The organism is Halomonas sp. HL-93, assembly GCF_900086985.1.
In the GTDB taxonomy this organism is placed as follows: Bacteria; Pseudomonadota; Gammaproteobacteria; order Pseudomonadales; family Halomonadaceae; genus Vreelandella.
Map to the genome: position 1 here is coordinate 916266 of NZ_LT593974.1, position 55833 is coordinate 972098.

General features: G+C 56.4%; 58 protein-coding genes (2 of these 58 running past the window's edge). 35 read left to right on the forward strand and 23 right to left on the reverse strand.

Features of this window, described 5'->3' with window-relative positions; genetic code table 11:
* From GA0071314_RS04100 to GA0071314_RS04110, 3 genes are all read right to left on the reverse strand, one after another.
* A protein-coding gene (locus GA0071314_RS04100) for a TonB-dependent receptor domain-containing protein (RefSeq protein ID WP_197668826.1) crosses the window boundary here: on the reverse strand, window positions 1-427 show its 5' portion. Its footprint begins 1472 nt before the window's first position; the window shows 427 of its 1899 coding nt (coding positions 1-427); its start codon is at window positions 425-427; its stop codon lies beyond the left edge, outside the window.
* 155 nt (window positions 428-582) lie between these two features.
* The gene (locus GA0071314_RS04105; protein ID WP_074395441.1) at window positions 583-1926 is read right to left on the reverse strand and encodes a sensor histidine kinase; all 1344 of its coding nucleotides are present in this window, start codon (window positions 1924-1926) and stop codon (window positions 583-585) included.
* Window positions 1923-2615: a response regulator transcription factor gene (locus GA0071314_RS04110; RefSeq protein ID WP_074395442.1), complete on the reverse strand. Its 693-nt coding sequence runs from the start codon at window positions 2613-2615 to the stop codon at window positions 1923-1925. The genes GA0071314_RS04105 and GA0071314_RS04110 overlap by 4 nt, the downstream gene beginning before the upstream one ends.
* A gap of 165 nt (window positions 2616-2780) precedes the next feature.
* Here GA0071314_RS04110 and GA0071314_RS04115 point away from each other — a divergent pair, with 165 nt between their 5' ends.
* The 8 genes from GA0071314_RS04115 to phnE all read left to right on the forward strand — a co-directional run bounded on the left by GA0071314_RS04115 (window position 2781) and on the right by phnE (window position 8825).
* Entirely contained in the window at window positions 2781-3458 is a 678-nt protein-coding gene (locus GA0071314_RS04115) for a haloacid dehalogenase type II (protein ID WP_074395443.1), read from the forward strand.
* Window positions 3459-3494: 36 nt separating this feature from the next.
* Complete coding sequence (locus GA0071314_RS04120; protein ID WP_074395444.1) at window positions 3495-3953, forward strand: DUF302 domain-containing protein; 459 nt, start codon at window positions 3495-3497, stop codon at window positions 3951-3953.
* Between the two features lie 73 nt (window positions 3954-4026).
* Window positions 4027-4374, forward strand: a complete 348-nt coding sequence (locus GA0071314_RS04125) for a putative quinol monooxygenase (protein ID WP_074395445.1) — start codon at window positions 4027-4029, stop codon at window positions 4372-4374.
* 53 nt (window positions 4375-4427) lie between these two features.
* On the forward strand, window positions 4428-4895 hold the full coding sequence (locus GA0071314_RS04130; RefSeq protein WP_074395446.1) for an S-ribosylhomocysteine lyase: 468 nt from the start codon (window positions 4428-4430) through the stop codon (window positions 4893-4895).
* A gap of 261 nt (window positions 4896-5156) precedes the next feature.
* Complete coding sequence (locus GA0071314_RS04135) at window positions 5157-6164, forward strand: porin (protein ID WP_074395447.1); 1008 nt, start codon at window positions 5157-5159, stop codon at window positions 6162-6164.
* Window positions 6165-6190: 26 nt separating this feature from the next.
* Window positions 6191-7072, forward strand: a complete 882-nt coding sequence (gene phnD / locus GA0071314_RS04140) for a phosphate/phosphite/phosphonate ABC transporter substrate-binding protein (protein ID WP_074395448.1) — start codon at window positions 6191-6193, stop codon at window positions 7070-7072.
* 135 nt (window positions 7073-7207) lie between these two features.
* Window positions 7208-8011 carry a phosphonate ABC transporter ATP-binding protein gene (phnC, locus tag GA0071314_RS04145; RefSeq protein WP_074395449.1) on the forward strand — a complete coding sequence of 268 codons (804 nt, stop codon included), beginning with the start codon at window positions 7208-7210 and terminating at the stop codon, window positions 8009-8011.
* Window positions 8012-8024: 13 nt separating this feature from the next.
* A complete protein-coding gene (phnE, locus tag GA0071314_RS04150; protein ID WP_074395450.1) occupies window positions 8025-8825 on the forward strand; it encodes a phosphonate ABC transporter, permease protein PhnE in 801 nt (266 codons plus the stop codon).
* Window positions 8826-8885: 60 nt separating this feature from the next.
* Here phnE and GA0071314_RS04155 read toward each other — a convergent pair whose 3' ends face one another.
* The gene (locus GA0071314_RS04155; RefSeq protein ID WP_074395451.1) at window positions 8886-10850 is read right to left on the reverse strand and encodes a diguanylate cyclase; all 1965 of its coding nucleotides are present in this window, start codon (window positions 10848-10850) and stop codon (window positions 8886-8888) included.
* Between the two features lie 214 nt (window positions 10851-11064).
* Between GA0071314_RS04155 and GA0071314_RS04160 the strand changes: the two genes are divergently transcribed.
* Both GA0071314_RS04160 and GA0071314_RS04165 read left to right on the forward strand, forming a co-directional pair.
* Window positions 11065-12117 carry a CNNM domain-containing protein gene (locus GA0071314_RS04160; RefSeq protein ID WP_074395452.1) on the forward strand — a complete coding sequence of 351 codons (1053 nt, stop codon included), beginning with the start codon at window positions 11065-11067 and terminating at the stop codon, window positions 12115-12117.
* Window positions 12118-12287: 170 nt separating this feature from the next.
* Complete coding sequence (locus GA0071314_RS04165) at window positions 12288-12938, forward strand: peroxiredoxin (RefSeq protein ID WP_074395453.1); 651 nt, start codon at window positions 12288-12290, stop codon at window positions 12936-12938.
* Between the two features lie 62 nt (window positions 12939-13000).
* Here the strand turns inward: GA0071314_RS04165 and GA0071314_RS04170 are convergent, their stop codons facing one another.
* From GA0071314_RS04170 to GA0071314_RS04190, 5 genes are all read right to left on the reverse strand, one after another.
* Entirely contained in the window at window positions 13001-14275 is a 1275-nt protein-coding gene (locus tag GA0071314_RS04170; RefSeq protein ID WP_331710471.1) for a methyl-accepting chemotaxis protein, read from the reverse strand.
* 195 nt (window positions 14276-14470) lie between these two features.
* The gene (locus GA0071314_RS04175; RefSeq protein WP_231896509.1) at window positions 14471-15127 is read right to left on the reverse strand and encodes a DUF3047 domain-containing protein; all 657 of its coding nucleotides are present in this window, start codon (window positions 15125-15127) and stop codon (window positions 14471-14473) included.
* A gap of 10 nt (window positions 15128-15137) precedes the next feature.
* The gene (locus GA0071314_RS04180; protein WP_074395455.1) at window positions 15138-15338 is read right to left on the reverse strand and encodes a zf-HC2 domain-containing protein; all 201 of its coding nucleotides are present in this window, start codon (window positions 15336-15338) and stop codon (window positions 15138-15140) included.
* Window positions 15339-15348: 10 nt separating this feature from the next.
* Window positions 15349-15921, reverse strand: coding sequence for a sigma-70 family RNA polymerase sigma factor (locus GA0071314_RS04185; protein ID WP_074395456.1), 573 nt, complete (start codon window positions 15919-15921; stop codon window positions 15349-15351).
* Between the two features lie 55 nt (window positions 15922-15976).
* Window positions 15977-16177 carry a hypothetical protein gene (locus GA0071314_RS04190; protein WP_197668827.1) on the reverse strand — a complete coding sequence of 67 codons (201 nt, stop codon included), beginning with the start codon at window positions 16175-16177 and terminating at the stop codon, window positions 15977-15979.
* Between the two features lie 244 nt (window positions 16178-16421).
* Between GA0071314_RS04190 and GA0071314_RS04195 the strand changes: the two genes are divergently transcribed.
* A complete protein-coding gene (locus GA0071314_RS04195) occupies window positions 16422-17006 on the forward strand; it encodes a TetR/AcrR family transcriptional regulator (RefSeq protein WP_074395457.1) in 585 nt (194 codons plus the stop codon).
* 53 nt (window positions 17007-17059) lie between these two features.
* Window positions 17060-17839: a ZIP family metal transporter gene (locus GA0071314_RS04200; protein ID WP_074395458.1), complete on the forward strand. Its 780-nt coding sequence runs from the start codon at window positions 17060-17062 to the stop codon at window positions 17837-17839.
* A gap of 15 nt (window positions 17840-17854) precedes the next feature.
* On the opposite strand, the gene GA0071314_RS04205 is transcribed toward GA0071314_RS04200, so the two are convergent.
* On the reverse strand, window positions 17855-18319 hold the full coding sequence (locus GA0071314_RS04205) for a MerR family transcriptional regulator (protein ID WP_074395459.1): 465 nt from the start codon (window positions 18317-18319) through the stop codon (window positions 17855-17857).
* 68 nt (window positions 18320-18387) lie between these two features.
* On the opposite strand from GA0071314_RS04205, the gene GA0071314_RS04210 reads away from it, so the two are divergent.
* Window positions 18388-20526, forward strand: coding sequence for a heavy metal translocating P-type ATPase (locus tag GA0071314_RS04210; RefSeq protein ID WP_074395460.1), 2139 nt, complete (start codon window positions 18388-18390; stop codon window positions 20524-20526).
* A gap of 12 nt (window positions 20527-20538) precedes the next feature.
* On the opposite strand, the gene GA0071314_RS04215 is transcribed toward GA0071314_RS04210, so the two are convergent.
* Window positions 20539-21552, reverse strand: a complete 1014-nt coding sequence (locus GA0071314_RS04215; RefSeq protein ID WP_074395461.1) for an isocitrate dehydrogenase — start codon at window positions 21550-21552, stop codon at window positions 20539-20541.
* 539 nt (window positions 21553-22091) lie between these two features.
* Between GA0071314_RS04215 and GA0071314_RS04220 the strand changes: the two genes are divergently transcribed.
* From GA0071314_RS04220 to GA0071314_RS04235, 4 genes are all read left to right on the forward strand, one after another.
* The gene (locus GA0071314_RS04220; RefSeq protein WP_074395462.1) at window positions 22092-23582 is read left to right on the forward strand and encodes a SulP family inorganic anion transporter; all 1491 of its coding nucleotides are present in this window, start codon (window positions 22092-22094) and stop codon (window positions 23580-23582) included.
* 35 nt (window positions 23583-23617) lie between these two features.
* The gene (locus GA0071314_RS04225; protein ID WP_074398421.1) at window positions 23618-24478 is read left to right on the forward strand and encodes a universal stress protein; all 861 of its coding nucleotides are present in this window, start codon (window positions 23618-23620) and stop codon (window positions 24476-24478) included.
* 159 nt (window positions 24479-24637) lie between these two features.
* A complete protein-coding gene (gene cfa, locus GA0071314_RS04230) occupies window positions 24638-25798 on the forward strand; it encodes a cyclopropane fatty acyl phospholipid synthase (protein ID WP_074395463.1) in 1161 nt (386 codons plus the stop codon).
* 78 nt (window positions 25799-25876) lie between these two features.
* Window positions 25877-26833, forward strand: coding sequence for an arsenic resistance protein (locus GA0071314_RS04235; protein ID WP_074398422.1), 957 nt, complete (start codon window positions 25877-25879; stop codon window positions 26831-26833).
* A gap of 37 nt (window positions 26834-26870) precedes the next feature.
* Here the strand turns inward: GA0071314_RS04235 and GA0071314_RS04240 are convergent, their stop codons facing one another.
* A complete protein-coding gene (locus GA0071314_RS04240) occupies window positions 26871-27254 on the reverse strand; it encodes a fluoride efflux transporter FluC (RefSeq protein ID WP_074395464.1) in 384 nt (127 codons plus the stop codon).
* Window positions 27251-27643, reverse strand: a complete 393-nt coding sequence (crcB, locus tag GA0071314_RS04245; protein ID WP_074395465.1) for a fluoride efflux transporter CrcB — start codon at window positions 27641-27643, stop codon at window positions 27251-27253. The genes GA0071314_RS04240 and crcB overlap by 4 nt, the downstream gene beginning before the upstream one ends.
* Window positions 27644-27825: 182 nt before the next feature.
* On the opposite strand from crcB, the gene GA0071314_RS04250 reads away from it, so the two are divergent.
* Window positions 27826-28680 carry a universal stress protein gene (locus tag GA0071314_RS04250; RefSeq protein ID WP_074395466.1) on the forward strand — a complete coding sequence of 285 codons (855 nt, stop codon included), beginning with the start codon at window positions 27826-27828 and terminating at the stop codon, window positions 28678-28680.
* Here the strand turns inward: GA0071314_RS04250 and GA0071314_RS04255 are convergent.
* Complete coding sequence (locus tag GA0071314_RS04255) at window positions 28677-29870, reverse strand: MFS transporter (RefSeq protein WP_074395467.1); 1194 nt, start codon at window positions 29868-29870, stop codon at window positions 28677-28679. The two genes, GA0071314_RS04250 and GA0071314_RS04255, sit on opposite strands and share 4 nt — an antisense overlap.
* 92 nt (window positions 29871-29962) lie before the next feature.
* On the opposite strand from GA0071314_RS04255, the gene GA0071314_RS04260 reads away from it, so the two are divergent.
* Together GA0071314_RS04260 and GA0071314_RS04265 are read left to right on the forward strand one after the other, a co-directional pair.
* Window positions 29963-30304: a TraR/DksA family transcriptional regulator gene (locus tag GA0071314_RS04260; protein ID WP_074395468.1), complete on the forward strand. Its 342-nt coding sequence runs from the start codon at window positions 29963-29965 to the stop codon at window positions 30302-30304.
* A gap of 69 nt (window positions 30305-30373) precedes the next feature.
* Window positions 30374-30733 (forward strand): RidA family protein, encoded by a 360-nt coding sequence (locus GA0071314_RS04265; protein WP_074395469.1) that lies wholly within the window; start codon window positions 30374-30376, stop codon window positions 30731-30733.
* A gap of 20 nt (window positions 30734-30753) precedes the next feature.
* Here GA0071314_RS04265 and GA0071314_RS04270 read toward each other — a convergent pair whose 3' ends face one another.
* Genes GA0071314_RS04270 through GA0071314_RS04285 form a run of 4 tightly spaced genes read right to left on the reverse strand, consistent with a single transcriptional unit; the run spans window position 30754 to window position 37385 of the window.
* Entirely contained in the window at window positions 30754-31614 is an 861-nt protein-coding gene (locus GA0071314_RS04270; RefSeq protein WP_074395470.1) for a MurR/RpiR family transcriptional regulator, read from the reverse strand.
* The gene (locus GA0071314_RS04275) at window positions 31614-33371 is read right to left on the reverse strand and encodes a putative bifunctional diguanylate cyclase/phosphodiesterase (protein ID WP_074395471.1); all 1758 of its coding nucleotides are present in this window, start codon (window positions 33369-33371) and stop codon (window positions 31614-31616) included. The genes GA0071314_RS04270 and GA0071314_RS04275 overlap by 1 nt, the downstream gene beginning before the upstream one ends.
* Window positions 33368-35974 (reverse strand): ATP-binding protein, encoded by a 2607-nt coding sequence (locus tag GA0071314_RS04280; protein WP_074398423.1) that lies wholly within the window; start codon window positions 35972-35974, stop codon window positions 33368-33370. Before GA0071314_RS04280 ends, GA0071314_RS04275 begins: the two co-directional genes overlap by 4 nt.
* Window positions 35975-36029: 55 nt before the next feature.
* Window positions 36030-37385, reverse strand: coding sequence for an aldehyde dehydrogenase family protein (locus tag GA0071314_RS04285; RefSeq protein ID WP_074395472.1), 1356 nt, complete (start codon window positions 37383-37385; stop codon window positions 36030-36032).
* Between the two features lie 138 nt (window positions 37386-37523).
* On the opposite strand from GA0071314_RS04285, the gene GA0071314_RS04290 reads away from it, so the two are divergent.
* From GA0071314_RS04290 to lpxL, 12 genes are all read left to right on the forward strand, one after another.
* Window positions 37524-38669, forward strand: coding sequence for a GNAT family N-acetyltransferase (locus GA0071314_RS04290; RefSeq protein WP_074395473.1), 1146 nt, complete (start codon window positions 37524-37526; stop codon window positions 38667-38669).
* A 117-nt stretch (window positions 38670-38786) separates the two neighbouring features.
* Complete coding sequence (gene ftsB / locus GA0071314_RS04295; protein WP_074395474.1) at window positions 38787-39128, forward strand: cell division protein FtsB; 342 nt, start codon at window positions 38787-38789, stop codon at window positions 39126-39128.
* A complete protein-coding gene (gene ispD, locus GA0071314_RS04300; RefSeq protein ID WP_074395475.1) occupies window positions 39121-39828 on the forward strand; it encodes a 2-C-methyl-D-erythritol 4-phosphate cytidylyltransferase in 708 nt (235 codons plus the stop codon). The genes ftsB and ispD overlap by 8 nt, the downstream gene beginning before the upstream one ends.
* The gene (ispF, locus tag GA0071314_RS04305; RefSeq protein ID WP_074395476.1) at window positions 39828-40316 is read left to right on the forward strand and encodes a 2-C-methyl-D-erythritol 2,4-cyclodiphosphate synthase; all 489 of its coding nucleotides are present in this window, start codon (window positions 39828-39830) and stop codon (window positions 40314-40316) included. Before ispD ends, ispF begins: the two co-directional genes overlap by 1 nt.
* Window positions 40309-41343, forward strand: coding sequence for a tRNA pseudouridine(13) synthase TruD (gene truD / locus GA0071314_RS04310; protein WP_074395477.1), 1035 nt, complete (start codon window positions 40309-40311; stop codon window positions 41341-41343). Before ispF ends, truD begins: the two co-directional genes overlap by 8 nt.
* Before the next feature lie 41 nt (window positions 41344-41384).
* Complete coding sequence (gene surE, locus GA0071314_RS04315) at window positions 41385-42131, forward strand: 5'/3'-nucleotidase SurE (RefSeq protein ID WP_074395478.1); 747 nt, start codon at window positions 41385-41387, stop codon at window positions 42129-42131.
* A complete protein-coding gene (locus GA0071314_RS04320) occupies window positions 42118-42795 on the forward strand; it encodes a protein-L-isoaspartate(D-aspartate) O-methyltransferase (RefSeq protein ID WP_074395479.1) in 678 nt (225 codons plus the stop codon). The genes surE and GA0071314_RS04320 overlap by 14 nt, the downstream gene beginning before the upstream one ends.
* Window positions 42792-43763 (forward strand): DUF368 domain-containing protein, encoded by a 972-nt coding sequence (locus tag GA0071314_RS04325; RefSeq protein WP_074395480.1) that lies wholly within the window; start codon window positions 42792-42794, stop codon window positions 43761-43763. The genes GA0071314_RS04320 and GA0071314_RS04325 overlap by 4 nt, the downstream gene beginning before the upstream one ends.
* A gap of 7 nt (window positions 43764-43770) precedes the next feature.
* Window positions 43771-44847, forward strand: a complete 1077-nt coding sequence (locus GA0071314_RS04330) for a peptidoglycan DD-metalloendopeptidase family protein (RefSeq protein WP_074395481.1) — start codon at window positions 43771-43773, stop codon at window positions 44845-44847.
* A 150-nt stretch (window positions 44848-44997) separates the two neighbouring features.
* The gene (gene rpoS, locus GA0071314_RS04335) at window positions 44998-45969 is read left to right on the forward strand and encodes an RNA polymerase sigma factor RpoS (RefSeq protein WP_074395482.1); all 972 of its coding nucleotides are present in this window, start codon (window positions 44998-45000) and stop codon (window positions 45967-45969) included.
* Window positions 45970-46079: 110 nt separating this feature from the next.
* Window positions 46080-47180, forward strand: a complete 1101-nt coding sequence (gene alr / locus GA0071314_RS04340) for an alanine racemase (protein ID WP_074395483.1) — start codon at window positions 46080-46082, stop codon at window positions 47178-47180.
* A gap of 12 nt (window positions 47181-47192) precedes the next feature.
* Window positions 47193-48119, forward strand: a complete 927-nt coding sequence (lpxL, locus tag GA0071314_RS04345) for an LpxL/LpxP family Kdo(2)-lipid IV(A) lauroyl/palmitoleoyl acyltransferase (RefSeq protein WP_074398424.1) — start codon at window positions 47193-47195, stop codon at window positions 48117-48119.
* A gap of 73 nt (window positions 48120-48192) precedes the next feature.
* Here the strand turns inward: lpxL and speD are convergent, their stop codons facing one another.
* From speD to GA0071314_RS04370, 5 genes are all read right to left on the reverse strand, one after another.
* Window positions 48193-48987, reverse strand: coding sequence for an adenosylmethionine decarboxylase (speD, locus tag GA0071314_RS04350; protein ID WP_074395484.1), 795 nt, complete (start codon window positions 48985-48987; stop codon window positions 48193-48195).
* 222 nt (window positions 48988-49209) lie between these two features.
* Complete coding sequence (locus GA0071314_RS04355) at window positions 49210-49629, reverse strand: OsmC family protein (RefSeq protein WP_074395485.1); 420 nt, start codon at window positions 49627-49629, stop codon at window positions 49210-49212.
* A gap of 87 nt (window positions 49630-49716) precedes the next feature.
* Complete coding sequence (locus tag GA0071314_RS04360; protein WP_331710472.1) at window positions 49717-50112, reverse strand: gamma-glutamylcyclotransferase family protein; 396 nt, start codon at window positions 50110-50112, stop codon at window positions 49717-49719.
* Complete coding sequence (gene murU, locus GA0071314_RS04365; RefSeq protein WP_074395486.1) at window positions 50109-50780, reverse strand: N-acetylmuramate alpha-1-phosphate uridylyltransferase MurU; 672 nt, start codon at window positions 50778-50780, stop codon at window positions 50109-50111. The genes GA0071314_RS04360 and murU overlap by 4 nt, the downstream gene beginning before the upstream one ends.
* A complete protein-coding gene (locus tag GA0071314_RS04370) occupies window positions 50777-51787 on the reverse strand; it encodes an aminoglycoside phosphotransferase family protein (RefSeq protein ID WP_074395487.1) in 1011 nt (336 codons plus the stop codon). The genes murU and GA0071314_RS04370 overlap by 4 nt, the downstream gene beginning before the upstream one ends.
* Before the next feature lie 70 nt (window positions 51788-51857).
* On the opposite strand from GA0071314_RS04370, the gene GA0071314_RS04375 reads away from it, so the two are divergent.
* The 3 genes in view from GA0071314_RS04375 to pdxA are tightly spaced (at most 13 nt apart) and all read left to right on the forward strand, a layout consistent with a single transcriptional unit that may run on beyond the window.
* Complete coding sequence (locus GA0071314_RS04375; RefSeq protein WP_074395488.1) at window positions 51858-54290, forward strand: LPS-assembly protein LptD; 2433 nt, start codon at window positions 51858-51860, stop codon at window positions 54288-54290.
* A 13-nt stretch (window positions 54291-54303) separates the two neighbouring features.
* Window positions 54304-55026 (forward strand): SurA N-terminal domain-containing protein, encoded by a 723-nt coding sequence (locus GA0071314_RS04380; protein WP_441316754.1) that lies wholly within the window; start codon window positions 54304-54306, stop codon window positions 55024-55026.
* Window positions 55026-55833: the 5' portion of a 4-hydroxythreonine-4-phosphate dehydrogenase PdxA gene (gene pdxA, locus GA0071314_RS04385; protein WP_074395489.1), read on the forward strand. Its footprint extends 248 nt past the window's final position; only the first 808 of its 1056 coding nucleotides appear in the window; its start codon is at window positions 55026-55028; its stop codon lies off the right edge, out of view. The genes GA0071314_RS04380 and pdxA overlap by 1 nt, the downstream gene beginning before the upstream one ends.

Sequence of the window (55833 nt, forward strand, 5' to 3'; positions counted from 1 at the left end):
CAAAACGCTCGCCGTCGCGCAGCAGGTCATCCGGGTCTTTGGTGACAAAGCGCACGCTGCCGCCCAATGCACCCGGCCCATCGGTGGCGCGGCCAGCCCCCGCGCTGACCTCAACGCGCTTTAGCAAAGCGGGGTCGACACCGATCCGCCCAGTGTGATGGAACAGGCTGCCACTTTGCGAGGCACCGTCGATGGTCACGTTAAGCAAGGGGTCTTCAATACCGCGCAGATACAGCTTCTGGGCAATGCCTAGCGCACCGCCGACATTAACCTGCGGATCCTGATCAAAAATGTCGCCCAAGTCGTCGGCTTGATAACGCTCCAGGGTGCCCTCTTCAACGACGCTATCACTGCTGTTGAGGGACTCAGCGACTACCTGGAGAGGATCAAGCGATGTATCCGGTTGAGCCAGTGCGGTGCCACTCATAAGGGCCGCAATACTCAAGCTAAGCGGGTGGCGCAAAAATCGGGCGGAGTGGTGCATAGTGACAAAGTGCTCCCAAAGACATTTTTATAGATGATTATTATTCTCGTTTGAGTCGCAATCGCTGGCTAGCATTTTTACAACTGTTACAAATGACGCTATTCAGCGCCGTTGATGGGTAGCGAGATGGTGTGCTGAAGCCCGCCGTGGGGATGATTCTGGGTGGTGATATGGCCACCTACCGCATTGATTTGCCGACGGGCCAGTGCCAACCCCAGCCCCGTGCCTTCGGGGCGGGCCTGGCGGGCTTCTGCGGTACGGAAAAAGGGCGTAAACAAATGCGCGAGTTGCTCTTCCGCGACCCCGGGTCCGCTATCGCGCAGGGTGAGCGCGTAGCGAGGGCCGCATTGGCAAAGCGAAAGCGTTAGCGTGCCGTGTTCGCCGCAATAGTGACAGGCATTGCGTAGCAGGTTTTCAAGCGCCTGGCCCAGCGCCCGCTGGCTTGAGTGGTGAAGGGGTGCGCTGTCGGGCAGGTCGACATGCCATTGATGATGGGGATACTCAAAGCGCACATCGTCGATCAGCGCATCGAGTAAATCGACCAGGTCAAAATGATCATGTTGCAGCCTGGGCGCTTCATGGCTTAGCCACGCCAGTGTCAGTGCATCATTGACCAGTTCGCGCATCTGCCGACTGTCTTGTTCCAGGCGTTTGATGTGCGCAACTGGGATGGGCAGCGCTTGCATTTGATCAATGGTCAGGCTTAGCCGCGTGAGCGGGGCGCGGATCTCATGGGAAAGATCGGCCAACAGCTGGCGTTGCTGGGTAATGGTCCCCTGGGTTTTCTGCGCCATGCCGTCAAAGCGCTTCACCAGCTCGCCTAGCTCATCGTCCCGTTGGGTAGCGTGGGTGGTGGGGTGGGGGTTGCCATCGGTTAGCGCCTGGGTGGCGTCTCGCAGGTAGTGCAAAGGACCCATGATATGCCGGTATAGCAGCCAGCCAATCGCCACCAGCGTCAATAGTGGAATGAGCCCGTTGACGCACCAGATGACGAGGCCAAGGTGGCTCCCCGGGCGCATGCGCTGGGGTAGGGTGATTAAAAAGTGGCGATGGCCCCCCTCAAAAGTGATATCCATGATCGGATTGTCGGGAAAATACAGGTGAATAGGCCATTCAATCAGCCGCCCCAGGCGGTAGCCTTCCTTAAACTGTGCGGACAGCGTTCCCCCTGCGACCGGTGTGACATCGGAGGTGACCACCGCGGCCCAGGTGTCCTCCTGCGCTTGTAGGGCATCTAGCCACTCGCCCAGTGCCTGCATATCGCCTGCGGTGTACAACGCCTCTGCCTTTGTTCCCCAGTCGGCAAGGGTGCGTTGATGATGGGGGGCTATGACGCTCATTTGACGCTCGGCCCACTTTTCCAGCAGCGATGTACTAAGCACCAGCGCGATACCGCCCAGTGCTACGACACCGCACAGCTTCCACAGCAGGCGCTGTTTCATTGCAGGCAATAGCCTTTGCCGTGCTGGGTTTGCAGGCGCCGAGCGTCAAAACCGGCGCTATTCAGCTTGCGACGGATACGGCTAATGTGCATATCCAGGCTGCGATCATAGGGGCTGTGCTCGCGTTGGAATAGACGCTGGTATAGATAGGATTTACTCAGTGTTTGTCCTTTATGGTCGGCCAGTAACCAAAGCAGGCGAAATTGGAGTGGCGTTAGTTCAACGCTATGCCCTGCAACGTGAAGGGACGCTGCGTTGCCATCTAGCCAAAGCGAGTCGATGGCCAGGTGCCTGGCGTTAGACGCAGGTGGCATATGGGTGATGCGTCGCAGCAGGGCCTCAATGCGTAGCGTCAACTCCAGCGGGTGGAAGGGCTTCGCCAGATAATCGTCGGCACCATTCTGTAATCCTTGAATACGTTCTTCTTCGGCACCGCAGGCACTTAGCATGAGGACCGGCATGGAAGCGTGCTGGCGAAGCTCGGCCAACAGTTCGTGGCCGCTCATACCGGGTAAACGTACGTCCAGTAGCAGCAGGTGTATATCACCCACTTGAACACGCATTAAGCCTTCCTCTGCGTTCAGGCACTGCGTGACCCGATAACCTCTTTGGCTAAGCAGGCTCCTCAGTTGTTCGCCTAATACGGGATCGTCATCAATGAGTAATAAATGTGTGCTGGGCGTCGTCATGTATCAAGAGAGTATTTTATTCGTTAATGATAATCATGATTGTTTGTTTTGTGGTTGGCAAGTTTAACCCACCGAAAGCCGTTGATAAGGGGGTGTGGAGGTTTCTCGCGAGCCCGCTACGCTTAGTCTCAGACAATGCAATCGCAGCAAGTGGAGGCGCTAACGATGACACCGGTATTGGCTTTTGATGTATACGGCACGCTAATTGATACCCAAGGGGTCAAGATGGAACTGGAAAAGCGCCTGGCAACGCCGGATAAAGCGGCCGAATTTGCGCGTCGCTGGCGCGACAAGCAACTGGAATACAGCTTCCGGCACGGCTTGATGGGTGCCTATGTTGCGTTTTCAGAGTGTACCCGCGAAGCCCTGGTATTCACCGACCGCGCACTACAAACCGGGCTTTCAGAGAATGACTATGATCATCTGATGGCGGTGTATGCAGAATTGCCCGCGTTTCCAGATGTGGCACCCGCTCTCGACCAGCTTCGCGATGCCGGTATGCGCTGCGTGGCGTTTTCCAATGGCACGGCCGACGCCGTATCGGCGCTATTGAAACGCGCAGGCGTGGACCAGCACATGGATGACGTCATTAGCGTCGATGAGGTGAAGCGCTTTAAACCCGACCCGGCGGTTTACGCGTTTTTACGTACGCGCTTGGAAACACGCCCGGAACAAACGTGGCTGATTTCCAGCAATCCCTTCGATGTCATCGGGGCAACCCATGCAGGCCTGCGCAGCGCCTGGGTGCGGCGCAGCTCTGATGCCCCCTTCGATCCCTGGGGGATCGAACCCGATATGACGGTTACCGACCTGGAAACATTGGCGGAACGCTTGAACAAATAAATCACCCGCCCAATTAAACAAGGATAAGGAGAGGTTATGCGTATTTCAGCTTTGATCGGCATGGCAGCAGTAGGTGGTGTGTTGAGCCAGCCGCTATTCGCGGCAGGTGATAAGGGAATCGAGCATTTAATGAGCGATACTGACTTCGACACAGTGATTGAGCAGCTCAATGACGCCTTGGATGATAAAGGACTTAACGTCATGGCCACGGTGGACCATGCTGAAAACGCTGCCAATAATGACCTCGAACTGCCTCCAACCACGACCTTTATTTTTGGTAATCCCCAAGCCGGTACGCCGATGATGCAATGCCAGGGCAGTGTTGCGTTGGATCTTCCGCAAAAAATGGTAGTGCGTGAAACCGACGATGGTGTGCGTCTGGAGTGGAACGATCCTCATTACTTGGCTGAACGTCACGGCTTGACGGAGTGCGACCTGCCTCTTGACAACGTGGCGGGCGTGCTACGCGAGGTGGCGGAAAGCGCCGCTCAGTAAAATGGCTAAACATTGTCCAGGAAGCGTGACCAAGCGCATAATAGCCAAGCGTTCAATGACCTAGGATAAAAGCATGTCAGAAAAAATCTACTGTGTTGCTGGTTTTAAACCCAAACCGGGCAAAGAAGAAGCGGTATTCAAAGCGCTTCAGTCGTTAGAGCCGAATGCTCATCGGGAAGATGCCTGCATCCACTACACTGTGACGCGGCAGATTGATAACCCCTTCGCCCAAGGCACCAGTTACCCAATTGTTTTTCATGAGATCTGGGCCAGTCGTGAAGAGTTCGAAGCCCACTGTCAGCGCAAGGAAATCCAAGACTTCTTTGCTCTGCACGTTGAATCGCCCGATGGCGATATCGAAGATGCCAACGTATGTGTTTACACGGACGAGCCTTGGAATTTCGACGCACCCAAGGTGTAGCGTAAAGGTGTACAATAAGCCTTAGTGAACATGCAAAACGGAGAGGTGCCAACATGGCCGAGCAAAAAATGAACGTCGAAAGCTTTAACCTGGACCATACCAAGGTAAAAGCGCCCTACATCCGTTTAGCTGATGTCAAAGAAGGCCAGAACGGTGATCGTATTCATAAGTACGACCTGCGTATTTGCCAGCCTAATAAAGGCCATATGGACATGCCAGCGCTGCATTCGTTGGAGCACCTGTTGGCCGAGAAGTCGCGCAACCACTCCGACAAAGTGGTGGACATCAGCCCGATGGGCTGCCAGACAGGCTTCTACATCGCGATGATCAACCACGATGACTACGATGATGTGGTTTCCATTGTTGAGAAAACGCTCAACGATGTGTTGGAAGCCACCGAAGTACCCGCCTGCAACGAAATGCAGTGCGGCTGGGCGGCAAGCCACAGCCTAGAAGGCGCGCAGGAACTTGCGAAAGGCCTGCTGGCCAAACGCAGTGAGTGGACTCAAGTGTTTGCATAATACTTTTCAAGTAAAGCATTAAAGAACGCCGAGCCTTTTTAATAGGCTCGGCGTTTTTATTTAAGTGTAATTTTTCATTAATTAATATGTAGGATAGTTGTGTTAATGGCTTTTTTTGGTGTTTTTTAATTTTTATATAAATGTAATTTTAGGGAAATGCTTCGTTCATTTTTAACCTTCAATATGTTCCTCGAACTCGCTGGGTTCAATACCTTTAAATGAAGAAGTTTTGACTTCTGCGGTCGATATTCTGGGGAACTTATGAAATATCTTTTTTCCAAGCTCGCACTTGTAGCGGCTGTTGCGGCTGCCACCACCACTGCCCAAGCAGAAACCTTTGAAGTGAGTGATAAGACAACACTCTCACTCTTTGGTGCCATCGAATTAAAGTACAACACCGCCGATGAAATATCCGATACCGATGGTTCTACAGAAAGCACATCGGGCTATGAAGATAATGGTTCTAGCATCGGGTTTGGTGCCGTGCATCGTTTCGACAATGGAATGTCAGGTTACGCTGAAATTGAATTTGAACATGATGCCAATGAATCTGGTGGCGATGTATTAACTGATAAAGCCTTTGCTGGGTTAATTGGTGACTTCGGTGAAGTACGCGCCGGGCGCTTCGATAGTATTTACACCAACGCCTTCTACGATTTGGTCGATCCCTTTGAAACGGCCAGCTTGAGTGAAGAGTCGGTGATGGAGGAGGACAACCTGATTGCCTACTTCAGTCCCGATTTTAACGGCTTCACGTTCGAGTTACAGGCACGTGTACGCGGCGACCGTGAAAGTGACTCAGGCGAAGATGAAACGGGGTTGGCAGGCGTCGTCAAATACAGTGCTGATAACTGGGCGGTTCATGCCGGTGTTGATGATCGTGGTGCCGAGGAGCAGGAAGTTAACGGTGAGTGGGTCACTGAAGAGCCGGTATATGGCCTTGGGGCTTCCGTTGCGCTAACCGAAACCCTGGATGCCGCCGCGCGCATGAGCGTTCAAGAGAACCTGGAAGGCTCTTCTGAGGGTGACGACACCACCTTCTACGGCGCTTCGCTTAACTATAACTACGGTCAGGGTAGTGTCTACGGTGCCATGCAGCAGGTCGATCCGGACGAAGGTGATGATCGTACCGAGTTTGCCGCCGGTGTTAATTACGACGTGGTTGAGAACCTGGTCGTCTACAGCGAATACGGTAGCTACGATCCGGCTGACGATGCCGTTGGCGATATCGACACGCAGTTTGAAGTCGGCGCGATCTACGAATTTTAATTGCCTATCAACCAGGAGATAGTTCCATGCGACAAACGTTAATTGCCCTGGCAACCACTGCTGCGGCCTCGATGCTGGCAACGACTTCGGTTCAAGCCAATGACGATCTCAGCAACGTATGCCCCAATCCTATTCGCATGGCGGATACCGGGATTGAAGGCATGGGACCTTTGGAAGAGGCATTCGGCCCCTTTGCAGAAACATTTGAAGAAACCACTGGGCTTGAGTTGGAAATGTTTAGTCTCAGTAACCGCACGGCAGCAGGCAACGCGCTGCAGTATGACGACGTAGATCTCGTTTTTGGCGGCCCGTCCGAGTTCGTGCTGTTCGAGCGTGAAGGCGACATCGAAATTCTTTTTGCCATTGAGCGCCCTCACTACGGCAGCAGCTTTTTTGTACCCGCTGATAGCGACATCAAGTCGCTTGAAGATCTGGAAGGCAAGCGGGTTGCGCTTAAAGATACCGGCTCAACCAGCGGCCACATCTTCCCCAGCAAAATGTTGGTGGATGCTGGACTAGACCTTGAGCGTGATATGGAAATCATCATGGCAGGCGATGCCCGCATTGCCGCTTTGGTAAATGGTGATGTTGATGCCATGGGTGGCGGCAACCGTGATATTGAAGAAATCGAGGCCATGGACCCGGAAGGTGAATACCGCGTTATTGCCGAAAGTGATGTGTTGCCCGGTGACCCGGTCATCATGCGCGGCTCCCTTGCAGAGGAATGCAAAACAGCGCTTCGCGACACGCTCGAAGCTAACGCCGACGAGCTCTGGGACGCACTGATTTCTACCGAGCGTAATGAAGATAAGTTCCTTAATCGTGATTCTTCAATGGGTTTTGGACGCACTTCTGAAGACTACGAAGTGATTCGCGAAGCTTATGAAGCGGCGGGTATTGACCTCTAATCGGTATTGATCCGTATCTGTAAAAGTAGTTTCTCGCTTACTGTTTCTTTATGGCACATGGAAGTGCCATTTTTAATTTTAGGCGGTAGAGAAGCGATCGCTTAATAGTATTGTAGTATGCAAAGAGGTACCGCAATGAGCGTCATCAATGTGAGTGGATTGCAAAAGCACTATGGCACTACCCATGTATTAAGGGGTATTGATTTTTCAATAGAGGAAGGCGAATGCGTTATTTTATTAGGTGCTAACGGCTGCGGTAAGTCAACATTGATACGCTGTTTGAATGGCTTGACTAAACCCGATGCAGGTGAAATTAAAGTTAATGAAACGTCACTTGATAGTTTGTCTAAAAAAGAGTTGCGAAATGTACGCCGTCGTGTGGGTGTTGTGTTTCAACAGTTTAATTTGGTTCAAAACGTGAGTGTTTTTCAAAATGTATTAAACGGCGCGATGGGCGAAAAGCGGTTTGGATTACTGCAAACGTTATCACCCCTGGCCAGTGATGATATGCGCACTCGAGCAATGAGCTGTTTAGCCCGTGTTGGGCTTGAAGATAAAGCGGGCTCAAACTGTCGGCAGCTTTCCGGTGGGCAGCAACAGCGAGTCGCCATTGCCCGTACCCTCATGCAAAACGCCGACATTGTTATTGCCGACGAACCGGTTGCCAGCTTGGATCCAAAAGCCGGCGGCGAAATCATGGATCTTTTAATAGAAGTCGTTCAAGAGCACAAGCTCACCGTTCTGTGCTCTCTTCACCAGCTAGAGCTTGCCAGTGCTTATGGTGACAGAATCTTAGGGATGAAGGCTGGCCGCATTGAGCTTGACGAGCCGCGCACCTCCATCAATATCGAAACCATGCGGCAACTTTACCAAGGCGACGTAAGAGTCGACAGCCAGACACGACAATCGTCCGTTGAGCAAGCTGTCACAGCGGCCTGAGGGGAATTTTTCCATGCAATCTAAGCGTTTTATGGCAAATATGCCGCCACGTTTTCGAGCGCCTTCCCCTTTTGCGTGGGGATTGGCGATTATTTTCATCGCGTTATTCGTTCAGGGAGTAATGGCGACAGAGATCACCCTGGAAAGGCTATTGAAGGGGGCAGTGAACCTCGCTCACTTTATTGGCCGTGCGTTCCCGCCTAACCCTAAAGACTTGGATACCATTGCTTGGGCGATGTTTGAAACGCTCAATATTGCGATCGTGGGAGTGGTTGTAGGCGTCATTCTGAGCTTACCGTTTGCCCTGTTGGCGGCGCGCAATACCACGCCATCGCCATGGGTACGTAATGTGGTCAAGCTAATGATTGCCACCATGAGGACTATTCCAGACCTTATCTGGGCGCTGATTTTTGTTGTTGCCGTAGGTCTGGGGCCAATGGCTGGGGTATTGGCGATTATGATCGATACCATTGGTTTTGCCGCTCGTTTTTTCTCTGAGCGGATCGAGGAAGTTCACCCAGGCCCCTCAGATGCGCTAACCGCCACGGGGGCAGGGCGTCTTTCTGTTATTGGTGGCGCGATTTTGCCCGAAACCTTTGCTTCGATGACGGCGACAAGTCTTTATAGCGTTGAAAAAGCGCTGCGTTCTGCCGTGACGCTGGGGTTGGTAGGGGCGGGTGGCATCGGCGTGGAACTTGCTGCTGCCATGCGGTTGTTCAATTATGATGAGGCGCTCACCATTATCCTGGTGATTTTGGTGATGGTAATAGCCTTTGAACAGCTTTCAGCGATGATACGTAAGCGGGTGATCTAATGAGCAGCGACGCTAAACGCTTCCAGCACCGGTAAAGCCCAAAGCAGAGCGTTGGAGCGGTTAATTTTCCTTGATCACAATGCGATTGCGCCCGGTCTCTTTGGCTTCGTAAAGGCCGGTATCGGCACGTTTAAGTGCCGCCTTAAGCGTGGTTTCCTGAGGCGAGATATGGGTCACCCCGAAAGAAGCAGTAATGTGCAGCGTCTGCTTACCGCCTTCATGCTCGATCGGCACGTGCGTGTTCTCAATAGTGGCTCGTATGCGTTCCGCGATTTGCGATGCTTGGGCAATCGCGGTGTTGGGCAACAGAATGGCGAATTCTTCGCCGCCTACTCGGCATAGCAAATCTTCCTGGCGTAATAGCCCCATCATCACGTGGGTAAAGTGCTTTAGTACTTCATCGCCGGCATCGTGTCCGTATTCGTCATTGATAAGTTTGAAGTGGTCGATATCAATGGCGATAAGGGAGAGTGGTGTGTTGTGTCTAAGCCCGCGAGACATTTCAATCGCAGCTTGGGCCTGCAAGTAGCGGCGGTTGAAAACCCCGGTCAACGGGTCAGTCATCGCTTGGGCACGCAACTTTTCTTCCAGTTGCTTGCGCTCGGTAAGATCGAACACGGTAGCCCTTGAGTGGATAAAGCGCCCCTTGTGCCGATAACCCGACGCATGGATCACCACGTGGCGGCAGCCTCCGTCGCGGGTGGTGAGGGTGCATTCTGCTTCGTCTTGTTTGCCGTTTTTGACGTTAGCAAAGGCCGTATCAAAAGCGTCACGCGTATCAGGGGAGATTACCTCCCGATAGTGACGCCGGTCGATGACGTCATTAGCTGAGTAACCGAGCCAGTTCAGCTCGGTCTGGTTCATTTTGATGACGATGCCGTCTTCATTAAGCGAATGGTAGCCACAGGGTGCGTTTTCGTATAAATCGCGCACTTCAGCGGCCTGTCGTTGGGTATTATTACGAAGCTTGCGTTGTTGATGGCTGCTAAACGCCCAATAAACACCGAAAGCCACAGCCGTGGCGTAAATAAGCCCCAAAAACCACAGCACGGTGGTTTCTTGCTTGAATAATGATTTCCAACTGGGCGTTGGTAGGCTCACGCCAAGCACCCAAGGCAAGTTATCGCTGTCGCTAAATATACGCCCGGCCAAGCCCGAGTAGCGTTGTGTGCGTATATCTTCTGTTTGAAAGCCCAGCAAGTGGTTATCGAAGGTCACATAGCCTTCATCTTGGCGTCTGATTAACGGCCATGACTCGCCGGCAGCGCTTGCGAAATTATCACCAAACGAAATATGTGGGAATTGCTGGGTGTCCTGGGTCAGTAACCATCGTCCCTGGGCGTCTACCAGTAGCACGCTAGCCTTGGGATCAATCTGCATGGACTGATAGAGCGAGCGGGTAAGGTGCTGCCAATTAAGACTGAGCAGCACGACCCCTTGACGTTCACCCGCTGCATCGAAAATGGGGGTGGTGACATTAACCACGGGAATCATTTCCCCGCTTAACAGCTCATACTGCAAGTTGCGCCCTGGTGGCGATATATATATGTCTCGTTGAAATAGTTCATTGGCTCCTTTGAAGTAATCGGTGTGGGCGTGGTTGTGGTAGCCAAAGCGCGGGTCGGTTTTAGCTCCTTGGGGGGCGCGCAATACTTCGTTGCCCTGGTTATCGATCAGTACAAGCTTGCTGTAGCGGGGGGAATGGCTGATTAATGTGCTTAAAAACGTGGCCAACTGAGATGGGTCTCTATGCGACAACAAGTGATCAATACTTGGTGGTTGAGAGGATAACTGTTGCTGGAGGGTCGGCATTTCTGAGATGGCCAGCGCGTAGTTAAGTGTTTCATTGATGTCGCGGACTAAGGCATCTTCTCCAACCCTTAAAACAGCCTTTGCCTCCGCCTGAATACCGTTCAGGCGCGTCTCCATGTGCATATGCAGCACAGGTAATAAAGTGGACGTTACCAGGATAAGTGGAAGGGTCACGGCCAATAACAAGCGAAGGTAGAGGCGAGGCAAAGTCAATCGCAAGTTGTCCTGTGTCTGGGGAGGCCCTACGTACGATGGCAAGGCTGCTAGTATAGGCGTCAAAGGTCAGGGGAAATATAGATGTGGCATCGTCTTTGAGGGGTTGAACCAACGCAGCGTCAACTGTCCTTACGCCGATGCGCTAGATCGCCATTGACATTGATATACCGTGCCCCTATAAACTCCTGACCACCCATTATCTTAGGCTCTCATGGCTCTTCTCATTACAATTGCCGTACTTTCTATCGGGATTTCTTTTCTGTGTTCTATTTTGGAGGCGGCGTTACTGTCTGTTACGCCTAGCTTCATTGCCAAGCAGAAAGAAGAACAGCCCAAGCTGCACGCATCGTTAACCAAACTGAAAGACAACATCGACCGTCCGTTGGCGGCCATTCTGACGCTTAATACCATTGCGCATACCGTGGGCGCGACCGCTGTGGGTGCCCAGGCAGCCGTTGTATTTGGCGAGTCTTCCATCGGCGTTGTGTCAGCGGTTATGACCATGCTGATTTTGGTACTCTCCGAGATTATTCCCAAAACGCTGGGCGCCACCTACTGGCGAGGCATCTCTCCGATGTTGCCGCGCTTGTTGAATATTATGATCATTATATTGCTGCCGTTTATCTGGATGTCAGAAATGATCACGCGCCGGTTGGGTAAGTCGGAACACGACGTGGATCTGCGCGACGAAATTAAGGTGCTTGCGCGGGTGGGGCTGGAAGAAAAGGTGCTGGACGCCGATGAGGCGCGCACCATCACCAATATGCTTAACCTGCACGATATTCCCGTTAATGATGCAATGACACCACGTACCGTCTGCCAAACGGTATTGCCGCACCTCACCGTGGCAGAATTTGATGAAACCTACGGCGATGCGCCCTTTACCCGCTTCCCGGTGATGGATAACGGCGAACAAGCCTTTGGCTATGTGCATAAGGCGGATATGTACCATGCAGACGAAACCAAAACGATGAAGGAGCTGATGCATCCCATCGCCAGCGTGGATGTTTCACACAATGTTGAGCAAGTGTTTGCCTCAATGCTGCACGACCGGCTGCACATGCGTGTAATTTACGATGAACATGGCACCTTTGTTGGGTTGATCACCCTGGAAGATATTATCGAAACGATACTCGGTCAGGATATTGTTGATGAAACCGATAATGTCGATAACCTGCGAAGCTACGCCAAGCAGGTGTGGTTGAAACGGGTCAAACGAGAAAGAAAGGAAGAGGCCAAGCCGAATACGCCCGATAACGCTTAAGCATAACGGTACTTACCACCATCGACGGCCCTTGGTTTGATAGCCGGGCGTTTTGGTATGATGTTAGTGAGAGCGATTTCCCTGTTGGCTTGCTTAGTACTTTATGTTCTATAGTGAAGGGTCTGAAAGACACATAAAGCATTAGGGCTTTGGCCCAACAGGAGGAAAGCATGTCACTACGTATCAATGCAGTGGTTCCCGATTTCGAAGCCGAGACCAGCCAGGGACCGATTCGCTTCCATGAGTGGATTGGCGATAGCTGGGCGATCCTGTTTTCTCATCCCAAAGACTTTACTCCCGTTTGCACCACCGAGTTTGGTGCCGTTGCCACGCTAAGCGATGAGTGGAAGAAGCGCGATACCAAGGTGCTCGGGGTGTCAGTGGATGGCGTGGAAGACCACAAACGCTGGGGCGACGACATTAAAACCGTCAGCGGCAGCGATGTGGATTTCCCGATCATTGCCGACGACGGGCTGGCCGTCTCTAAGCTTTACGACATGTTGCCGGAAGACGCCTACCTGCCGGATGGCCGAACCCCCGCCGACAGCGCCACAGTGCGTTCAGTATTTATCATCGGGCCGGATAAGCAACTCAAACTGTCGATGACCTATCCGATGACCGTCGGGCGTAACTTTGCTGAAATTCTGCGTGCCTTGGACGCATTACAAGCCACGGCCAAGCACGGCGTCGCAACACCGGCTGACTGGACCGTCGGTCAGGACGTGATTATTCCGCCCAGCGTGTCTGATGAAGACGCCAAGCAAAAATTTGGCGAATACGAGACGATTCTGCCGTATTTGCGTAAAACCACTTTGCGCTAAATGCTGCCAAGAGGTAAATCAAGCCCGCTTTTACGCGGGCTTTTTGCGCTTAGGCTGAGCGGCTAACTTGAGGTCTCAAGGGCAAGCTGCTCAATGGACTGGGAGACATTGCGCGAGCCGCTGAGTATCTCGTTAACAATCTTTTCTATTTCGGTAACGCTGGTTTGGCTGGACTTGCCCTGTTCGATCACCCGCTGCATGGTTTGCGTGGTACGGGCTACCAGATCGGTATTGTCTTTCAGCACGCGGGTAATTTCCTCCACAGCATTGCTGGAACCCTTGGCCAAAAGGCGGACTTCATTGGCCACTACCGCAAACCCCTTGCCCTGTTCACCCGCTCTGGCGGCTTCCACGGCGGCGTTGAGTGAAAGCAAGTTGGTTTGGTTGGCGATATTGGCAATGGCCTCGGTAATGGTGTTGATACTCTTTGCCTGTTCGGTAAGCGCAGATACCAACTGCTGAGCCTCCGCAAGCGCCTGAGCGGACTGTTGGGCGTCGTCTATCACTTTTTGCAAATGATTGAGTCCGCTTTGGGCAATCTGTTCGGTTTGAGTGGACGTGCTTTGCGCCGAGACCACGGCGCGTTTGGCACCTTCTGCCTCTGCCACTGAGCGGGTAATGTCGGTGGCAAACTTCACCACTGTTACTACGCGGCCATTGGCGTCTTGAATCGGATTATAGGTGGCCTCTAACCAAACGCGTTGGCCCTGGGCGTTGCGACGTTCAAATTTGCCTTGCTTATAATCGCCTGCTGCCAGCTCGTCCCAGAAATGTGGGTGAGCCTGATAAAACGTGGGCGGACAAAACATTTCATGATGCGCGCCCACAATCTCCGCTTCACGGTACCCCATGGCCGCCTCAAAGTTAGCGTTCGCCCGGCGTATAACGCCTTCAGGGGAAAATTCGATAACCGCCATAGAGCTGTTAAGTGCCTGAAGTACAGCGTCTTTATGCGCGGCTTGTTGGTGTTTGGCGGTGATGTCATTGGCTACTTTGAACACGCCGATCACACGACCTCGGCGGTTATGAATGGGAAAGTAAGTGGCTTCCAACCAGATTTCCTCGCCCTGGGAATTGATTCGCTTGAACGTCCCTTGACGGCTTTCTCCCTCGCCCAGCGCCTGCCAAAAAGCGCTGTACGCCCTGGTATTGGCGTCTTCTTCAGCGCAAAACATGCGATGGTGCTGGCCTTTGATGTCATCAAATGTGTAGCCCACCGCCGCCAAGAAACGCTCGCTAGCGTCGGTAATCGTGCCGTTAGGGGTAAAAGCAATGCAGGCAGTGTGGTGCATCAAGGCACGTCGATGAGCGTTATTACTGTTATTGAATATCATCATTGTCAATCCCGGTATGTGCTGATTCGCCTGGAGGAAGTGGGCGTTATAAGTTTATTTCTTGTATAAATCCTATACAAGAAATAATCAACAGATATTTTTTGTATGCTTATTTTCTGTTGATGCGACCAATAGCGCATACCTGCCAATATGCAGACGTTACGAAAGCGAGATTGGGGGAGACTCAATAGACAGTTTCTAGGGGCAGTGGGGTGTTTTGTTATCTGCTGAGAACCCCATCTGGCTGAACCAGGCTGTGGCGTTGCTGCCTGAGTTGTCGCCGTCGCTCATCAAGGCGACGCCGTCGATGGTTGTCACCGACGCATCAAACAGGGCGGCAAAATCGGCACGGACATCGCGTACCTCGGCGACCCATTCGCCCACCTTCGAGGTCCCGCCTTGCAGGGCCATCAGTTCGGCGCGGTCGGTAAATGCATTGGTCCAGGTGCTGCCTGCGTCCTGCGTCGATGACCAGACATAGTTGACGGATTGAACTTGCCAAGGCAACAGGCCTGTCTTGCGCGCCACATAGACGCGAGCAGGGTAGTCGTCGCCCGCCTTGGTGGTCTCGTTGAGCCCTTGATAGGTGGTGTCAACCTGCCAGCACCAATGCAGGTAGGGTGTTTCATCGAGGTTGATTTCGCGCTCCAGATAGCGGGCAGATGCCTGGCCCTGCGACTGGGCTTCAAGCACCTCGGTGCCGTCTTTCTCGACAATCCTGTAGCGCGTCTCACCGTCAAAGCTGCGGGTGGGCCAGGACATGATTTGATTGGGTGTTAACGAGATATCCGCCATTGCCAAACTGCTGAAGATCAGTGAGCCAACGATAACCACAGCGCCTTTAAGTGGACGCATAGCGTGACTCCTAGTCATCGGTTGTCGGTGGCGTTTTCAACGCAGCAGGATGGTGTTCACCAATGGTGTGCAGCAGATCGAACTGACGCGCGCAAGCCCGGCAGGGACCACACATGGAAAGATGAAAACGTAGCGCTGTTCTTTCCCGAAAGGTGAGCGCTCTGTCTTGCTTTAGTGACATCAAGCGTGTGGCTTCACGGCACATCATCATGGCAGACTCCTCAACGGCTTAACCAGTCACGTCCCAGACACTCCCGCAAGCGTAACCGTGCACGGTGTAAGATAACCCAACAATTTGTTTCCGTAATGCCGATTTCCTTACAGATGTCATCAGTCGAAAGCCCCATTAATTCACGCAATGCAAATACCCGCGCGATGGTATCCGGTAAGGCGAGTAAACAGGCATCAAATACCTGCCAGAAGCGTTCATTTTCTAATACATGTTCTGGCTCACCCCAGGCGCTAGGCCGAGCGGCGGGCTGCCAATGGCCATTGTGCTGAAATAATCGATCAAGCGTGTCGTCGTCCATATCCTGATCGATAGGATGCCAAGTTCCCTGGCGACGCTGCTGACGAAGTTGATCAAGAAGCTTGAATTTTAAAATGCCAAACACCCAGGTTTCGAATTCAGAGCGACCCTCAAAAGAGGCGCGCTTTTCAAACGCTGTCAGCATGGCGTCTTGAACGATGTCTTCCGCAAGAGAAGCGTCGCGCAGTTGCAAACGCGCAAAGGCAACGAGTCGGGGGCGTAGTGCCGTGAAGTGCGTGGCCGCTTGATCAGCAGTGAAAGACACATTCTTCCCTTACGTTTTGCGATCTCCCCAAGTGGGGCCTGGGGAGACCGGTTGGTTAAACGGACGCTTCCCACGGGCTTAGGCGGGTTTTGGCATAAATGCTATCCAGTGTCAGATAGGCTTCGAGTAGGATGGGTGGCTCCGCCATTATGGCAAATATATTGGGTAGAAAACCCATCTTCTTTTCTGCTGCTTGAAGTTTTTCCTGTGCGGCTTTCGGCGCGCTATTGACGGTATGTAACTGAAAATCGGTCATTCCAACTTCCTTCGGGTTGAGCAAAGTGTGATACGCCTTTGGCTGCATTGCGACTCAATAATTATGGAACAAACAGTTCAAAAGTAACACTATCGATTTTCCAACGCCGGTACCAACAAGCTGGAGTGGCTTTTAGTCGACTGATGGCATCTGCTCCACAATGCCCCTCGCAGCATGTTAAATTATCCACATATAGTGATTCCCCCCATCCGCGGGTGGGATATATGGCCCAAGAGTGGTGTAAATGACCATCGGCAGACCCTTACAGCATCAGCCAGAGGTAGCGCTAAAGGCCGCCATTCAAACGTTTTGGCGCTCTGGCTACTATCACACCTCAATGCGGGATTTGCTTGACGCCATGGCGTTGTCCCGCAGCAGTTTGTATCAAGCGTTCGGTAATAAAGAGGCGCTATTTTTGCTGGCGCTTAAAAATTATCGTGAAGAACTGCTGGCGAACCTGACCGAACAGTTGAATGCCTCGCCAGATGCGTGGTCATTTGTTGAACAGCTGTTGACGTCAGCCGCCGATACTCAGAGCGAACAGGCATCGCTTGGCTGTTTGTTATTCAATTCCGCCACCGAGCTTGGCGGTGAGGATTCACTGCCCGCGCAAACCGCTCGCGATAGCGTGGCGAGCATTACGGCTTTCTTTCATGACGTGATCAAGCGTGCTCAGCGTGAGGGTAGTATTGCTGAGGCGCGCGATCCGCAAAGCGCTGCACAGTTTTTGACATTGTCCATGTCGGGGTTGCGACTCTTAATGAAGAGCGGGGCCTCAACACAACAAGCGCAAGACACCGTCGACTATATCCTGCGGGGGTTACGCTAGCGTTGACCCTGCAAGCGTATGACGTCTTTTCTGATACAAGGCCATCTTGACGCATGGAAAATACATTTTTATTAGGCTTCTTGGGTAGCCTGATTGCGGGGTCATTGACCGCTGTTGGCGCGCTGCCGGTACTGCTGGGTAAAACCCCAGACCGTGGATTTCGTGACCTTTCGCTGGGCTTCGCCGCCGGTGTGATGTTGGCGGCGTCGTTTTTCTCGCTGATTATTCCAGCGCTTGATGCGGCTGAAATTTATTACGCGGGTGGCCCCGTCCCCGCGGCGATTGTCTGTGTGGCCATTTTGCTGGGCATGGGGGCGATTGCGTTGCTGAATGAATGCTTGCCCCATGAGCATTTTCAGCAGGGAAGAGAAGGGCCCGAAGCCGCAGCATTGCGGCGCGTATGGCTGTTCGTGTTTGCCATCGCCATTCATAACCTGCCGGAGGGCATGGCGGTGGGCGTCGGTTTTGGCGCGAACGGCCTGGAAGGTGGCATGCCCCTGGCGATAGGCATTGGCCTGCAAAATATGCCGGAAGGGTTGGCCGTTGCTATTGCGCTAATGGGAGAGGGCTATTCCCGGGCGCGTTCGTGGTCGATTGCGGCACTTACCGGATTAATCGAGCCGATTGGGGGACTTTTCGGCGCTAGTATTATTTCCGTCTCGCAGGTGCTGTTGCCGTGGGGGATGGCCTTTGCCGCAGGTGCCATGCTGTACGTCATTAGCCATGAAATCATCCCTGAAACCCACCGCAGTGGGCATCAGAAGAAGGCAACGTTTGGCCTGGCGATTGGCCTGGTGATCATGCTGTTTCTCGATGTATGGCTGGGGGCCTAACAGCGTTATCTGCCGCTAACGCAGTGCTTCGGCGCCGCCGTGGGCGGTCTCATGGGCGCATAGCCGGTGGTCGCTCAATACTTCAATAATCCGACACTGTGCGACGCTATCGCCGTCGCACTGCGCAACCGTGCGTTGCAGCTCGTCGCGCAGTGCCGTCAGCCGCTGAATGCGCGACTCCACTTCCGCAAGATGCCGCCGTGCCAGGCTATCCACCTGGTGGCATGGCCGTGTGGGGTGATCGGCCATATCGAGTAGTTCGCGCACGGCGTCCACCGAAAAGCCGAAATCCCGTGCATGGCGAATAAACATCAGACGCTGCACCGTTGTCTCGCTATAACGCCGTTGGTTGCCTTCATTGCGCAAGGCGTCGGGTAGCAATCCAATTTGCTCGTAATAGCGCACGGTTTCAGGTTTGCAGTGAGTCCGGCTGGCGAGTTCACCGATGCCAATCGTGTCGGTCTTGGGCGTGCGGGTCATGGCTTGAACCTCTAGTGACTACAGGTATTACGCTAGACACACGATAGCCGACCGGGAAGGATGATGCCATGACCACTCGCCAGCAAGACACCCGCGACACCGCCCGTCTCAACGTTCAGGGAATGGACTGTGGCGGCTGCGAGCGCAAGGTGGAATCTGCACTTGAAGGGCTGTCCCAGGTCGAGCAGGTCAGCGCCTCGAGCATGAGCGGCACGGTAAGTGTGACCGGTTATGTCGGTCAAGCGCTGGACCACGACGCCCTGTCGCGAACGCTTGCAAAAATCGGCTACCCCGTGGTGGACGCCTCGCCCACGGCGTCCTCGACGCCGCCCTGGTGGGGCTCGGCAAAAGGGCGGCTGGTATTGGTCAGCGGCGCTTTGCTGGTGATTGCGTGGCTGTTGGCCTGGCGCTTGCCAGAAGTAGGGGCCTGGCCATTCATATTGGCCACGCTGGTCGGGTGGGTGCCGATCGGGCAGGCCGCCTGGCGCGCGCTGCGCATGGGCAATCCGCTGACCATTGAAATGCTGATGACCATTGCGGCGCTGGGAGCATTAGCCATTGGGGCCGCAGCAGAGGCCGCGGTGGTGGTGTTTTTGTTTGCCGTCGGTGAGCTGCTTGAAGGCGTAGCCGCCGGGCAGGCGCGTCGGCGCATTGCGGCCCTTGCCAACCTCGCCCCCTCAACGGCTCGCTTACTTGAGGGCGACGCCATCCGCGACGTACCGGCGGATGCGTTAACGCCTGGTCAGCGGGTACTGGTGCGACCGGGGGATCGCGTGCCCTGCGACGGGCGAATTGTAACGGGGGCGTCGCACCTCGACGAATCGCCCATCAACGGCGAGTCTGTTCCCCGGCAACGGGCAGTCGGCGAGGATATCTGGGCGGGCACGGTCAACCTCGACGCGGCGTTAGAGGTAGAGGTAACCCGTGGCGCCGCCGACAATACCATTGCCCGGATTATTCATCTGGTAGAAGAGGCGCAGGCCGCAAAAGCGCCCGTGGCCCGCTTTATCGACCGGTTTGCCCGTTGGTACATGCCGTTGGTGGTGGGGGTGGCGTTGCTTGTGGCAGTGGTGCCGCCCTGGCTGACCGGGCTTGCCTGGTCCGAGTCGGTCTATCGGGCATTGGCGCTTTTGTTAATCGCCTGCCCGTGCGCGCTGGTGATCTCGACGCCGGCGGCCATTGCTGCGGGGCTTTCAACCGCAGCACGACGTGGGTTGTTGATCAAAGGCGGCGCCGTACTTGAACAGCTGGGTAAGCTCCAGCGCGTGGCCGTGGATAAAACCGGCACCCTGACGGCAGGCGCGCCCAGCGTGACCGACGTGGAAGGCTGGGACGAGCCGAGTGAGCAAGAAATTGTACGATTGGCCGCCGCGCTGGAGCAGGACTCCAATCACCCGGTGGCGAAGGCCATTGTGCAGCATGCCCAAAAGCTGGGCCTGTCGCTGGGCAGGGCGTCTGAAAGCCAAGCCCAGGCCGGGCAGGGTGTCAGCGGTCAGTTTGAAGGTCGCGAGTTAACCCTGGTGAGCCCGCGCCACTGGCGAGGCACTCAATCCCAGCAGGCATGCATTGCTGCGCTTGAGGCACAGGGCAAAACGGTGGTTCTGCTGCTGGATGGCGAGTGTGCTTTGGGCGTTGTGGCGTTGCGCGACGAGCCTCGTGAGGATACGCCCGCGGCGATTGCAGCACTTAACCGCTTGGGGGTTAGCGTGGTGATGCTCAGTGGTGATAACGCGCGTACGGTGGCAGCGATGGGTGAGCAGCTTGGTATTGACGCCGAGGGCGAACTGATGCCCGAGGACAAAGCCCAGCGCGTACGCGACTGGCAGGCGCAAGGGCTTGGCCCAGTGGGTAAAGTCGGTGACGGCATCAATGATGCTCCCGCCTTGGCCGCAGCGGATGTGGGGATTGCCATGGGCGGCGGTACTGACGTGGCCCTGGAAACCGCGGATGCAGCATTGCTGAAAAATCGCGTGATGGGGGTTGCCGAACTAATAGCGCTGTCGCGGGCGACGTTGCGTAACGTCAAGACTAACGTAGCGCTAGCGCTGGGCTTCAAGGCGTTGTTTCTGGTGTCGACCGTGCTGGGCATCACCGGCATGTGGGTCGCGGTGATGGCCGATACCGGTGCTACCGTGCTGGTGACGCTTAACGCGATGCGTCTGTTGGGCTATCGATTCCGCTCACCGGTCCTCGGTAACGGCCGGTGAGCGGAAGCTGACTTACCGGCCGACGTAATCTACCAGTGCTTCAGCAAATGTATCGGTGGTGCCGGTGCCGCCCATATCGGGGGTGACCATATCGCGACGATTTTCCAGCACGTCACGAATCCCCTTGCGGATAGCCGTCGCTTTCTCGTCCATGTTCAGGTGGTCGAGCATTTGCGCAGCGGCTAATAGCAGCGCGCAGGGGTTGGCAATCTTTTTGCCTTCGATATCCGGTGCGGAGCCGTGCACGGCTTCGAAAATGGCCGCTTTTTCGCCAATGTTGGCGCCCGGTGCCAGACCTAACCCGCCGACCAGACCCGCACACAGGTCAGACATGATGTCGCCAAACAGGTTGGTGGTCACTACCACATCGAACTGGTGTGGGTTCATGACCAGCTGCATGCAAGCGTTATCGACGATCATCTCCTGAAATTCGATATCGGGATATTCCTCGGCGATTTCCCGGGCAACCTCCAGAAAGAGCCCTGAACTGGTCTTGATAATGTTGGCCTTGTGCACCGCCGTGACTTTCTTGCGGCCATTGTTTTTGGCCAATTCGAAGGCGTAACGCACAATGCGCTCGGAGCCTTTGCGGGTCACCTTGATGACCGACAGCGCGGTGTCGCCATCATCGGTATATTCCTGACCATCGGCGAGGTAAGCACCTTCGGTGTTTTCCCGAACGGTGATCATATCGATATCGTCGTAGCGCGAACGCGTGCCGGGAAAACTGATGGCGGGGCGCACATTGGCGTAGAGATCAAAATGACGGCGAAGCTGCACGTTGATGGAAGAGAAGCCTTTACCAATCGGCGTGGTCAGCGGACCTTTGAGCGCAATGCCATGTTTCTCAATGGCAGCCAGTGATTCCTGGGGAATCAGCGTGCCATGTTTCTCCAATGCGCCCAGCCCAGCGTCGATAAATTCGTACTCCAAGCCACAATCCAGGGCGTCTAGCACGCGTAGCGTGGCGTCCATGATTTCGGGGCCGATACCGTCGCCTTTGATCACTGCTATGGAATGGCTCATTTACTGCTCCTCTGCTCGGCGGATTGCCGCTTCAACGTGGAAAGTTGGGACTCGATCAGTCGATATTCTCGCTGTAATGGTACGCCAAAGCGGTCAGGTTGGGCACCCTGCGGTGGTCGAACATGCTGCTTTACTGATGGTTGTCAAAGCTCGCTTTGAGTGAACGACGGATGCAGCGTCGTAAAATTACTGTTAAAATCCTGCGCCTTCTGCCATGGCCTTTGACGTGCCGCTGGCGACCCTATTGATTAATATGCGTGTCAACACAGTGACTCTTATTATGATGTTACCGGCATTTGCCACCTCAGGGCTGATGACTCCACCCTAGGTCTCCCTTCCTATCTCTTGCGTATGGCACCTTCACCCGGCTGTCATCGCCTGGCGGTATCCTTGCATACCGCCTTCGCTATGTCCTGGCGTCAGCGTACGTCGATCTCTCAAGCAGCATCTTGTATGACCCAAGCGCTTTACGTGCTGCTGTTGGGCGTTTTACGCCCAACGCGTGCGGCCTGTCGTTAACCCTCAACTATGGACCCCGCATGTACGAAAAATTTAAACAGTCTTGGCTCTCGAACCTCAAGGGCGACACCCTGGCGGGTATCGTGGTGGCGCTTGCTCTGATTCCCGAGGCGATTGCCTTCTCTATCATTGCGGGGGTTGACCCCAAGGTTGGCCTTTACGCCTCCTTTGCGATCTGTGTGATTATCGCCTTTACCGGCGGGCGCTCGGGCATGATCTCGGCCGCCACGGGGGCCATGGCGCTTTTGATGATTACGCTGGTCAAAGAGCATGGCCTTGAATACTTGCTGGCCGCCACGCTGTTGACCGGCGTACTACAGATTATTGCGGGATATCTAAAACTTGCCGACCTGATGCGTTTTGTTTCGCGCTCGGTGGTGACGGGGTTTGTGAACGCCCTGGCGATTCTGATTTTCATGGCCCAGCTGCCGGAACTGACCGATGTGACCTGGCACGTCTATGCCATGACAGCCGCGGGCTTGGCGATTATCTACGGCTTCCCCTATGTGCCGGTGATCGGTAAAACGATTCCTTCGCCGTTGGTATGTATCGTGGTACTTACCGTTGTGTATCTCATCACCGGTATGGAAATCCGCAGCGTCGGCGATATGGGTGAACTGCCCGATAGCCTGCCTGTGTTCCTATGGCCGCAGGTGCCGCTGAACGTCGAAACGCTCATGATTATTCTACCTTATTCGTTAATGCTGACGATCGTTGGGCTATTAGAGTCAATGATGACCGCGACGATCATTGATGATTTGACCGATACTAAAAGCGATAAAAACCGTGAGTGCAAAGGCCAGGGCATCGCCAATATCGGCTCTGGTTTGATCGGCGGCATGGCGGGCTGTGCGATGATCGGCCAGTCGGTGATCAACGTTAAATCCGGCGGCCGTCGGCGTACCTCGACCCTGATTGCCGGTGTGGCGCTATTGCTGATGGTCGTGTTCCTCGCTGACTGGGTCTCGCAGATCCCTATGGCAGCGCTGGTCGCGGTGATGATCATGGTGTCGGTGGGTACCTTTAGTTGGGAGTCGATTCGCGACCTGAAGAAACATCCGATGAGCACCAATATTGTGATGGTGGCGACCGTGGCGGTCACCGTGGGCACCCACAACCTGGCCATTGGCGTCTTCGTGGGCGTGCTGCTGGCGGCGATGTTCTTCGCCAACAAGGTCGGCAACATCATGTACATCGGCTCGACGGAAGTAACCCCAGGTAGCGAGCGCGAATACCAGGTCGTGGGTCAGGTGTTCTTTGCATCCTCCGAGCGCTTTATCGAAGCGTTTGATTTCAAGGAAAGCATCGACAAGGTCACCATCAATCTCTCCCGTGCCCACTTCTGGGATATTACCGCCGTGCAGGCGCTGGACCGCGTGGTGATCAAGTTCCGGCGTGAGGGTGCCGAGGTTGAATTGATTGGCCTCAACGAAGCCAGTGCCACTGTGGTCGACCGCTACGCCGTGCATGACGACCCCGTCGCGGTGGAAAAACTCATGGGCGGCCACTAACCAGCAAGGAGTGCACAATGTCTGATCAATTTTCAATGTCCGGTCAAGTGCTAGCCGCTATCGACGGCTCTCAGTTTTCAGAAAGCGTCTGCGATTACGCGGCTTGGGCCAGCCAAGCCCTGGATGCACCGTTGGTGTTTGTTCACGTGGTGGACAACCATTCGCAACCCCCCGAAGACGCCAATTTATCCGGTAGCTTGCGCCTTGGCGCGCGGGAAAAGCTCATGGAAGAGCTTTCTGACCTTGATGAGCAGCGCGCAAAGATAAATCGCGAGCAAGGTAAGTTGATGCTCGAAGCGGCCAAGGCGCGTGCCATTGAAGACGGCATCGCCGAACCTGCGACACGTCAGCGCAACGGCACCCTGGTGGAAACCTTGGTAGAGCTTGAAAATGATGTGCGTTTGCTGGTCATGGGCAAGCGCGGCGAAACCGCTGACCAGGCCAGCGGGCACTTGGGCTCAAACCTCGAGCGCGTGGTGCGTGAGATGCATCGGCCGATTCTGATGGTGCCCCGGGGCGGTTTCAAAACCCCGGAAAGGGTCATGATGGCGTTCGACGGCAGCAAGACGGCGCGGAAGGGCATTGAAATGCTCGCCAAGAGCCCGCTGTTCAGCGGCATTGCCTGCCATGTGGTCATCGTCGGTGCCGATACCGGCGAGAACAGCTCGCAACTCGAGTGGGCGTTATCCACGTTACGCGAGGCCGGCCACGAGGCCGAAGGGGCGATTCGCGCCGGCGAAGTGGAAACAACACTGCATGCCTATGCCAAAGACAATGACATCGACATGATGATCATGGGGGCCTACGGCCATTCGCGCATACGCCACCTGTTAGTGGGCAGTACCACCACCGACATGCTGCGCAAGAGCAATATTCCCGTTCTGATATTGCGTTAAGTCGTTCCCCTAAGCCGGCCCTCCTTATCGAGCGCGCCGGCTTTTTTTGCCATGTTCAGCGAATCACAGGACAAGATACTTCACCTAACGTAGTAGATGGTTCTATGCTTAAGGGCAAGGTGTTACCAATTCACTCATAGGCATAGTGGGGGTGTTACCTTGAACTTACCCACCTTAGAAAAAAAGCGCGTGGTTTTTGACGAGCGCTTATCCTCCCATCGCTTCGTCGCTGATTTATTAAAACAGGCGGATATCGAGATTAACGGTAACCGGCCATGGGATATCCAACTGAAAGCGTCAGGCGTTATCGATAGCGCCCTTTCGCGAGGCAACCTAGGGCTTGGCGAAAGTTATATGAATGGCGATTGGGATGCCGAATCGTTGGATCAGTTCTTTTATCGCCTGATGCGCGCCCAGCTTCACCAGCGTATAAACCCCACCCAGCTTGTTTATCATTCTCTGCGCTCCAGGCTGATTAATCGCCAAAGCGCCAAGCGCGCCTGGGAAGTGGGCGAAAAACATTACGATTTGGGTAATGAATTTTACGCCGCTATGCTCGACAAACGCATGACCTACACCTGCGGCTACTGGAAAGAAGCCACCCACCTGGATGAGGCTCAAGAGGCCAAGCTCGACCTGATCTGTCGAAAGTTGGGGTTGAAGCCCGGCATGCGGGTGCTCGATATCGGCTGTGGCTGGGGCAGTTTTATGGCCTATGCCGCTGAGCATTACGGGGTCGAATGCGTGGGGTTAACCATCTCCAAAGAGCAGGCGGAATTTGGCAAACGGCTAATGAAAAGTGGCTTACCGGTCGAGTTTCGCCTGCAGGATTACCGCGATGAAACCGAGCAGTTTGACCGCATCGTCAGTATTGGCATGTTCGAACATGTGGGGCATAAAAACTATCGCGAGTACATGGAAGTAGCGAGCCGTTGTTTGAAAGATGGTGGCCTTTTTCTACTCCACACCATCGGTAAAAATCTATTCAGTACGCCTTCTGACCCCTGGATTGATAAGTACATCTTCCCTAATGGGGAGCTGCCGACGCTGGGGCAAATTATTAACGCCTCAGAATCGCTGTTCGTCGTTGAAGATGTACATAACTTCGGTAGTGACTACGATAAAACGCTAATGGCCTGGCATGCTAACTTCGAAGCCAACTGGCCGGCGTTTCGTGGCCGCTTTGATGACACCTTCTATCGCATGTGGCGCTACTATTTACTTAGCTGCGCCGGGGCCTTCCGTGCCCGCGAGTTACAGCTTTGGCAATTCGTGCTCAGTAAACAAGGGGTAGTAGGGGGCTACGCGCGCGTTAGCTAGCGGGGAATGTAAAAGCATAATAGTTTCCGTGTTACCGTCACCTGCATTTATACGGACAGCGGGATATATGACGTGTTGATGCGTGAAACACTGGAAAAGTATCAAGTTTGGCTATATCTCATAGCGATTTCTGCCGGTATTGGCATAGGGGGGCGTTGGCAGGCGCTTCAGGCGTGGGAGGTGGCGCTGTGGCCGCTACTCGGCTTGCTACTGTATGCCACTTTTACTCAAATTCCACTTTTGCATATCTCCATGGCGTTTCGAGACCGGCGCTTTATGAGTGCGCTGGCGCTGGGCAACTTTATTATCATGCCGCTGGTCGTCTGGGGGCTGGCTACCCTGTTTGAGTTAGAGGGTGCGGTGCTGCTCGGCGTACTGCTGGTGTTGTTGGTGCCCTGCACCGATTGGTTTATCAGTTTTACGCATCTTGGGCGAGGAGACAGTGCCAGGGCGATCGCCGCAACCCCGGTGTTGCTGTTGCTTCAGATCGTGTTGTTACCGCTTTATATTACCGCCGTAATGGGCGAACAAGTCGTCGGTGCTCATCTGCTGAGCGAGTTACTGCCAGCCTTTGCCGGCCTCATTCTCACCCCACTTCTGCTAGCCTGGCTGACTGAAAAAGGGGCCGAGCGCTCCGTCTTGCTCCAACGAAGCGTCAATGTGATGGGCTGGCTACCCGTGCCCTTGCTGGCAGCGGTGGTATTTTTAATTGCTGCTTCGCAGGTTCATCTGATTGTCGAGACACATGAAACGCTGTGGCAGGTGGCAGCGATTTTTGTGCTGTATCTGCTCGCAGCGGCTCTTGTCGGCAAGATACTCCACACGCTGTTTCGACTTCCCATTGCCTCCGGCCGAACGCTGGTGTTTAGTTTCGGCACGCGTAATTCTTTTGTGGTGCTGCCGCTGGCGATTGCGCTGCCTGATATCTGGGCAGCAGCAGTCGTAGTCATCGTTATGCAGTCGCTTATTGAGCTGCTGGGTATGGTGGCGTACCTAACGTGGGTGCCGCGGCTAATAAAGCAGACACGGCCCTAAACGGGTGACCGTTAAGTAAGGATCAGGATAGGTTTGCTTAACGTCTGGAGGCGAAGCGTTGCCCAAGCCAAACCGCTCCAAGCCATAGCGGTAAGCTGCCGACGGTATACACCAACGCGACGGTTAAGTGGGTTTGGGCGAGGGTGACAACTTCTAAGCTAAACAGAGAAAAAGTGGTGAACCCTCCACAAAAACCGGCCACCCAGAAAGGCTGCCAGCGTGCCATGCGTGTATGAGGGGCACGGGCAAAACGGGCGGCGAGCCAGCCAATCAGCCAAGCGCCTACCAGGTTGACCAATAGCGTGCCCCAAGGGAAGGCGCTACCGAATGCGCCCATTGTCGATACAGAGATGACATAGCGCAATGCACTGCCCAGGCCGCTGCCGAGGCCTACCGCGGCATAGGTGGTAAGCGTCTTCATAGGCCTCCACCCGCCAACCACGCCCCTAATCCGAACGCCGCAACGCCGAGGGTCAGCGTGCCGATGATATTGGCGATAGCCTTGCCACCCATGCCGTTTTCCCATAAACCCAGGGTTTGCAGGCTAAAGGACGATACCGTGGTAAAACCGCCCAGTAGCCCGATGGCGATAATTAGCCAGGGAGCGCTTGGCGTCGTAGTGCTACCTTCATTAAGTGATACCGCCAGCCAACCAAGGGCAAATGTACCTAACAGGTTAACGGCCAGAGTACCCCACGGGAATGTGCTGCCTACCCATTTGGCGAATAGGTTGGAGACGCAAACGCGGGCCATACCGCCAATTGCCCCGCCCACCGCCACCAGCGCAATGCTGCCCAAGCCAATACCCACGAGCGCTCCCCTTCCAACAATGCAATCGAATGGTCGACAAGCTTACCATGCGGGCTAGCGGGTGCGATGGCGTTAAACATTGCTGCGAACGGATAGTCGCTGTCACCGGTCAATGACTTCGTGTAGAAAGGCATTTGAATAACAACAACCACCCCGACCCGCCGTACAAGGAGACGCACGCCATGACTGACCAAGTATTAGCGGCCATTGATAGCTCACAGTTTTCCGCAGGTGTTTGTGACTATGCGGTATGGGCTGCCAAGCGACTCGAAGCCCCGCTGTCGTTTATGCATGTCATTGATAACCACCCGCAAACGTCGGAGCCTGATCTGACTGGTAATCTTGGGCTAGGTACGCGAGAGCACTTGCTGGAAAAGCTATCTGACATCGAAGAGCAGCGCGCCAAGTTGGCCCGTGAGCAAGGCAGACTTCTGCTGGATGATGCCAAACAGCGTGCCCTTGGTGGGGGGATTGGGGAGCCCGAAACCATGCAGCGCAACGGCACGCTGGTAGAAACCCTGGTCGAACAGGAAAATAACATACGCCTGCTTGTGGTGGGTAAACGTGGCGAAACGGCTCATCAAGCCAGCGGGCATTTAGGCTCTAACCTGGAGCGCGTGGTGCGTGAAATGCATCGGCCCATCCTGATGGTACCTAAAGCATTTACCCATCCTGAGAAGGTCATGATGGCCTTTGATGGCAGTAAAACGGCGCGCAAAGGCATCGAGATGCTGGCCAAGAGCCCGTTGTTTAATGGTGTGACCTGCCATGTGGTGATTGTCGGTGCAGAAACTGCCGAACATCGTTCGCAGTTGGATTGGGCCCTGACCACGTTAGATAGCGCGGGGCATGTTGCCGAGGGCGCGATTCGGGCGGGATACGTTGAAGAAACGCTGCGCGCTTATAAAGAAGAGCATGGCATCGATATGCTGGTGATGGGGGCCTACGGCCATTCGCGCATTCGCCACCTGCTGGTGGGAAGCACCACGACCTCGATGTTGAGGAAAGCCCAGATGCCGGTGCTGATCTTGCGCTAGACGCGCGCCGTTTGGCTAGCTATCTGCAGTACGCGCTGTGCAAGGCACCAAGCGGCGACAATAAACGCAAGCATCGTACTCAAAATAACGGTAAACGACAGACCAGCACTGAGTGCTAGCCCAATGGCAGCCGGGGCGATGCCGGTGGAAAAAACCATGGCGGCGCTCAGTGCTGAGCGCACGCGGCCCAAGTGTTCAATACCCCAAAGCTTGATAAGCAAGCCTGAGGCAATCAGCTCTTGGGCACCCATGGCCAAGCCGCCGCCTACCATCAACGCCCAAACGCTTGCATTCCCGCCAGCCAAAACGGCAAACAGCATTGCTGCTGCATAGGGGAGCAAGTAAACGCGGGCTAAACGCACCGGGCCAATCTTATCGATCCAGCGGCCCCCCAACAGCGCGCCGGGCAACTTGGCGACGCCCATGCCGGTGAGGGCCAGTGCATAGATGCTCAGCGAGCTATCCAGCGCATCGGTCAGCTGCGCTTGGTATATAAACAGCCCCGTCATGGTGATTGGAAGCGACATGAGCAACGGCAACAATGCCCAGAAGCGAGGTTCGCGAAATGGTCTCGGTCCGGTGGCGTCGCGTTTTTGGGGTTTTTTGCCCGGCGCGTTGGACCAGGGCACACGCTGCAGTAACCATAGCCACGGCAAGGCCAGTAGGGCACACAGCAACCACCAGAAGGACTGCCAGCTTAGCCACAGTAATGTCGCCGCTACGAGTGGTGGAAGCAGTGCTTCACCGAGTGGAATCCCCAAGCTTGCCAGGCCCATGGCGCGGCCCCGCTGGGTGGTGAACTCACGGGCGGCGAGGGTGTTGCCGAGATGCGTGAGCATGCCCTGCCCACATAATCGCACCAGGCCCAAGCCCAGAACGCCCAGCCACCACCAGGGCGAAAGCGTCAGCAGCGCGACTCCCGCTAATAGAACGAGCAGCACGGTGATCGCAAACCGGCGGGGGGATATCCAGTCGATGGAGGGGCCGTAATACAGCATCACAAACCCCGCGACGAGCGTCACGGCGGTATAGGCCGTGCCAAACTGGCCAGCGCTGAGTTGCCAATGTTCGGCCAGCGGTGCCTGAAAGAGCCCAACAAAAAAGCTTTGTCCCAGGCTTGAGCTGAACATCGCCAAAAAGGCGATACTCAACACGCTACGGTGGTCACGCAGCAGGGTACGATAGCCCATGATGCAGTATCCTTTGCGAAAAAAGCTGCGGAGGGGAGCGCTCGTAAGGTATTAATCCCCTTAGTGTAACAGCAGATTATAAGGAGACGGTGATGAACCATCCCGGCATAGATGTGGAAGCCATGAAAAGGCGTTTAATCACCCTGCGCGAAACGCTGATCGACGAAAGCGCAAGCAGCGCCGGAGCCCGGGATACGGTAACGTTGGACCAAACCTCGGTCGGGCGCCTATCACGCATGGATGCACTGCAAGGCCAAGCGATGGCCAAAGCTGAAGAGCAGCGTCGCCAGCTAAACGTGACCCGTATTGCCGGGGCATTACAGCGCCTTGAGCGAGGCACCTTCGGCGAATGTATCGAGTGTGGCGAGTGGATTAACATCAAGCGCCTGGAAAGCGATCCACTAGCGCTCAAGTGCATCGACTGTGCCGAATAGTGCTTATCCAGCGGGCATGGTACTTTTGCCGCCTGATGACGAGTTGATTCAACGATAACGAGGAAGCCAATGACGATTAAACGCCACGATACCAAAGCACGCATGAGCCGTGCGGTCATACATCAGGGCGTGGCCCATCTGTGTGGTCAGGTCGCCGGGCCAGAGGCGCGTTACGCCGATATCACGGCGCAAACTGAAAGCATGCTGGCGCGGGTAGACGCTTTATTGAACGATATAGGTGCGTCGCGTGAACAGCTGCTCACCGCCACGATTTACCTCAAAGACGGCAGCGATTTCGCGGCAATGAACGCTGTTTGGGACGCATGGGTACCCGAAGGTCACGCCCCAGCACGTACCTGTGTATGCGCACCGATGCCGGCCGACGAACTAAAGGTCGAGATTACCGTCTCCGTCGCTATGAACGATTAAACGCCCCTGTTATCTTTAGCTTAATTGCCTTTGTTAACGGGGAAGCGCGTGTCCCTTAGGCTATCTTTGATTTTTTTAAGGTGTGGCAGAAAGTCTTCGCCGCGTCTTAGCGTCACACCGGTGGCCAGGGCGTCAATCAGCGTCAGTTGAATGACGCGTGAGGTCATCGGCATGTAATGGTCGGTGTCTTCCGGGGTGGCGACTTCAAGGGTCGCAGTACATTCCTGGGCCAGCGGCGATTGAGGCGCGGTAATCCCGAGCACGACGGCGCCTGATTCGCGGGCGACGCGGGCAATGTCGACCAGTTCACGGGTGCGCCCGGTGTAGGAAATAATTACCACCACATCACCGGTGTGGCAGGCAGCGGCAATCATGCGCTGCATCAACACATCGATGTGCACCATTACCGGCAGATTAAAACGAAAGAACTTGTGCTGGGCATCCTGCGCCACGGCGCCGGACGCGCCCAGGCCAAAAAAGTGGATCTGTTTGGCCTGGGTCAGGTAGTCCACCATGCGTTCAACGGCGCCCATGTCGACTTCACGCTGGGCTTCATCCAGCGCCGCAATGGTGGCTCCAAAGATTTTTTGGGTGTATTGGGTGGCGGAATCGCCAGGCTCAACCGCGCGGGTCACGTAGGGCGTACCGCCGGCTAAGCTCTGAGCTAGTTTGATTTTGAAATCAGGATAGCCTTTGGCGCCAAAGTTACGGCAAAAACGGTTCACCGTGGGCTCGCTGACGCTCGCCGCTTGGGCTAGGCTTGCGATGCTAAGGCTGGTTGCCGCCGCCGGGTCGTCGATAATCACATTGGCGACTTTACGCTCCGAGCGGTTAAGGTCTTCCAAGCGTTCGCGTATCCGGTTAAGCAAGTCGTGAGCCATTAAACGGTCTCCGTGGCAGTAGGTGGCAAGTGCGACTGCCAATGATCGCACCAATCAATAAAGTCGTCGGCCGGTAGCGGGCGTGAGTAATAGTAGCCCTGGGCGATTTCACAGCCAATACGGCGTAAGTACTGGGCCTGGGCCCAGGTTTCAATGCCTTCCGCCACTACATCACAGCCTACACTATGCGCAAGCTGAGTAATGGTACGTGCCAGTTGGCGGTCCACATCGCTTTCTTCCAGGTCCATCACGAAGGCGCGATCGATCTTCAGCGTCGAAAACGGCAGCGTCTTAATATACGCCAACGAGGAATGGCCGGTGCCAAAATCGTCGATGGCGACGGCGATATTCGCCTGGCTGAGCCGCGCCAGCTGCTGGCGGGCGTTCTGCATGTCGCCCATCAGGCCGGATTCGGTGACTTCAATAGCGAAAAAGTGGGTGGGAATCTGCCGCGCTGCCAACTGGCGTAACAGACCGTCGGCGAAATCCCGACGTGCCAGCTGGCGAGCCGCCACGTTGACCGCCACGTGGAAGTTGTTGCCCAGCACCTGCTGTTCGCGCCACTGGGTGATGGTGCGCATGGCTTCTTCCATCACCCACTCGCCAATCGCGAAAATATCCCCGCTGGCTTCGGCCAGCGGAATAAACATGCCCGGCGAGATCTGCCCAAGCTCGGGGTGATGCCAGCGCAGCAGTGCTTCAGCGCCGACGATGCGCTGATCCATCAGCGATAGTTTGGGCTGGAAGGCGAGGGACATTTCACCCCGCTCGGTCGCGCCGCGCAGGGCCTGCTGGACGTGCAGCCGATGGCGTTGCTGGGCCTCGAGATTTTCACTGTAGCACTGCACCGCAAAGCTTTGAGGGGCTGGCAGCGCCAGGGCGGCCATGTGGACCAGGCGTTCGGTATCAAACGCGCCCTGCGAACGGCTGATGCCGATCCGTGCCGCCAGCGGTAGCAGCAGGTCATCCAGTTGCTGGTCGTGTTCGAATACGGCCATCAGCTGGTGGGCCAGCGCCAGTAGCTCATCGTCGTCATTCCTCTCGCTGATCACCAGCAGTTCGCTGCCGCCCCAAAGGCCCAGAGTTTCGGCGTCACTCAGGCATTCGTCCAGGCGCTGCGCAATGTGCCCGAGGAGTCGCTCGGCGATCCGGTAGCCATGCAGCCGAATGACATCGTCCAGCCGGTCCAGGGCGATAAACAGCAGCCCTGTGGGCCTGCGCAATGCGGCCGCCTCGCTGAGGGTCTGGCTGAGTCCGCGACGGTTGGGCAGTTGGGTGATCGGGTCGGTACGCGATTGACGATTGAGTTCCCGGGTGCGCTTGTTCACCATGCGCTCGAGGGAATCGGCCTGCTGGTCGCGAATGCGGAAGCGGTGCTCGACGCTCAGCACGTTGTGAATGCGCTGTAATACCTCGGCGTGCTGAAACGGCTTGGTGATAAAATCGCGTACGCCCAGGGCCAGCGAACGTTGCTTGGTATCGTTGTCGATTTGCGCGGTCAGCACGATAATGGGTGGTGTCTGGCGCCCAAAGGCGTGATTGAGCTGCTCGATGACCGCATAGCCATCCAGGTGGGGCATGCGAATATCCAGCAGCAACAGGTCGGGTAACTGCTGCTGGCAGTATCCCAACACGTCGCGAGGGTCGCTAATGCCGTGGCTGTTTTCAAAGCCTTGGTCATCGAGCAGGTCGAGCATCAGCTCGATGTTGACCGGATTGTCGTCAACAACCAATACATGTTTGTAGTGGAATTTCATGGCTCCTGCCTGGTGGGCGCTCCCAGCAAATGGTGAAGGGTTTCGGAAAGCTGTGCAATGTCGATCGGTTTGGTCAGATAACCATCGAAGCCGGCGTTGAGGCCCTTCCTGATATCGCGGGGCAGGGCATTGGCCGAGAGGGCGATCACTTTAAGTGTCTGATAGCGCGGGTCCCGGCGCAGACGGGTCAGCGCCTCAAAGCCGCTCATGCCCGGCAGGTGCAGGTCCATCAGCACCACGGCGGGTATCTCGGCCTGCAGCATGTCCAGGCCAAGCTCGGCGCTCGGCGCGATGCGCAGGGTCATGCCCTCCATCGCGTCGACGATGTCTTCCATCAGACGCTGATTGGCGGGGTTGTCCTCGATATACAGCAGCGTGCGCGATGACGCCGTCGCTGCCGGGGTGTCGGGCTGAACTTCGCGTGGCGATGGCGCGGCGGCCGACGTCGCCACCGGCAGCGTGAACCAGAAGGTGGCGCCCTGCCCCGGCTGGCTGTCGACCCCGATCTGGCCGTGCATCTGTGTGACCAGCTCGCGGGTGATGGACAGGCCGATACCCGTCCCTTCCACGCGGCTGTGCTCGGCGTCGAGCCGATTAAACGGCTCGAACAGCTCCTCCAGGCGGGCGGGATCGACGCCGGGCCCCGTATCCCGCACACGAATTAAGATATGTTCCTGCTGGTGCTCGGCGCTGACCTCGATACGGCCATGGGCGACGTTATATTTGATGGCGTTGGACAGCAGGTTAAGCAGGACCTGCTTGGTCCGCGTGTAGTCGGCATGCACCTGCCAGCGGGTATCGGGGGGTGTACAGGTCAGGGTAATGCCCGCGGCATCGGCGCTGGCTTCCAGGGTGCTGCAGGCATCGTCGAACACGCCGGCAAGCGAAATGGATTCAATGGAAAGCGACAGCTGGCGGGCCTCGATCCGGGCCAGATCCAGCACGTCGTTGATCAGGCTGAGCAAGTGCTGGCCGCCTTTTTCGATCTGGCTGACCTGTCGCTGCTGCTTGGCGTTGAGCGGCGTGCGAGTGTTGCTGGCAAGCAGCTGGGCAAAGCCCAGGATGGCATTCAGCGGGGTGCGTAGCTCGTGGCTCATCGACGACAGGAAGTCGCTTTTCGCCTGGTTGGCGTGTTCCGCCTGATCACGGGCCGTCGCCAGGTCCTGCAGAACCTGCTCGCGCTCGGCCATCTGGCGGTACAGGTTGATCAGCAGCACGCAGGTGTCGGTGAACGGCTGTAGCCAGTCCAGCAGCGCCTGATTCAGCGGCTGGCGGCTGTTGGCGATGGCGAACATGCCAATAAGTTGACCGCTGCTGAACATGGGCACGCCCAGATAGTTATCAAACTGCACCTGTCCCAGCGGGAACTCGCTGCGCTGGGTATGCTCATTGACATCGTTGTCGATCACCACCTCACCCCGGGCAAAGACCCGTCCCAACAGCGAGTTTGGGTTCGTGAGCACGATTTCGCCGCTGAGCAGTTGCTCGATGTGATAACGCGATTCGGGAGCCCAGATAGGGCCTTTAATGGCATGAAGCTTCAGCGCATTACTGGTGTCGCCGGGCACCACTTCGCCGATCAAGGCATGGTCGCTGTCGGTGAGCTCGCTAAGGGCTTCCGTCAAAAATATCCACAGCTGCTTGCCCGACATCAGCGCCTGGTAGTCGGTAATCCCCTGGTGCAATACCTTGAGCAGGCTCTGCTCTTTTTGGATGCGCTGGTTGGCGGCGTGCACATGGCTCAGGTCGGTCAGGATGCCGATAAACTCCGCCACCTGGTGATGCTCATCGTCGATGGCGTTAACCGCTAGGTGGACGGGCACGCGGTGGCCGGCCTTGTGTTGCGCCTCGACTTCGCGACCACGACCGATCACCTTGGGGCTTCCACCGGCTAAAAACCGGGCAATAAAGGTATCATGCTGGTCGTGCAGTTCAGAGGGTGTCAGCATCCCTACGTTACGGCCGAGCACTTCTTCCTGGGTGTAGCCCAGGAGGGCCAGTGCGAAAGGGTTGATGCCGAGCACCGTGCCGTCGCGATTGATCCGCACGATACCGGTGGCGCTTTCGTTGAACAGCGCCTCGTAGCGGCGGGTGGTTTGCGCCAGGGTATAGCGCATCCTGTGCTGGCGAAGCAGCTCTTCCACCTGGCCTGCGAGGCTTTCCAAAAGCCCCAGATCGCGCTCGCTGAACGCGCGGGGCTGGTGGCCGAGCAGGCACAGGGTGCCCACGGCCAACTGGTCATGGGGGCGCAGCGGATAGCCCGCATAAAAGCGGATATGCGGCGTTTCATCGACCAGCGGATTGTCCTTGAAGCGTTCGTCAAGACGCGTGTCGGGAACCACCAGCGGCCCGTCGGCGGCAATTGTATGGCCGCAGAACGCGATGTCGCGCTGGGTTTGACGGGCGCTGAAGCCAAGGTTCGACTTGAACCACTGGCGCTTTTCATCAAGCAGGGTAATCAGCGCAATGGGCACGTCAAACAGCTCCCGGGCGAGCTGCGCCAGCCGGTCAAAGGCTTCCTCTGCGGGCGTGTCAAGCACATACAAGGCATGCACCGCGGCAAGTCGCTGCGGCTCGTTATTGGGGGGTACTGGCGCTGGCATGGCCGCTCCGCGATAAAACATCTGATTTATCTATATCGGCCAAACGCAGGATTGCTTAACCCAGACGCAGCAGTTTCAACAGCCAGCGCCGATAAGGCGGGTAGAGCTGAGTGGCTGGCGAATGCGTTGGCTGATAAAACACGCCACGTAAATGGCTGAAACGGTTAAAGCCGTGCCGACCATGGTAGGCGCCGTGGCCGCTGGCGCCAACGCCGCCAAACGGTAGTCCCGGCACAGCGTGGTGCAAAAGTGTGGTGTTGAATACCAGCGCACCGGACTGGCTGGCATTCAGCCATTGCCGCTGTTGCTCGCGCTGGTGGGTAAATACATAGATCGCCAGGGGATGCGGCCGCTCGGCGACATACCCAATGGCATGGTCGCTATCTTTGACGCTGATAACCGGCAGGCTACGTCCGAAAATTTCCTCGCGCATTACCGAAAGCCCCTGGTTAGGGTCGATGATCAGCGCGGGCGCGTGGCTGCCATGATCAATAATTCGACATCCGTGGTTGCGTGCCTCGGCGAGCATCGCTTCGCTGCGTTCGTGGTGGGCATGATTTAGCGGCTGGGTGGCATCTTGCGCCGAGGGGCGCTGTTTTAAAATCGCCCGGCTCAATGCGCTCGTTAGTGCATCAATATGGCGGCTTTCCACTAACACATAGTCGGGAGCAATGCAGGTTTGTCCGGCGTTCATGCCTTTGCCGAAGATTATCGCTTCCGCGGCACGCGTAAAGTCGGCATCGCCTGCCACAAATGCTGGGCTTTTGCCGCCTAGCTCCAGCGTCGTTGGCGTTAGGTTGCTGGCAGCGGCCAGGGCGATTTTTTGGCCCACGCTGGTCGAGCCGGTAAACACTAAATGATCGAATGGCAAGGCGCTGAATGCCTGGCCCGTGGTAGCGTCCCCCTCAATCACGCAAAGCGTCCGCGGGCTAAAATATTGGGTTACCAATCGGCTAAGCAAGGCGCTGGTGTTCGGTGTCAGCTCGCTGGGTTTGAGCATCACGCGGTTGCCGGCTGCGAGGGCGTCGATAACCGGCATCAAGGCCAGGCTCCATGGATAGTTCCAGGGGGCAATAACACCCACCACGCCAAGTGGCTGGGGAGCTATGCGCGCTCGTGCAGGCAACAGACGCCAAGGCATACTGACCCGCCAGGGGCGCATCCAATGCCAGAGATGCCGTCGCGCGTATCGCACGGCATCCAGCACTGGCTGGATATCGGCCAATTGAATCTCAATGTCACTGCGCTTGCCAAAATCGGTTTGGATGGCCTGAATGATGGCGTGTCGGTGACGTTTGGTCATTAGCGCGAGCCGAGCCAACTGATCGCGACGCTCCGTCAAGGAGGGGTAAGGCGACAGGCGACAAGCGCGGCGCTGGGTCTCCAGGCAGGCGTTCAAGTGGCGGGTCATGGCGTCTCCTTGGTGGACCTGGCGTAGGGCGCGAGGCCGATCATGGCGTTAAATAACGCGCCTTTATCCTAGCAGGGTAACGGGTCAGCATAGTGTAGAGTAGCTTAATTAATGCCAACCCTATGTTTGGGAGATGCCATGCCAGCGTCGTTATCAGTGGCGGTGTTATCCGCCATGGAGGCCGTGTCGGCCCGCGAGTGGGATGCGCTGGTGGATGCCGACCAGCCGTTTTTACGTCATGCATTTTTACATGCGCTGGAGGCCAGCGGTTCGGTTTGTCCGGCAACCGGCTGGCAGCCTTGCCATTTAACGGTGTGGCAGGGCGCGCAGCTGGTAGGTGCCATGCCGCTCTATGAGAAACATCATTCCTATGGCGAGTATGTATTTGACTGGGGCTGGGCCGATGCCTTTGAGCGGGCTGGCGGCCACTATTATCCCAAAGCGCTGAGTGCGGTGCCGTTTACGCCGGTGCCTGGGTCGCGCGCGTTGATCGCGCAGGATAGCAATCCTCAGGCGGTTTATGCCGCGCTGGCTCAGGGCTGGCAAGCGCAGTGCCAGCGCCAGGCATTGTCGAGCTGGCATTTATTGTTTGCCGATACCCAGGAAGTCGAGGCGTGGCAGGCACAGTGCCCCGAACTGATTAGCCGCGAGGGTGTGCAGTTTCAGTGGCGTGATCGAGATTTCGGGGACTTCGATGGGTTTCTCACCTCGCTGACCTCCAAACGCCGCAAGATGATCAAGCGCGAGCGCCGCCTGGTCGCCGAACAGGGCCTAGAGATGGTGCGTTTGTCCGGCGAACAGATCACCCCTGCTGCACTGAAACATTTCTACCGTTGTTACGCGATCACCTATCAGGAGCGCGGTCGGCCGCCTTATCTGACACAAGAGTTCTTCAACCGCGTTTATCGTGATATGTCTGAGTCGCTGCTGCTCGTACAGGCGCACCTTGACGGGCGAGCCGTGGCGGCGGCGCTTTACTTCCAGGGCACCCAGACGCTTTATGGGCGCTACTGGGGTAGCGAGGTGATGGCCGACTGCCTGCATTTCGAAGCCTGCTACTACCAGGGCATCGAATACTGCCTTGAGCAAGGGCTTATGCTGTTTGATCCGGGAACGCAGGGCGAGCATAAGCTACTGCGTGGATTTGCACCGCAGCGTGTTCGTTCGTTGCATTACCTTGCCCATCCTGGCCTAGCTAACGCGGTGGCAACCTTTTGCCGTGATGAAGGGCGGCAGGTGGCGGCCTACCGTGACGCGGCATTCACCGCGCTACCGTATAAATGAAAGCAACTCGCTGGCGGGTCGGCTTAATGGCATAATGCGCGCCAATTTATCCGCATAACGTACCTGCATAACTTATTTAAATAACCCTGGGTAATCGTCACACAAAGGAGAGCGGTCATGCGCAGATGGCTATTATTCGCGCTGCTGCTGGTGTTGGGGGTGCTGCAATATCAGCTGTGGCTCGGCGATGGTGGCTGGCGCGACTTACAGCAGCTTGAGCAGCGCGTCGCCGTGCAAGAGGCAGAAAATGTGCCCCTTCGCGAGCGCAACGCCAGGATGGCAGCAGAAGTCACCGATCTTAAAAATGGCCTGGATGCGGTGGAAGAACGCGCGCGTAGTGATATGGGCATGGTGCGTACTGACGAGCAGTTCTTTTGGGTGCCGGGCGTTGCCATTGAGGAAGAGTTGATTGGCATTAACGCCAGTACAGTGGTTAGCCCGGAGCAGCCCGATGAGTAGCCCTTTGTGGTTGGTGGTACCTGCTGCCGGGCAAGGACGTCGTATGGCGGCGGATCGACCCAAACAATATCTCCCACTGCTGGGCCGCCCGATTCTCGCGCATACGTTAGAGCGTCTACACAGCGCGTTTCCTGAGGCCAGGTTGGTGCTTTGCCTGGACGACGATGACCGCTGGTTTGCAGAACAGTGGGTGCCGTTTGCCGATTGGCAGCGTGTCACCGGCGGCGCAGAGCGCATGGATAGCGTGCTCAATGCGCTCAATGCCATCGGCGCGGGGGATGATGATCTGGTGCTTATCCATGATGTTGCCCGCCCCTGTGTGACCCGCGACGACCTGCTAGCGCTCCATCAAGCCGTGCAAAGCCACGCGGCAGGCGCGCTGCTGGCGATGCCGGTAGCAGATACCATGAAACGCGCCAGCTCAACCGGGACCAGCCTGCGTAGCGAGCCCCGGGACGCATTGTGGCACGCGCTCACACCGCAAGGGTTTCGCTATCGTCAGCTTTGCCGAGCACTAGGCGAGGCCCGTAAGCGCAATACGCTGGTCACCGATGAAGCCTCCGCCGTGGAGGCGTTGGGCGATGCCCCGCAGTTAGTGCCCGGACGCCGGGATAACCTTAAAGTGACGCACCCTGACGACCTGGCCCTGGCGGCCGCGATTCTTACTTCACAACGCGAGACGTCCCAGAGGAGTCTTTAATGCGAATTGGTCACGGATTTGATGTCCATCGGTTCGGCCCTGGCGATCACCTGATGCTGGGTGGTGTGAAGGTGGCGTTTGATCACGGCTTTATTGCCCACTCCGACGGCGATGTGCTGCTGCACGCGGTAAGCGATGCGCTGCTGGGTGCCTGTGCGCTGGGCGATATTGGTCATCACTTTCCAGATACCGACCCAGCATGGGAAGGCGCGGATAGCCGTGACCTCTTGCGTCAGGTTATGGCGCTGGTGCGTGCCAAGGGGTATAACGTCGTCAATATTGATGCCACGGTGATGGCCCAGGCACCCAAATTGGCGCCCTTTGTGGGTGACATGCGCGAGGCAATCGCGGCAGACCTTGGTGTGGCCATGGGCCAAGTGAACGTTAAGGCAACCACCACCGAGCGGCTGGGGTTTACCGGTCGCGGAGAGGGTATTGCCGCCGAGGCGGTGGTGTTGCTTAGCCCGCTTGAGACGCCTCATGCTTGAACTACCCCGCTGGCAGCGCAGCCTGGATGCGACGTTAGGCCCGCCAAAACCGGGCCGGTTTCGCCTGGCGCCCGACGACTTCTTGGTCGACGAGGTGCTGGATTTCGCCCCGGAAGGCCACGGCGAACACCTTTGGCTAAATATTGAAAAGCGCAATCAGACGACCCTGGAGGTCGTCAAGTTGCTCAGTCAGCGCTGCGGTGTTGGGACCCGTGACGTTGGCTATTCGGGAATGAAAGACCGCGTTGCCGTCACCCGTCAATGGTTGAGCGTGCATTTGCCAGGTAAAGAGGCTCCGCCAGATTTAGTCCAGGCCCTCACCTATAGCGGTGTGAGCGTTTTGCAGTGCGTCCGCCATCCGCGCAAGTTAAAGCGCGGTGTGCATCGCTATAACCGCTTTCAGCTGCGGCTTAGCGGTGAGGCGGTGGAGGCGGATGACTTTAGCCAGCGTTGGCAGACACTGTGCCAGCAGGGCGCGCCCAACTATTTTGGTGCGCAGCGTTTCGGGCCAGCGGGTCGCAATCTGCAACGCGCGGAAGCCTTGTTAGCGCGCGGGTGGCGTAAGCGCGATGACCGACATGGCATCTTGCTATCCACCGCGCGCAGCTTTTTATTTAATGAATTGCTTAGCGATAGGGTAGATAAAAATCAATGGCAACAGCCAGTTAACGGCGATACCCTAATGCTTGAGGGCACCCAAAGCGTGTTCAATGTTGACCAGGTGGACGCCACACTATGCTCGCGTGCCGACGCGCTTGATCTGCATCCCACAGGGCCCTTATGGGGGGTGGGCAATATCAGCCAGCAGGCGGCGGGCGAGTATGAGGCCGCGTTACTCGAACGATATCCAACACTGTGCGATGGCTTGCTGCGCAGCGGCGTCAAGCGCGGGCAGCGGGCGCTGCGAATGTGTTTGAGCGAGCCGCGTCTAAACCGAGAAGCGCAGAGCGTGGTACTCTCATTCGGGCTGCCCCGCGGCAGTTTCGCCACTGCGGTGGTCAGCGAACTGATCGCGTCGCCTGATTAAAGAGGCGGGCAGGGCAGGTGTCATCAATTAAGGAGATTCCCATGCGGCGTTTGCTGCTATCCAACGACGATGGTGTTCATGCGCCTGGGCTTAAGGCGCTTTACGATGCGCTGACCAAACACGCTAATTTGCGTGTGGTTGCCCCGGATCGTGACCGTAGCGGGGCAAGCAATTCGCTAACGCTGTCGCGCCCGTTGGCGATGACCGCCTTGGACAGCGGGTTCTATAGCGTCGATGGCACTCCCGCTGACTGTGTCTACCTGGGGGTTAACGGCATCTGGGATGAAAAACCTGATTTGGTGATTTCCGGGATAAACCACGGCGGCAACCTGGGTGACGATGTGCTGTATTCAGGCACTGTCGCCGCCGCGATGGAAGGGCGTAATTTGGGGATGTCGGCAATTGCCATGTCACTGTGCGGTCAAACGCACTTTGCCACGGCCGGCCATTTGGCTGCGAGCCTCGTAGGGGCGGTTGATCAGTTGTCGCTGCCGCCGCGTACGTTGCTCAATGTCAACGTGCCCGATGTGCCTTGGAGCGAGGTGAAAGGCGTCAAAGTGACGCGGCTCGGCTATCGCGGCCCGGCGGAACAGCCGTTGGCCGTTCAAGACCCGCGTGGACGCACGCGTTACTGGATTGCCCCGGTGGCGGCCAATGCCGACGACGGTGAAGATACTGACTTTGCAGCCGTAGAGGCGGGTTTTGTGTCGATCACACCGCTACAAACGGATTTAACGCGCCATCAGGCGCTCAACGACGTTCGAGACTGGCTGGATGCATTCGCCTAAACTGTCACCGGAAGAGCTGCGCGGTACGGGAATGACCTCGCAGCGCACCCGTGACCGCATGGTTCAACGCCTGATGCGCCAAGGGATTGGTGATGCACGGGTGCTGGAGGTCATGGCCAACGAGCCGCGCCACTTGTTTGTGGATGAGGCGCTGGCCCACCGCGCGTATGAGGATACCGCGCTGCCGATCGGGTTTGGCCAGACCTTGTCTCAGCCGCTCATTGTCGCCCGGATGACCGAACTGGTCTTGCGTGCCGAGCCGAGTCGCGTATTGGAACTAGGCACTGGTTCTGGCTATCAGACACTTATTCTGGCTCGGCTGGTCGATAAGCTGTTTTCCATTGAGCGCATTGAAGCGTTGCACCGGCGTGCCGCCTTTCGGCTCAGCCGATTGGGGGCCCGGGCGTCATTGGCAGTCGCTGACGGTGGGGAAGGATGGCCCGCCGCCGCGCCGTTTGACGTTATTTTGTTGACCGCCTGTGCGCAGACGTTGCCCGAGCCGCTTCTGGAGCAACTAAGTCCAGACGGTGTATTGATTGCGCCTCTAGAGGCGTCAGACGGCAGCCAATGGCTGACCCAGATAAAACGCGTCGGCAGCGCGTTTGAAAAACGCCGCCTTGAGCCGGTACGTTTTGTTCCATTATTGCAAGGAGTGGTCGATTGAAGCGTCAACCCGTAAGATTGTTATTAACCGGCGCCGGAATGGGCGCCGCGGATGCGGTGCCGGGCGTGTCGGGCGGGACTATTGCGTTTATTAGCGGCATTTATGAAGAATTGTTATTAACCATCAAACAGTTTGGCCCAAGCGCCTTTGGCGCCTTGCGTCGAGGCGGTTTGCGTGGGCTTGGCCAGCACTTGAATTTAGCCTTTTTACTGCCGCTGCTCACCGGCATTGCGGTAAGTTTGTTAAGCGTAGCGCATTTGGCGTTATGGCTGATGGAGGTGTATCCACTGTTATTGGATGGCTTCTTTTTTGGCCTGGTCGCCGCGTCGGCCATCGTTGTAGGTGACACGGGTACACGTTTCAAGCTGCGCTACATGGTGCCCCTGGGCGCCGGGCTATTGCTGGCGCAATGGTTGCCAAGCCTGATGCCGTTGGTGTCAACGTTAGGTAACGAATCGTTGGTATTAGTGGTAGCCGGGAGTATCGCCATAAGCGCGATGCTGCTGCCGGGGGTGTCAGGCAGTTTTTTGCTGCTGACGATGGGGCTTTACAGCACGGTGATGGAAGCGATACGCAGCTTTGATATGGCCATCATTTTGCTGTTCGGTAGCGGCTGCCTGATTGGCCTTGGGCTTTTTTCACGGGTGCTTACCTGGCTGCTAAGCCGTTATCGTGGTTCAACGCTTCAGTTATTGTTAGGTTTTATTGTCGGTTCGCTCCCCGTGCTCTGGCCGTGGCGTGAACTGGTGCGTTATCAACTGGGTGGTGATGGTGAGATGATCCCGTTGGAACATCGCTACTTATTGCCTGGCGATTATGCGCAGCTAACAGGTGAATCCGCGCAATTAGTCGGTGTAATAGCGTTGATGGCGTTTGGTGCACTACTCGTTGTACTGTTGCATCGGCGTGCCCTTAGGCGCACGCCGCCCATGTCTCCCCAGACCGCCTCCGCTGCTGAAAAGGAGTAGGCTTTGCATGCGTAAGATAGTAATGATGTCCGCACTGGCGTTAGCTGTTGCCGGCTGTGCCAATCAGCAGGGCGGCGGGCCGCAGGTGCGCGATTTGAGCGATGCCCGCGAAGCGGTGGAGCGCACCCCTGAATACCAGGTAAAAGAAGGCGATACGCTTTACGGCATCGCCTGGCAGCATAACCTTGATTATCGTGAAGTTGCCGCGCTAAACAACATTGAGCCTCCTTACCGTATTCAACCTGGTCAGACGCTGGCGCTACGAGAGGGTGCCGAGTCATCACCATCGTCTTCGAGTGACACAGCGTCATCTTCGGATGGGTCTTCAGGCGGTGCAGTCGCCCGTGGGCTGGCACCCGATGCGTCATCTTCAGGTGGCGGCGATCAGGAGATGGACTGGTTGCTGCCCGATGAAACGGCCATTGAGCGAAATCAGCGCACCGCTGAGCGTGACGCCGTGGAAGCGTCGCAGGAAGTGGCCGAGGCTGCACCTGATGATAGCCGTGAAGAAGTTGCTACGGCCGAAACCGCCTCGGACGTGGAATCGGCGCCCGAAGCTGACCCAGAGCCAAGCCAAACCGAGCAGACCGAAGCGGAGCCGACACCCGAATCGGAACCCGAGCAGGAACCTGAAGAAGCCCCCGAACAGGATACGGCCGAAAGCGATGAATCGGCACCTGACCGCGACGGACGCACTTACACACCGGCCGAAACCATTGATTGGCAGTGGCCGAGTGAGGGCAAGGTCGTGGGTGAATTCGGTCAAGGCGATAGCGTTACCGCCGGGATTGATATCGCAGGAGAAAAGGGGCAACCTGTGAGAGCCGCTGGACCTGGCATTGTGGTATATGCAGGCAGTGGTGTGCGCGGTTACGGTAACCTCATTCTGCTCAAGCACAACGATGAATTTCTCAGCGCTTATGCGCACAACGACAGCCTAAATGTCAGCGAGAATGATGTTGTGGAAGCCGGCGAGGTCATTGCCTCCATGGGCGATAGTGACGCGGAAGATGCGAGGCTGCATTTCGAGGTTCGCCGCGAAGGCCAGCCTCAAGATCCCCTGGAGTTTCTGCCGTCACGCTAACCGATATCAGCTATGAACACGTGTGTTGCCAAGACCATCACGACAGGTAACGACGTTAACGCTTTATATAACAATAACGATGGGAGTCGCAGCATTGACCCCATTTGGTTTTTTTAAGGGCGGATAGGCGATATAACGGGGGTAAGACGGATGAGTATGCTGGAAAAAGATCTACAGGAAGTAGACCTGAACGCTGTGGAAGAAGCACTTGACGATGGTGATGAAGTAGCCGCCGCCGAAGATGCCTTTGAAAAAGCGTTAGGGCGCGAGGACCGTCAGCAGCATCAAAGCCTTGATGCCACGCAGATCTACCTCAATGAAATTGGCTTTTCGCCACTATTAACGCCCGAAGAGGAAGTGTACTACGGGCGTCTGGCACGCAAGGGTGACCCGTTGGGTCGCTCGCGGATGATTGAGTCCAACTTGCGGTTGGTGGTGAAAATAGCCCGCCGCTATCTGAATCGTGGGCTAACCCTGCTGGACTTAATTGAAGAAGGTAATTTAGGTCTCATCCGGGCCGTCGAGAAATTCGACCCCGAGCGCGGTTTCCGCTTCTCAACGTATGCCACTTGGTGGATCCGGCAAACCATTGAGCGGGCGCTGATGAATCAAACCCGCACCATTCGGTTGCCGATCCACGTGGTTAAAGAGCTTAATATCTATTTGCGTGCTGCCCGCGAATTGACGCAAAAGCTTGACCACGAGGCCACGGCGGAGGAAATCGCTGAGCATCTCGACAAGCCGGTGGGGACGGTCAAAAAAATGCTGGGGCTTAACGAGCGTGTCTCCTCGGTTGATTACCCCATGGGTGGCGAAAGCGACAAACCGCTAATTGATACGCTGACCGACGAGGAAGACCACGGGCCCGAGGCCTCTCTGGTTGACGGCGATGTTAAAGAGCACGTTGATCATTGGCTCGACGAGCTCAATGAGAAGCAGCGCGAAGTGGTCGTGCGGCGTTTTGGTTTGCGCGGCCACGAAGCGGCCACCCTGGAAGAAGTTGGCGCTGAAATTGGCTTAACCCGCGAGCGTGTTCGCCAAATCCAGGTCGAAGCGCTTAAAAAGCTGCGCCGGTCACTGGAGAAACAGGGCCTGTCGTTATCGTCGATTTTTGAAAGCTAGCGATCTTGTGTTTTGGCATCGCTAATTCCCCAGCACCGGGCCATGTGCCCGGTGACTTTATTTAGCAATAATGATTAACCCCGATTGGTAAGCAACAAGCGAGAAATGACATGCGCCCGCTGGTGGCTCATATTGATTTAGACGCACTGCGTCACAACTATCAGTTGGCGTGTCAATGCGCGCCTCACAGTCGCTCGGTGGCGGTCATCAAAGCCAACGCCTACGGCCATGGGGCACTTGACTGCGCGCGCGCTCTGGCGGCCGATGCACCGGCGTTTGCCGTGGCATGTTTGGAAGAGGCGCTGGCGCTGCGCGAAGGCGGTATCACCACGCCGATTATCCTGTTGGAAGGCATCTTTAGCGCCGACGAATTGGCGTTGGTAGATCGCCACCGGCTGTGGATGGCGGTGCACAGCGCCTGGCAGGTGGAAGCATTGCTAACCTTTTCGCCCCGCGAGCCGATTCCGGTCTGGGTCAAGGTAGATTCGGGCATGCACCGGCTGGGGTTTTCGCCACACGAAGTTAGCGCTATCTGGCAGCGTCTTCACGAAGCACCCCAGACAGGAACGCTGCATTTGATGAGCCACTTTGCCACCGCCGATGCCGCCGATAGCCGCTATTTCGAGCAGCAGATGGCGGTATTAAAAACACTTTCCACTACCTTGAATGCACCGCTTTGTCTGGCTAACTCGCCTGCCACGCTTGCCTGGCCGGTGGCCCACGGCGCCTGGAACCGGCCGGGCATCATGCTGTACGGCAGCAATCCGCTGGAAACCACGACCCCAACGACCGAGTCGCTTCGCCCGGTGATGACGCTGCGTTCCGAAATCATTGCCCTGCGCGATGTCGAGGCAGGCGAGCCGGTAGGCTACGGCGGTCGTTGGCGGGCACCATGTCGCTCGCGTATCGCGGTGGTGGCCGGGGGCTATGGCGATGGCTATGACCGCCACGCCCAGGACGGCACACCTGTGCTGGTGAATGGCCAGCGCTGCCCGCTGGTGGGTAAGGTGTCCATGGATATGTTCACGGTGGATGTTAGCGGCGTGGCCGATGCGGCCATTGGTAGCGAAGTCGTGTTGTGGGGGCGTGCAGGCAACGGCGCGGTGCTGTCAGTCGACGAGGTCGCCCGTAGCTGCGATACCATCAGCTATACCCTACTCACAGGGGTGTTGCCCCGCGTGCCACGCCGCTATCATGGCGCTTTTGTATAAATGGCTAACCGCATGTCGAGATCATCTGCAGATTCATCTTCTTCACGCTCGTTTGCGCATCCGCGCTTTTGGTTAACTTGGTTGGCGATAGCGGGGATGTACGTTACAGCATGGCTTCCCTGGCGGCTGAATATTGCTATCGGTTCGGGTATTGGTCGCTTGGCATGGCGATTTGCCAAACGCCGTCGACATATCACCGACGTCAATATCAAGCTTTGTTTTCCGGAAAAAAGCCCGGCGGAACAGCGGGAACTGGTTAAACAAACGTTTATCGCCAATGGCATTGGCTTGGTGGAAACCGCCGTGGCGTGGTGCCGAAGCCCTGAGGATTTTCGCCATCGGGTGGCGTGTATCGGTGAGGAGAATCTTGCCAGGGCCCAGGCACAAGGTGACGGCGTGTTGATTATCGGCGTGCATTTTTCGCCGCTGGATTTGGGCGGTGCGCTACACTCGCTGTTTTTCACGTCGGATGCGGTTTACCGCCCGCATAATAACCCGCTGTTCGACCGCTTTATGACTCGCGCCCGCCTGCGGGTGTTTGACCAGATGATTCATCGCCACGATCTTCGTAGCGTGGTCAGGCGGCTAAAAGCCGGGTATTCGGTATGGTATTCACCCGACCAGGATTTTGGCCGCGATGCCAGCGTGTTCGCGCCGTTTTTTGGCCAGCAGGCGGCAACGGTGCGGCTGACCGCTAAAATCGCCCGGATGACCGGGGCGCAAGTGGTACCGTTGATTTTCTACCGTAACCCGGATAACCGCACCTACACCTACGAGTGGCTGCCTGCGCTGGAAAACTATCCGAGCAACGATGAGGTCGCCGATGCCACGCGGGTGAATGCGTTTATCGAGCAGGCCATTCGTCAGCATCCCGAACAGTATTTATGGCTGCACCGGCGTTTTAAAACGCGGCCGGAAGGCGAGCCAGGGGTTTATTAGCCTTGGTTTTGGTTATTCAGACATAAAAAAAGGCCGGCAATTAAAGCCGGCCTTTTTGCGTTTCGTGCCTCGGTCAGTCGAGGTTGCGCGAGTAGAAAATCTCCAGCATTTCTTTGCGCAGGCGGCTTTCAATATCGCGCGCCTCCTCGAAGGTGATATCTCGCTGCGAGGTCCCGAACAGGTAGTTATCCAGCTCAAAGTTCTTGAGCAGCATCTTGGTGTGAAACATGTTTTCCTGGTACACGTTCACATCAATCATTTGATAGGCGTGCTTGGTATCTTCGGCCAGGTAGTCCTGGATCGAGGTGATATCGTGGTCGATAAACAGTTTTTTGCCGTCCACATCGCGGGTAAAACCGCGTACCCGGTAGTCCATCGTCACAATGTCAGAGTCAAAGCTGTGGATCAGATAATTCAGCGCCTTGAGCGGGCTGATATGGCCACAGGTGGACACATCAATATCCAGGCGGAAGGTGCTGATACCGTTGTCCGGATGAGATTCTGGATAACTATGTACTGTGACATGGCTTTTATCCAGATGAGCCACCACGGTTTCAGGCAGCGGCCCTGGTCCCGGCTCTGTTTGCTCGGGGTCTGTCTCATCCAGCTCATGTTCGGCAATCAGAATGGTGACGCTGGCGCCGTGGGGTTCGTAATCCTGGCGCGAAATATTCAGTACATGCGCGCCGATGATGTTGGTCACGTCTTTAAGAATCTGCGTTAAACGTTCGGCATTGTAGAGCTCATCGATGTAGTCGATATAAGCCGCACGCTGCTCTTCGGTTTTAGCGTAACAGATGTCGTAAATGTTAAAGCTTAGCGAGCTGGTCAGGTTGTTAAACCCGTGGAGTCGGAGATTATCTGACACGTCCGAGCCTCCCTATGGCAGATGAAAACACCCCGACGAGCCAACGCCGGAACCGATCATGCGTTAACAACGCATGGTGATGAGCACTCAATCCAACACCTGTTAATCGTAGGCGCTCAATAAGCGGGCGTATTATGCCCGCACTAGGCCTGTGATGCATCCGGCTGAGTAAGTTTTTTACGTGGTTTTTCCTAGCGTGAACGCTTTTCGATGATGGGTTGGTTACGCCTCGACCATCTCGAACGAATGGGTAATCTCAACGCCACCGTTGGTCAACATAATCGAGGCGCTGCAGTATTTCTCCGCTGACAGCTCCACGGCGCGTTGAACCTGCTTTTCTTTTAGTGCGCGGCCGGTGACCACAAAGTGCACATGAATGCGGGTGAAGACCGAGGGCACGCTATCGGCGCGTTCAGCGTCGAGTTCTGCCACGCAGTCGGTGACGTCGGCGCGGGCCTTGTCGAGAATGTTCAGAATATCAAACGCCGTGCAACTGCCCATGCCCATCAGCAGCATTTCCATTGGCCGTGGCCCGGTGTTGCGTCCGCCATGATCCGGCGGGCCATCAATCACCACGCTGTGCCCACTGCCTGATTCGGCGACAAACTGGCGACCATCTGTCCATTTTACCCGTGCTTTCACGTTGCTCTCCTCATCCAAGCGACTAACTCTAGGCGACTAAGGTAAGTCGCGCAGCATAACATCTCTTGCCTGGGGCGCACTGCCTCATTAGGTTGGCCAGCCGCCTTCAGCGATCATTAAACAACCGTCAACGCCTGGATTGTAAATATATACCCAGGCGGTGCCGAAACGAGTGGCTAGCAGTTGACGTTGGTACTCGCCCCGTTGGGGGGCAGTCTGGCGATGATCTTCCAGGGCATCAAGCTGGGCAAGCTGGGTAGCCGTCACGCGATATACTTCCAGCAAAATACCCAGCGAGGGTTGCCATTTTGCGCCGGGGTAAGGCCCAATGTCGTAAAGGGTCAAGTCTGTGCTGGTGTCGCCCCCAAGCCAGACTGCCTTGGACAGGCAGTGGGCGTTATTTAAACCACGCTTGAGGGTGCCGTACACCGCGACTAGCGGCGTGGTAGCAACGGCAGTCTCCAGGTATTCGGCTGTCATCATGTCCCTATCCGGTGTTGCAGATAAGTGCCCAGCTCGGCGAGCCGCTCGGGTGTGCCAACATCGACCCAATGCTGTGCGGTATGTTCGCCGCTGACGCGCTGGCTGTCGATGGCGTGTTTAAGCAGCGGTGCCAGGGCAAAGGCGCCCGCGGGTTGATCCGCTACCAGCGCAGGACGTATCAGGCTGATCCCGGCGAAGGTTAAGCGCGGGGCAGGGGCTTGATACACCCGCCCGTCGCGCAAGGCAAAATCCCCGTCGGGATGATGCTCAGGGTTATCCACTAGCACCAAGTGCGCAAGGTCGTTCTCCGCCAGTGCCTCTGCATGGGGCAGGTGCTCGCACCAAACATCGCCATTGATGAGTAAAAAGGGGGCCTCACCGAGTAATGGCAACGCTTGATGAATGCCGCCGCCGGTTTCTAATGGAGTGGTTTCACGGCTCCACTGAATGGACACGCCGTATGAGTGGCCGTTGCCTAATGCCGCTATGATCTGTTCGGCTCGGTAGCTTACGTTGATCACGATTTGGTCAATGCCGGCGTGCTTAAGCCTTTCTAAATGATGCACGATGAGCGGCTTTCCGGCGACGGGTAACAAGGGTTTTGGACAGTGGTCGGTCAGCGGTCGCATCCGCTTACCGAGGCCGGCGGCCAGAATCATTGCTTTCATACGTCTGTCTCGTTCAAGCGCGCGATAATCGCCGGGCGCAGCGTATCTTGGGCCCAGTGGACAAAATCGTCGTGGCCCGGTATTCCGGCCAGACTATCGTCCAGATGATCAAGAAAGTGGGGTAGGCGCGCAAGGTAACCCGTTTTGTGGTCGCGCAGGGTAAGGCGGCAGAAAATGCCTAGCACCTTCAGGGTACGTTGGGCGGCCATCGCCTGGCACTGATGGAGGAAAGTGGCAGCGTCATAGCGTTGCGAGAGACGACCATCGCGCTGGGCTTGGCTATGAAACGCATCAACGAAGGCCGTAAACTGTTTTTCGCTAAAACGCTGGTAGCGTCCCCGCAGCAGCGAAATAACATCGTAGCTGATCGGCCCTGCAACGGCGTCCTGGAAGTCGATTATGAAAAGTCGTTGGTCGTGGACCATTAAATTCATGGCATCAAAATCGCGGTGCACGCAGACAACGGGCTGAGCAAGCGCCTGGTCAATTAGCTCAGAACGCAGTGCCATCCAGCTGTCGGGCACCGCCAGGCCGAGCCATGCGGTCAGACACCACTCGGGAAATAAATCAAGTTCCCGGCCCAATAATGCGGTGTCGTAAACGGGCAGCGTCTCTGGGGAAACACGATTTTGTAAATCGGCAATCAGCGATAGCGCCTGATTGTGATAGCCTCGGATACGCGCATCATCGGTAAATAATTGCTGCAATGGGGTACTACCCAGGTCGTCCAGTAGTAAAAAACCCTGCTCTAGGTCAGCAGCATGCACCTGGGGCACCGGTAGTCCTGCGCAATGCCAGCGGCGTGCGATGGTCACAAAAGGCTGGCTATCTTCCTGCTGGGGCGGGGCATCCATGACCACCTGGGTGGTGTCATCGGGCAGCGAGAGCCGGAAATAGCGTCGAAAACTGGCGTCGCCTCCGGCCGGGGCGAGAGAAATAGCGTCTACGGGAAGGCCGTTTTGATGCGCGGCCCATGCAATAAGGGCGTTAATCCGCGATGAAGACATGCAAGCTCCTAGCTGGTCGGGCATGATGCGGACTGTATAATACCGATTCTCGATGCCAAGGATAACGAACATGGGCAAGCGATTTTCGCGCGCGGTGCCAGTGGCGCAAACATTGATGGGGAGTTTGCTGGCCAGCGCCTCCTTTTCCGCGGTGGCACAGAGCGAGCCGCTCTCGGCGGAGGCGTTGGACTGGAAGCCTTGGGGGAAGGAAGAAGCGGCCACCCAGCTTTGCCGTGGACGTTACGTAATGCCCGGCTACCGCTTGGCAGAGCAAGACAACCCCGAAACGCTCGCAGCAGAGGCTAGCGAAGCGGATTACGCGTCCGATGGCCAAACTATTTTGCGTGGCGACGTGGTGCTGCGGCGAGCGAACGAAGAAGTGGAAGCGGAGCGGGCCTCCATGCCCGCTAATCGCGAGCGGGTGAACGCTGAGGGCAATATTGCGCTGCGTGATGGCACCGCATTAGTGCGTGGCGATACCGCCGAGCTAATGCTCAATGAAGACCGCACTCGGTTAGATAACAGTCACTTTGTACTGTATGACCAGCACCTGCGTGGTCAGGCTCTTCAGCTTGAGCAGCTGGAAAAAGACCAATACCGCCTTCAGGATGCCCGCTTTACGACCTGCGACCCTGGGGAAAATACCTGGAATCTCGTCAGTAGCGATATTCGCTTGGACCAAGCCAAAGGCTTTGGTACTGCACGCAATGCGCGTCTGGAAATTAAAGACGTGCCCGTTCTTTACGTTCCCTGGGTGCGCTTCCCGATTGATGACCGCCGCCATACCGGGCTGCTAACCCCCACGCTAGGTTTTTCGAGCGACGGCGTCGACTATACCCAGCCGTTTTACTGGAATATTGCGCCCAACCGCGATGCGACGATCACGCCGCGCTGGATGAGTGACCATGGCCTGCTGCTGAACGGCGAGTTCCGCTACCTGTTTGAAGAAAGCGCAGGCACGCTGGAGGCAGGCTACTTAAACAGCGATAAAGGCGGTTCGGGCGGCTCAGAAGGGCGATACGAAGGTGAGCACCGCTGGTATGTTGAAGCACAGCATGCCGGGCGAATTAATCCGCGTAGCCGCTATCAACTACGTTACGGTGCCGCCAGTGACGGGCGCTACTTCGATGACTTTGGCGGCGAATTTGGCAGCAATGACCGCACCAATATGGAGCGCTTGGCCCAGGTCGATTATCGTGGTGAGCGTTGGCAGCTCGATGCCCGAGCGCAAGGGTTTCAGCGTTTAGACGACCCGCTCAATGACCGCGATAAGCCGTTCTATCGCCTGCCGAGCTTAAGTGCCAACGCCAACTGGCAATTGGGCAGCGGGTTTTATAGCCAGTGGCGCTCCAACGCGACCTATTTCTGGCGCAACGTGGACGAGCAACAAGTGATTGAACGCGAGGCGGCCACGGGTAGTCGGTTGCACTTAACTCCGGCATTTGGCTGGCGATTTGATCGCCCCTGGGGGTATATCGAACCGCGTACGGAGCTTTGGCATACCGACTACCAGCTGGATTACGGTAACCGGACGACCGAGAACAGTGAATCGCCAAGCCGCAGTATTGCGGTGACCTCGGTGGATAGCGGTTTAGTGTTTGAACGCGAACTGGAACTGGGGGGAGACGAATACCGCCAAACCTTGGAACCGCGCTTGAACTATGCCTATGTGCCGCGTACTGATCAAAGCGAGCTGCCCGACTTCGATAGCCGCGAGCAGCCTTTTTCCTGGAATCAGCTATGGTCTGCTCAACGCTTCTCCGGGGCTGATCGGGTGGGTGATTTGAACCGGCTGTCGCTGGGGATTGAGTCGCGGCTGCTTGAAGACGAAACCGGCCGTGACCGGCTGTCTGTTGGCGTTGGGCAAAGCGTCTACTTCGACGAGCGCCGGATTGATATTGAAGGTGATGCTGATACGCTACCGCCCCGCACGAATGATGAGCGTTATTACCAAGCTACCCGTGATCGTTCACCGTTGGTTACCCGGGTCGATTGGCAGATTAACGATCGTTGGAGCACCGGCTACGAATGGCTTTATGACGACAACCTTGATCGTACCGAAAGCTCCACCGTGGATGTGCGCTATCGTCATCCAGAAGGCCACGTATTGAACCTTGGGTACCGTTGGGAAATCCAAGACTTTGACCCTGGCGTAGAGCCGAGTGATGACAGCTTTCGCAACTACAATCGTGAAGAATGGGACCTTTCCTTTGCGTGGAAAGCCAGCCCGCAGATTGATCTGATTGGCCGTTACATTCACGATCAAACCAATGAGCGCGCGCTGGAACAGCTGGCGGGTGTACAGTGGAGTGACTGCTGTTATGGTCTGCAGGTGGTGTGGCGCGAATGGATCGACGACAACGACAGCGCGCGAATCGACGATGACTTTAACGATCGCGGCATTTTCCTGCGCTTCGTATTCCGCGGTTTAGGCGGCGTTGGCCAAAACGCCGATGGATACATTGAGCAATCTATTCCGGGTTTCCGCCCGACGCCTTTATAAATGAGCCTTTTGAATGGCGACTGACAGAGACGACGTTATGAAGATGAGAAAGACCTTGCTTGCCCGCGCCAACATGCTTGCGTTGGGAAGCGCCTTGGCCCTGGGCATGGCGGCGACCGTTCCGTTAAGTGTTCAGGCCCAAACTTCGGCGCCTGCCGAGCGCCAGACACTTGACCGGGTGGTCGCCGTGGTCAACGACGGCGTTATCATGCGCAGCGAGCTGGATGACCGTGTGACCCAGGTTGAGCGTCAGTCAGAGTCGCGTGGTGAGTCGCTCCCCGCGCGTGACCAGCTCGAGTCGCAGGTGTTGGAGCGCATGATCGTTGAGGAAATTCAACTGCAAATGGCCCGTGACGCCAATATCAGCATCGATGACACAGAACTCAATCAGCAAGTTCGTTCGATTGCCGAGTCGAATAACATGACCCTTGAGGAGTTTGCCGATGCGGTAGAAGCCGACGGTATGACGCTGGAAAGCGTACGCGATAACGTGCGCCGTGAAATGCTCATGCGACAGGTTCAGCAACGCCAGGTCAGCAGTCGCGTCAATGTCAGCGAGAGCGAGGTTGATCGTATGATCGGCCCGCAGGTGGGCCAATTGGGTGGGCAGGGCGCGAACCAAGAAGCCCAGCGTGAGGAGGCGCGTCAAGCCATTTTTCAGCGCCGCGCCAATGAAGAGCTGGAAACCTGGGAGCAACAAATCCGCTCGCAGGCCTTTGTTGATATCCGCCTTTAATGAAACCTGCCCATGCACCACCGGTGGTGATTACCACCGGTGAGCCCGCTGGTATCGGGCCCGAGCTTGTGCTGATGCTGGCCGCGCGGGGTGCTTTGCCGAGTGGCATCGTGGCGATTGGCGACCCGCGTATGCTGCGTCAGCGCGCGGAGGCCCTATCGCTCAAGGTAGCGATCGTCGAAGCGACGCCTGGGCAAGTGCTGTCGGAACCGGAGGCGCCCACGCTGCGGGTCTGGCCGGTTGCGCTGAAGGCACCCGCGGTGCCCGGTACGCTCAACCCAGCGAACAGTCATTATGTGCTCGAGACCCTGGCGCTCGCGGTGGATGCCTGCCGATCGGGGCAGGCGGCAGCCATGGTCACCGCGCCGCTGCACAAAGGGGTGATCATTGAGGCTGGCGTCGCCGGGTTTACCGGACATACCGAGTGGCTGCGCGATGCTTGCGGCGTTGACGAGGTGGTCATGATGCTGGCAACCGACAATGCCCTGCATGCGCAGGCCCCAGGCTGGCAGGGCAGCGGCGACCTGCGTGTTGCCCTGGTGACCACTCATTTGCCGTTGCGCGAGGTGGCTGACGCCATCACATTTGAGCGCGTGGTGCGTATCAGCCGTTTACTGGAAACCGATTTACGCAATCAGTTTGGGTTGGTGACGCCGCGTATTGCGGTATGTGGCTTGAATCCCCATGCCGGTGAAGACGGGCACCTCGGGCGCGAAGAGCTGAATATCATTATTCCCGCCCTCGACGCGCTGCGCCAGGAAGGCATGGCCATCACGGGGCCTTTTCCTGCCGATACGCTGTTCACGC

Coding starts and splice junctions, on each gene's coding strand:
- GA0071314_RS04105 (WP_074395441.1), bottom strand. CDS start 1,926: ATGAAACAGCGCCTGCTGTGGAAGCTGTGCGGTGTCGTAGCACTGGGC.
- GA0071314_RS04110 (WP_074395442.1), bottom strand. CDS start 2,615: ATGACGACGCCCAGCACACATTTATTACTCATTGATGACGATCCCGTA.
- GA0071314_RS04115 (WP_074395443.1), top strand. CDS start 2,781: ATGACACCGGTATTGGCTTTTGATGTATACGGCACGCTAATTGATACC.
- GA0071314_RS04120 (WP_074395444.1), top strand. CDS start 3,495: ATGCGTATTTCAGCTTTGATCGGCATGGCAGCAGTAGGTGGTGTGTTG.
- GA0071314_RS04125 (WP_074395445.1), top strand. CDS start 4,027: ATGTCAGAAAAAATCTACTGTGTTGCTGGTTTTAAACCCAAACCGGGC.
- GA0071314_RS04130 (WP_074395446.1), top strand. CDS start 4,428: ATGGCCGAGCAAAAAATGAACGTCGAAAGCTTTAACCTGGACCATACC.
- GA0071314_RS04135 (WP_074395447.1), top strand. CDS start 5,157: ATGAAATATCTTTTTTCCAAGCTCGCACTTGTAGCGGCTGTTGCGGCT.
- phnD (WP_074395448.1), top strand. CDS start 6,191: ATGCGACAAACGTTAATTGCCCTGGCAACCACTGCTGCGGCCTCGATG.
- phnC (WP_074395449.1), top strand. CDS start 7,208: ATGAGCGTCATCAATGTGAGTGGATTGCAAAAGCACTATGGCACTACC.
- phnE (WP_074395450.1), top strand. CDS start 8,025: ATGCAATCTAAGCGTTTTATGGCAAATATGCCGCCACGTTTTCGAGCG.
- GA0071314_RS04160 (WP_074395452.1), top strand. CDS start 11,065: ATGGCTCTTCTCATTACAATTGCCGTACTTTCTATCGGGATTTCTTTT.
- GA0071314_RS04165 (WP_074395453.1), top strand. CDS start 12,288: ATGTCACTACGTATCAATGCAGTGGTTCCCGATTTCGAAGCCGAGACC.
- GA0071314_RS04170 (WP_331710471.1), bottom strand. CDS start 14,275: ATGATGATATTCAATAACAGTAATAACGCTCATCGACGTGCCTTGATG.
- GA0071314_RS04175 (WP_231896509.1), bottom strand. CDS start 15,127: ATGCGTCCACTTAAAGGCGCTGTGGTTATCGTTGGCTCACTGATCTTC.
- GA0071314_RS04180 (WP_074395455.1), bottom strand. CDS start 15,338: ATGATGATGTGCCGTGAAGCCACACGCTTGATGTCACTAAAGCAAGAC.
- GA0071314_RS04190 (WP_197668827.1), bottom strand. CDS start 16,177: ATGACCGATTTTCAGTTACATACCGTCAATAGCGCGCCGAAAGCCGCA.
- GA0071314_RS04195 (WP_074395457.1), top strand. CDS start 16,422: ATGACCATCGGCAGACCCTTACAGCATCAGCCAGAGGTAGCGCTAAAG.
- GA0071314_RS04200 (WP_074395458.1), top strand. CDS start 17,060: ATGGAAAATACATTTTTATTAGGCTTCTTGGGTAGCCTGATTGCGGGG.
- GA0071314_RS04205 (WP_074395459.1), bottom strand. CDS start 18,319: ATGACCCGCACGCCCAAGACCGACACGATTGGCATCGGTGAACTCGCC.
- GA0071314_RS04210 (WP_074395460.1), top strand. CDS start 18,388: ATGACCACTCGCCAGCAAGACACCCGCGACACCGCCCGTCTCAACGTT.
- GA0071314_RS04215 (WP_074395461.1), bottom strand. CDS start 21,552: ATGAGCCATTCCATAGCAGTGATCAAAGGCGACGGTATCGGCCCCGAA.
- GA0071314_RS04220 (WP_074395462.1), top strand. CDS start 22,092: ATGTACGAAAAATTTAAACAGTCTTGGCTCTCGAACCTCAAGGGCGAC.
- GA0071314_RS04225 (WP_074398421.1), top strand. CDS start 23,618: ATGTCCGGTCAAGTGCTAGCCGCTATCGACGGCTCTCAGTTTTCAGAA.
- GA0071314_RS04235 (WP_074398422.1), top strand. CDS start 25,877: ATGCGTGAAACACTGGAAAAGTATCAAGTTTGGCTATATCTCATAGCG.
- GA0071314_RS04240 (WP_074395464.1), bottom strand. CDS start 27,254: ATGAAGACGCTTACCACCTATGCCGCGGTAGGCCTCGGCAGCGGCCTG.
- GA0071314_RS04250 (WP_074395466.1), top strand. CDS start 27,826: ATGACTGACCAAGTATTAGCGGCCATTGATAGCTCACAGTTTTCCGCA.
- GA0071314_RS04255 (WP_074395467.1), bottom strand. CDS start 29,870: ATGGGCTATCGTACCCTGCTGCGTGACCACCGTAGCGTGTTGAGTATC.
- GA0071314_RS04260 (WP_074395468.1), top strand. CDS start 29,963: ATGAACCATCCCGGCATAGATGTGGAAGCCATGAAAAGGCGTTTAATC.
- GA0071314_RS04265 (WP_074395469.1), top strand. CDS start 30,374: ATGACGATTAAACGCCACGATACCAAAGCACGCATGAGCCGTGCGGTC.
- GA0071314_RS04270 (WP_074395470.1), bottom strand. CDS start 31,614: ATGGCTCACGACTTGCTTAACCGGATACGCGAACGCTTGGAAGACCTT.
- GA0071314_RS04275 (WP_074395471.1), bottom strand. CDS start 33,371: ATGAAATTCCACTACAAACATGTATTGGTTGTTGACGACAATCCGGTC.
- GA0071314_RS04280 (WP_074398423.1), bottom strand. CDS start 35,974: ATGCCAGCGCCAGTACCCCCCAATAACGAGCCGCAGCGACTTGCCGCG.
- GA0071314_RS04285 (WP_074395472.1), bottom strand. CDS start 37,385: ATGACCCGCCACTTGAACGCCTGCCTGGAGACCCAGCGCCGCGCTTGT.
- GA0071314_RS04290 (WP_074395473.1), top strand. CDS start 37,524: ATGCCAGCGTCGTTATCAGTGGCGGTGTTATCCGCCATGGAGGCCGTG.
- ftsB (WP_074395474.1), top strand. CDS start 38,787: ATGCGCAGATGGCTATTATTCGCGCTGCTGCTGGTGTTGGGGGTGCTG.
- ispD (WP_074395475.1), top strand. CDS start 39,121: ATGAGTAGCCCTTTGTGGTTGGTGGTACCTGCTGCCGGGCAAGGACGT.
- ispF (WP_074395476.1), top strand. CDS start 39,828: ATGCGAATTGGTCACGGATTTGATGTCCATCGGTTCGGCCCTGGCGAT.
- truD (WP_074395477.1), top strand. CDS start 40,309: ATGCTTGAACTACCCCGCTGGCAGCGCAGCCTGGATGCGACGTTAGGC.
- surE (WP_074395478.1), top strand. CDS start 41,385: ATGCGGCGTTTGCTGCTATCCAACGACGATGGTGTTCATGCGCCTGGG.
- GA0071314_RS04320 (WP_074395479.1), top strand. CDS start 42,118: ATGCATTCGCCTAAACTGTCACCGGAAGAGCTGCGCGGTACGGGAATG.
- GA0071314_RS04330 (WP_074395481.1), top strand. CDS start 43,771: ATGCGTAAGATAGTAATGATGTCCGCACTGGCGTTAGCTGTTGCCGGC.
- rpoS (WP_074395482.1), top strand. CDS start 44,998: ATGAGTATGCTGGAAAAAGATCTACAGGAAGTAGACCTGAACGCTGTG.
- alr (WP_074395483.1), top strand. CDS start 46,080: ATGCGCCCGCTGGTGGCTCATATTGATTTAGACGCACTGCGTCACAAC.
- lpxL (WP_074398424.1), top strand. CDS start 47,193: ATGTCGAGATCATCTGCAGATTCATCTTCTTCACGCTCGTTTGCGCAT.
- GA0071314_RS04360 (WP_331710472.1), bottom strand. CDS start 50,112: ATGATGACAGCCGAATACCTGGAGACTGCCGTTGCTACCACGCCGCTA.
- murU (WP_074395486.1), bottom strand. CDS start 50,780: ATGAAAGCAATGATTCTGGCCGCCGGCCTCGGTAAGCGGATGCGACCG.
- GA0071314_RS04370 (WP_074395487.1), bottom strand. CDS start 51,787: ATGTCTTCATCGCGGATTAACGCCCTTATTGCATGGGCCGCGCATCAA.
- GA0071314_RS04375 (WP_074395488.1), top strand. CDS start 51,858: ATGGGCAAGCGATTTTCGCGCGCGGTGCCAGTGGCGCAAACATTGATG.
- GA0071314_RS04380 (WP_441316754.1), top strand. CDS start 54,304: ATGGCGACTGACAGAGACGACGTTATGAAGATGAGAAAGACCTTGCTT.